52 protein-coding genes and 1 pseudogene (1 of these 53 cut by a window edge) are annotated in these 56,191 nt (G+C 70.8%); 32 read left to right on the top strand and 21 right to left on the bottom strand.

All coding sequences use genetic code 11. The annotated features are described in order from the left end of the window. Positions 1 to 91: 91 nt before the first annotated feature. Entirely contained in the window at positions 92 to 1,735 is a 1,644-nt protein-coding gene (locus ACWEK3_RS24660) for an N-acyl-D-amino-acid deacylase family protein (protein ID WP_453250607.1), read from the bottom strand. Between the two features lie 20 nt (positions 1,736 to 1,755). Continuing rightward, positions 1,756 to 3,021: an amino acid deaminase gene (locus ACWEK3_RS24665; protein WP_453250608.1), complete on the bottom strand. Its 1,266-nt coding sequence runs from the start codon at positions 3,019 to 3,021 to the stop codon at positions 1,756 to 1,758. 110 nt (positions 3,022 to 3,131) lie between these two features. Between ACWEK3_RS24665 and ACWEK3_RS24670 the strand changes: the two are divergent. From ACWEK3_RS24670 to ACWEK3_RS24685, 4 genes and pseudogenes are all read left to right on the top strand, one after another. After that, positions 3,132 to 3,347: pseudogene (locus ACWEK3_RS24670) on the top strand (sugar kinase); the annotation flags it as partial. Between the two features lie 170 nt (positions 3,348 to 3,517). Beyond that, complete coding sequence (locus tag ACWEK3_RS24675) at positions 3,518 to 4,279, top strand: IclR family transcriptional regulator (protein ID WP_453250609.1); 762 nt, start codon at positions 3,518 to 3,520, stop codon at positions 4,277 to 4,279. Continuing rightward, positions 4,276 to 4,695, top strand: coding sequence for a RidA family protein (locus tag ACWEK3_RS24680; protein WP_453250610.1), 420 nt, complete (start codon positions 4,276 to 4,278; stop codon positions 4,693 to 4,695). The genes ACWEK3_RS24675 and ACWEK3_RS24680 overlap by 4 nt, the downstream gene beginning before the upstream one ends. 77 nt (positions 4,696 to 4,772) lie before the next feature. Beyond that, the gene (locus ACWEK3_RS24685; protein ID WP_453250611.1) at positions 4,773 to 5,396 is read left to right on the top strand and encodes a hypothetical protein; all 624 of its coding nucleotides are present in this window, start codon (positions 4,773 to 4,775) and stop codon (positions 5,394 to 5,396) included. A gap of 83 nt (positions 5,397 to 5,479) precedes the next feature. On the opposite strand, the gene ACWEK3_RS24690 is transcribed toward ACWEK3_RS24685, so the two are convergent. The 4 genes from ACWEK3_RS24690 to ACWEK3_RS24705 form a co-directional block, all read right to left on the bottom strand. After that, complete coding sequence (locus tag ACWEK3_RS24690) at positions 5,480 to 7,177, bottom strand: chitinase (protein ID WP_453250612.1); 1,698 nt, start codon at positions 7,175 to 7,177, stop codon at positions 5,480 to 5,482. A gap of 168 nt (positions 7,178 to 7,345) precedes the next feature. Continuing rightward, positions 7,346 to 7,741 (bottom strand): hypothetical protein, encoded by a 396-nt coding sequence (locus ACWEK3_RS24695; RefSeq protein ID WP_453250613.1) that lies wholly within the window; start codon positions 7,739 to 7,741, stop codon positions 7,346 to 7,348. Positions 7,742 to 7,769: 28 nt separating this feature from the next. Continuing rightward, on the bottom strand, positions 7,770 to 8,333 hold the full coding sequence (locus ACWEK3_RS24700) for a hypothetical protein (RefSeq protein ID WP_450539319.1): 564 nt from the start codon (positions 8,331 to 8,333) through the stop codon (positions 7,770 to 7,772). Positions 8,334 to 8,649: 316 nt separating this feature from the next. Next, positions 8,650 to 10,212: a hypothetical protein gene (locus tag ACWEK3_RS24705; protein WP_453250614.1), complete on the bottom strand. Its 1,563-nt coding sequence runs from the start codon at positions 10,210 to 10,212 to the stop codon at positions 8,650 to 8,652. A gap of 359 nt (positions 10,213 to 10,571) precedes the next feature. Between ACWEK3_RS24705 and ACWEK3_RS24710 the strand changes: the two genes are divergently transcribed. From ACWEK3_RS24710 to ACWEK3_RS24785, 16 genes are all read left to right on the top strand, one after another. Beyond that, positions 10,572 to 11,381, top strand: a complete 810-nt coding sequence (locus tag ACWEK3_RS24710) for a hypothetical protein (RefSeq protein ID WP_450539412.1) — start codon at positions 10,572 to 10,574, stop codon at positions 11,379 to 11,381. A gap of 79 nt (positions 11,382 to 11,460) precedes the next feature. Further along, the gene (gene cpaB, locus ACWEK3_RS24715) at positions 11,461 to 12,168 is read left to right on the top strand and encodes a Flp pilus assembly protein CpaB (protein WP_376542694.1); all 708 of its coding nucleotides are present in this window, start codon (positions 11,461 to 11,463) and stop codon (positions 12,166 to 12,168) included. A gap of 13 nt (positions 12,169 to 12,181) precedes the next feature. Next, complete coding sequence (locus tag ACWEK3_RS24720) at positions 12,182 to 13,435, top strand: AAA family ATPase (protein ID WP_361413123.1); 1,254 nt, start codon at positions 12,182 to 12,184, stop codon at positions 13,433 to 13,435. Further along, entirely contained in the window at positions 13,432 to 13,848 is a 417-nt protein-coding gene (locus ACWEK3_RS24725; protein ID WP_453062237.1) for a pilus assembly protein, read from the top strand. Before ACWEK3_RS24720 ends, ACWEK3_RS24725 begins: the two co-directional genes overlap by 4 nt. 1 nt (position 13,849) lies before the next feature. Beyond that, positions 13,850 to 14,218, top strand: a complete 369-nt coding sequence (locus tag ACWEK3_RS24730) for a TadE/TadG family type IV pilus assembly protein (protein ID WP_450539324.1) — start codon at positions 13,850 to 13,852, stop codon at positions 14,216 to 14,218. A 176-nt stretch (positions 14,219 to 14,394) separates the two neighbouring features. Beyond that, entirely contained in the window at positions 14,395 to 15,732 is a 1,338-nt protein-coding gene (locus ACWEK3_RS24735) for a CpaF family protein (RefSeq protein WP_361413126.1), read from the top strand. A gap of 19 nt (positions 15,733 to 15,751) precedes the next feature. Next, complete coding sequence (locus tag ACWEK3_RS24740) at positions 15,752 to 16,693, top strand: type II secretion system F family protein (protein ID WP_450539326.1); 942 nt, start codon at positions 15,752 to 15,754, stop codon at positions 16,691 to 16,693. A gap of 27 nt (positions 16,694 to 16,720) precedes the next feature. Continuing rightward, positions 16,721 to 17,614 carry a DUF5936 domain-containing protein gene (locus tag ACWEK3_RS24745; protein WP_365418163.1) on the top strand — a complete coding sequence of 298 codons (894 nt, stop codon included), beginning with the start codon at positions 16,721 to 16,723 and terminating at the stop codon, positions 17,612 to 17,614. A gap of 16 nt (positions 17,615 to 17,630) precedes the next feature. Continuing rightward, positions 17,631 to 19,193 (top strand): histidine kinase, encoded by a 1,563-nt coding sequence (locus ACWEK3_RS24750; RefSeq protein ID WP_450539328.1) that lies wholly within the window; start codon positions 17,631 to 17,633, stop codon positions 19,191 to 19,193. Positions 19,194 to 19,243: 50 nt separating this feature from the next. Further along, entirely contained in the window at positions 19,244 to 20,083 is an 840-nt protein-coding gene (locus ACWEK3_RS24755; RefSeq protein ID WP_453250615.1) for a response regulator, read from the top strand. A 148-nt stretch (positions 20,084 to 20,231) separates the two neighbouring features. Further along, positions 20,232 to 20,450 (top strand): hypothetical protein, encoded by a 219-nt coding sequence (locus tag ACWEK3_RS24760; RefSeq protein ID WP_361413131.1) that lies wholly within the window; start codon positions 20,232 to 20,234, stop codon positions 20,448 to 20,450. After that, the gene (locus ACWEK3_RS24765; RefSeq protein WP_453250616.1) at positions 20,450 to 21,043 is read left to right on the top strand and encodes a pilus assembly protein TadG-related protein; all 594 of its coding nucleotides are present in this window, start codon (positions 20,450 to 20,452) and stop codon (positions 21,041 to 21,043) included. The genes ACWEK3_RS24760 and ACWEK3_RS24765 overlap by 1 nt, the downstream gene beginning before the upstream one ends. A 34-nt stretch (positions 21,044 to 21,077) precedes the next feature. Next, positions 21,078 to 21,659: a hypothetical protein gene (locus tag ACWEK3_RS24770; RefSeq protein ID WP_453250617.1), complete on the top strand. Its 582-nt coding sequence runs from the start codon at positions 21,078 to 21,080 to the stop codon at positions 21,657 to 21,659. Between the two features lie 11 nt (positions 21,660 to 21,670). After that, complete coding sequence (locus ACWEK3_RS24775) at positions 21,671 to 22,297, top strand: OmpA family protein (protein ID WP_453250618.1); 627 nt, start codon at positions 21,671 to 21,673, stop codon at positions 22,295 to 22,297. A gap of 131 nt (positions 22,298 to 22,428) precedes the next feature. Then, on the top strand, positions 22,429 to 24,579 hold the full coding sequence (locus ACWEK3_RS24780; RefSeq protein WP_453250619.1) for a hypothetical protein: 2,151 nt from the start codon (positions 22,429 to 22,431) through the stop codon (positions 24,577 to 24,579). After that, positions 24,576 to 25,442, top strand: coding sequence for a hypothetical protein (locus ACWEK3_RS24785; RefSeq protein ID WP_450539338.1), 867 nt, complete (start codon positions 24,576 to 24,578; stop codon positions 25,440 to 25,442). Before ACWEK3_RS24780 ends, ACWEK3_RS24785 begins: the two co-directional genes overlap by 4 nt. Positions 25,443 to 25,464: 22 nt before the next feature. On the opposite strand, the gene ACWEK3_RS24790 is transcribed toward ACWEK3_RS24785, so the two are convergent. Beyond that, complete coding sequence (locus ACWEK3_RS24790; RefSeq protein WP_450539340.1) at positions 25,465 to 25,830, bottom strand: DUF192 domain-containing protein; 366 nt, start codon at positions 25,828 to 25,830, stop codon at positions 25,465 to 25,467. Positions 25,831 to 25,914: 84 nt separating this feature from the next. On the opposite strand from ACWEK3_RS24790, the gene ACWEK3_RS24795 reads away from it, so the two are divergent. From ACWEK3_RS24795 to ACWEK3_RS24820, 6 genes are all read left to right on the top strand, one after another. Continuing rightward, positions 25,915 to 26,697 carry a prepilin peptidase gene (locus ACWEK3_RS24795; protein WP_450539341.1) on the top strand — a complete coding sequence of 261 codons (783 nt, stop codon included), beginning with the start codon at positions 25,915 to 25,917 and terminating at the stop codon, positions 26,695 to 26,697. Between the two features lie 89 nt (positions 26,698 to 26,786). Beyond that, the gene (locus ACWEK3_RS24800) at positions 26,787 to 27,581 is read left to right on the top strand and encodes a methyltransferase domain-containing protein (RefSeq protein ID WP_450539343.1); all 795 of its coding nucleotides are present in this window, start codon (positions 26,787 to 26,789) and stop codon (positions 27,579 to 27,581) included. Positions 27,582 to 28,289: 708 nt separating this feature from the next. Continuing rightward, positions 28,290 to 29,063 (top strand): isoprenyl transferase, encoded by a 774-nt coding sequence (locus tag ACWEK3_RS24805; protein WP_361413139.1) that lies wholly within the window; start codon positions 28,290 to 28,292, stop codon positions 29,061 to 29,063. 340 nt (positions 29,064 to 29,403) lie between these two features. Continuing rightward, the gene (locus ACWEK3_RS24810; RefSeq protein WP_376542661.1) at positions 29,404 to 30,729 is read left to right on the top strand and encodes a PhoH family protein; all 1,326 of its coding nucleotides are present in this window, start codon (positions 29,404 to 29,406) and stop codon (positions 30,727 to 30,729) included. Between the two features lie 434 nt (positions 30,730 to 31,163). Continuing rightward, on the top strand, positions 31,164 to 31,898 hold the full coding sequence (locus tag ACWEK3_RS24815; protein ID WP_453250620.1) for an aggregation-promoting factor C-terminal-like domain-containing protein: 735 nt from the start codon (positions 31,164 to 31,166) through the stop codon (positions 31,896 to 31,898). 132 nt (positions 31,899 to 32,030) lie between these two features. Beyond that, positions 32,031 to 33,341 carry an AI-2E family transporter gene (locus ACWEK3_RS24820; RefSeq protein ID WP_450539345.1) on the top strand — a complete coding sequence of 437 codons (1,311 nt, stop codon included), beginning with the start codon at positions 32,031 to 32,033 and terminating at the stop codon, positions 33,339 to 33,341. A gap of 62 nt (positions 33,342 to 33,403) precedes the next feature. Here the strand turns inward: ACWEK3_RS24820 and ACWEK3_RS24825 are convergent, their stop codons facing one another. Together ACWEK3_RS24825 and ACWEK3_RS24830 are read right to left on the bottom strand one after the other, a co-directional pair. After that, the gene (locus ACWEK3_RS24825; protein ID WP_361413143.1) at positions 33,404 to 33,937 is read right to left on the bottom strand and encodes an alkyl hydroperoxide reductase; all 534 of its coding nucleotides are present in this window, start codon (positions 33,935 to 33,937) and stop codon (positions 33,404 to 33,406) included. Positions 33,938 to 33,941: 4 nt separating this feature from the next. Beyond that, positions 33,942 to 34,496, bottom strand: coding sequence for a peroxiredoxin (locus ACWEK3_RS24830; RefSeq protein ID WP_141366301.1), 555 nt, complete (start codon positions 34,494 to 34,496; stop codon positions 33,942 to 33,944). A 133-nt stretch (positions 34,497 to 34,629) separates the two neighbouring features. Between ACWEK3_RS24830 and ACWEK3_RS24835 the strand changes: the two genes are divergently transcribed. Beyond that, on the top strand, positions 34,630 to 35,589 hold the full coding sequence (locus tag ACWEK3_RS24835; protein ID WP_453250621.1) for a LysR substrate-binding domain-containing protein: 960 nt from the start codon (positions 34,630 to 34,632) through the stop codon (positions 35,587 to 35,589). A 46-nt stretch (positions 35,590 to 35,635) separates the two neighbouring features. Here ACWEK3_RS24835 and ACWEK3_RS24840 read toward each other — a convergent pair whose 3' ends face one another. The 5 genes from ACWEK3_RS24840 to ACWEK3_RS24860 all read right to left on the bottom strand — a co-directional run bounded on the left by ACWEK3_RS24840 (position 35,636) and on the right by ACWEK3_RS24860 (position 40,522). Further along, entirely contained in the window at positions 35,636 to 37,972 is a 2,337-nt protein-coding gene (locus tag ACWEK3_RS24840; protein WP_453250622.1) for an FtsX-like permease family protein, read from the bottom strand. Further along, the gene (locus ACWEK3_RS24845; protein WP_450539351.1) at positions 37,969 to 38,658 is read right to left on the bottom strand and encodes an ABC transporter ATP-binding protein; all 690 of its coding nucleotides are present in this window, start codon (positions 38,656 to 38,658) and stop codon (positions 37,969 to 37,971) included. Before ACWEK3_RS24845 ends, ACWEK3_RS24840 begins: the two co-directional genes overlap by 4 nt. Continuing rightward, complete coding sequence (locus tag ACWEK3_RS24850; RefSeq protein WP_361413147.1) at positions 38,655 to 39,179, bottom strand: PadR family transcriptional regulator; 525 nt, start codon at positions 39,177 to 39,179, stop codon at positions 38,655 to 38,657. The genes ACWEK3_RS24845 and ACWEK3_RS24850 overlap by 4 nt, the downstream gene beginning before the upstream one ends. 105 nt (positions 39,180 to 39,284) lie before the next feature. Beyond that, the gene (locus ACWEK3_RS24855) at positions 39,285 to 39,548 is read right to left on the bottom strand and encodes a hypothetical protein (RefSeq protein WP_453250623.1); all 264 of its coding nucleotides are present in this window, start codon (positions 39,546 to 39,548) and stop codon (positions 39,285 to 39,287) included. Continuing rightward, a complete protein-coding gene (locus ACWEK3_RS24860; RefSeq protein ID WP_450539355.1) occupies positions 39,545 to 40,522 on the bottom strand; it encodes an SPFH domain-containing protein in 978 nt (325 codons plus the stop codon). The genes ACWEK3_RS24855 and ACWEK3_RS24860 overlap by 4 nt, the downstream gene beginning before the upstream one ends. A 258-nt stretch (positions 40,523 to 40,780) precedes the next feature. Here ACWEK3_RS24860 and ACWEK3_RS24865 point away from each other — a divergent pair, with 258 nt between their 5' ends. Further along, positions 40,781 to 43,123 carry a transglycosylase domain-containing protein gene (locus ACWEK3_RS24865; protein WP_453250624.1) on the top strand — a complete coding sequence of 781 codons (2,343 nt, stop codon included), beginning with the start codon at positions 40,781 to 40,783 and terminating at the stop codon, positions 43,121 to 43,123. A gap of 88 nt (positions 43,124 to 43,211) precedes the next feature. On the opposite strand, the gene ACWEK3_RS24870 is transcribed toward ACWEK3_RS24865, so the two are convergent. From ACWEK3_RS24870 to ACWEK3_RS24885, 4 genes are all read right to left on the bottom strand, one after another. Beyond that, positions 43,212 to 45,365 carry a SpoIIE family protein phosphatase gene (locus ACWEK3_RS24870; protein WP_450539359.1) on the bottom strand — a complete coding sequence of 718 codons (2,154 nt, stop codon included), beginning with the start codon at positions 45,363 to 45,365 and terminating at the stop codon, positions 43,212 to 43,214. A gap of 300 nt (positions 45,366 to 45,665) precedes the next feature. Then, positions 45,666 to 46,358, bottom strand: a complete 693-nt coding sequence (fomD, locus tag ACWEK3_RS24875; protein ID WP_450539360.1) for a cytidylyl-2-hydroxypropylphosphonate hydrolase — start codon at positions 46,356 to 46,358, stop codon at positions 45,666 to 45,668. A 72-nt stretch (positions 46,359 to 46,430) separates the two neighbouring features. After that, positions 46,431 to 47,816 (bottom strand): class II fumarate hydratase, encoded by a 1,386-nt coding sequence (locus tag ACWEK3_RS24880; protein WP_450539362.1) that lies wholly within the window; start codon positions 47,814 to 47,816, stop codon positions 46,431 to 46,433. Positions 47,817 to 47,920: 104 nt separating this feature from the next. Beyond that, entirely contained in the window at positions 47,921 to 49,600 is a 1,680-nt protein-coding gene (locus ACWEK3_RS24885) for a fumarate hydratase (RefSeq protein ID WP_361413152.1), read from the bottom strand. Positions 49,601 to 49,773: 173 nt separating this feature from the next. On the opposite strand from ACWEK3_RS24885, the gene ACWEK3_RS24890 reads away from it, so the two are divergent. After that, positions 49,774 to 50,469, top strand: a complete 696-nt coding sequence (locus ACWEK3_RS24890) for a DUF1707 SHOCT-like domain-containing protein (protein ID WP_384094414.1) — start codon at positions 49,774 to 49,776, stop codon at positions 50,467 to 50,469. Positions 50,470 to 50,610: 141 nt separating this feature from the next. Continuing rightward, positions 50,611 to 50,988 (top strand): WhiB family transcriptional regulator, encoded by a 378-nt coding sequence (locus ACWEK3_RS24895; RefSeq protein WP_384431758.1) that lies wholly within the window; start codon positions 50,611 to 50,613, stop codon positions 50,986 to 50,988. A 169-nt stretch (positions 50,989 to 51,157) separates the two neighbouring features. Here the strand turns inward: ACWEK3_RS24895 and glpX are convergent, their stop codons facing one another. After that, the gene (gene glpX / locus ACWEK3_RS24900) at positions 51,158 to 52,192 is read right to left on the bottom strand and encodes a class II fructose-bisphosphatase (RefSeq protein WP_326803908.1); all 1,035 of its coding nucleotides are present in this window, start codon (positions 52,190 to 52,192) and stop codon (positions 51,158 to 51,160) included. 127 nt (positions 52,193 to 52,319) lie between these two features. On the opposite strand from glpX, the gene ACWEK3_RS24905 reads away from it, so the two are divergent. After that, complete coding sequence (locus ACWEK3_RS24905) at positions 52,320 to 52,844, top strand: DUF4245 domain-containing protein (RefSeq protein ID WP_453250625.1); 525 nt, start codon at positions 52,320 to 52,322, stop codon at positions 52,842 to 52,844. A 770-nt stretch (positions 52,845 to 53,614) separates the two neighbouring features. Here the strand turns inward: ACWEK3_RS24905 and ACWEK3_RS24910 are convergent. Beyond that, positions 53,615 to 53,848, bottom strand: a complete 234-nt coding sequence (locus tag ACWEK3_RS24910; protein ID WP_361413156.1) for an exodeoxyribonuclease VII small subunit — start codon at positions 53,846 to 53,848, stop codon at positions 53,615 to 53,617. Between the two features lie 9 nt (positions 53,849 to 53,857). Continuing rightward, positions 53,858 to 55,066: an exodeoxyribonuclease VII large subunit gene (xseA, locus tag ACWEK3_RS24915; protein WP_450539367.1), complete on the bottom strand. Its 1,209-nt coding sequence runs from the start codon at positions 55,064 to 55,066 to the stop codon at positions 53,858 to 53,860. Positions 55,067 to 55,200: 134 nt separating this feature from the next. On the opposite strand from xseA, the gene ACWEK3_RS24920 reads away from it, so the two are divergent. After that, positions 55,201 to 56,191, top strand: the 5' portion of a protein-coding gene (locus tag ACWEK3_RS24920) for a 4-hydroxy-3-methylbut-2-enyl diphosphate reductase (protein ID WP_450539369.1). It continues 17 nt past the right edge of the window; the window shows 991 of its 1,008 coding nt (coding positions 1-991); its start codon is at positions 55,201 to 55,203; its stop codon lies off the right edge, out of view.

Below are 56,191 nucleotides of genomic sequence, written 5' to 3' on the forward strand. Positions count from 1 at the left end.
TGAGCAGGGCGTCCAGGTCATTCGTCACAGATCGATCTTGGACGCCCTGTCCGCGTTCCCAAACGCACCGTCAGCATTCGGAATGACTCGTCTAGGTCCGGCGGACCGCCCGCCCCGCCAGTACGTCGGTGCGCCGTCCGTCCTCGATCACGAACCGGCCGTCGATCAGGACGTACGGGATCCCCGTAGGCAGCGCGCGCGGCCGCTCGAAGGTCGAGCCCGGCGCGACCGTGGCCGGGTCGAACAGGACCAGGTCGGCCCGGTACCCCTCGCGGACCACACCCCGGTCCGGCAGCCGCAGCCGGGCTGCCGGGCGCCCGGTGAGGTGCGCGACGCACTCCTCCAGCGACAGCACGCCCAACTCCCGTACGTACCGGCCGAGGTACCGCGGGAAGGTGCCGTAGGCCCGCGGGTGCGGCTTGGTGCCCCGCAGGATGCCGTCGGAGCCGCCGGTGTGGGCGCGGTGGCGCATGATCGCCCGGACGTTCTCCTCGTGACCGACGTGCTGGAGGACCGTCGTGCCCAGCCGGTCCTCCACCAGCAGCCGCCGGGCGGTGGTCCAGGGCTCCTCGCCGCGCCGGGCCGCCGCCTCCCGGACCGTCAGGCCGACGTACTTCGCGAGCGCGGGGACGGTGACCCCGGAGATCTCGATCGTCTCCCACTCCACCGGGACCCCGTGGCAGCCGTCCGAGCCGGTCACCTCCAGGTGGTGGCGGATCCGCTCCGCGGTGACCTCGTCGGCCAGCCGCCCGAGGACCGCCTCCGGGCCGCCCTCGCCCGCCCAGCTCGGCAGCAGGGCCACCAGGGTGGTGCAGCCGGGGGTGTAGGGGTAGGTGTCCAGGGTGATGTCGGCGCCGGCGGCGAGTGCCTCGTCGAGGAGGGTCAGCAGTTCGCCGGCGCGGCTCTTGTTCGGGGCGAAGTTCATGGTGGCGTGCGCCAGATGCAGCGGGCAGCCCGCCTCGCGCGCGAGCCGCACCGTCTCCGCGTACGCCTCGAGCGCTCCGGCGCCGTAACTGCGGTGGTGCGGACAGTAGTAGCCGCCGTGCGCCGCCACCACCCGGCACAGCTCGGTCAGTTCGGCGTCCCCCGCGTACATCCCGGGGGTGTAGGTGAGTCCGGCGGACATGCCGACCGCGCCCTGCTCCATGCCCTCGGCGACCAGCCGCCGCATCCGGTCCAGCTCTTCGGGCGTGGCCGCGCGGTCCTCCCAGCCGACGGCGAGCGCGCGGACCGTGCCCTGCGGTACCAGGTAGGCGGCGTTGACGGCGATGCCCTCGCCGTCGAAGCCGTGGTCGAGACGGTCCAGGTACTCGCCCACCGAACGCCAGGTGAAGTCGATGTCGTCGCCGTCGCCGTTCCAGCCGCTGATCGCCCGGCGGACCTCGGCGAGGGTGCGGTCGTCGACCGGCGCGTACGACAGCCCGTCCTGCCCGACGACCTCCAGCGTGACGCCCTGCGCCGCCTTCGCGCTGTGGTCGGGGTCGCGCAGCAGGGCGAGGTCGCTGTGGGCGTGCATGTCGATGAAGCCCGGGGCCAGCACCAGGCCCTCCGCGTCCAGCTCCCGCCGTGCCCGCGGGCGCTGGCAGCCGGCCGCCGCGGCCTCCTTGACGACGGAGACGATCCTGCCGTCCTTGACGGCCACGTCGGCGCGGTAGGAGGAGGCGCCGGTGCCGTCGGCCACGTCCGCGTCCCGGATGACGAGATCGGCGTAGTCGGCGAGCTCCACGGGGTCCATGGCGGCGCCTCCCGAAGCCCCTAGAAGAACGTACGGACGTATGCGACGACGGTACCGTCCGCCTCGGCCACCGGGATGAGCGACCACTTGTCGAAGGACGTGCACGGGTGGGAGAGCCCCAGGCCGACCCAGTCGCCGACCTGCAGCTCCGCCCCGGAAGCGGTGCTCAGCCAGGCGTGCTGGTCGGACAGGCCGGTGACCTCGATCCCCGTCGCCGGGCGTTCGGCGCCGTCCCGGCGCACCACCTGGGCGAAGGGCAGATCGAGGTCGTAGGCCGCGTCCCGCTTGCCCGCGTTGGCGAAGGCCTGTTCGGGGCTGGGGCGTGAGACCACCTGCGCCCAGAGACGGAAGGCGGGCTCCAGGGCGCCCTCCTCGGGGACGCGGTTGAAGGGCGTGATCTTGCGGTAGTGCCCGTCGTCGTGCGAGACGTACGCGCCCGAGCGCAGCAACTTGAGTACTGGCAGGGAGAGTTCGGGGATGTCGGCGAACACCTCGGCCACCGTGTCGAACCAGGCGCTGCCGCCCGCGCTCACCACGATCTCCTCTGTGCGCGCGAACTTCCCGGCCTTGTCGAGGTCCACGGCCAGGGCGACGAGCCGGGTCAGCCACGCCCGCACCCGCTCGGGGTCGGCCTGCGGCACCTCGCCCTCGTAACCGGCGACCCCGACGAGACGCAGGGTGTCCGTGGCCGCCACCGCGTCGGCGACCTCCGCGCACTCGGCGTCCGTGCGCACACCGGTGCGCGCGCCCTCCCCGGCTCCCAGCTCGACGACCACGTCCACCGGGCGGGCGGCACCCTCCAGCGCCGCGTCCATCAGCTCCACCCCGCGCACGGAGTCGACGTAGCAGATGAAGCGGAAGGAGGGGTCGGCGGCCAGTTCCGCGGCGACCCAGCGCAGGGCCGCCGGGTCCACCAGCTCGTTGGCCAGGAAGACCCGGCTGATGCCGAACGCCCGGGCCACGCGCACCTGGTGCGGCACCGCGAGCGTGATGCCCCAGGCGCCGTGCTCCAGCTGGCGGTGGAAGAGCTGCGGGGCCATGGAGGTCTTGCCGTGCGGGGCGAAGGCGAGGCCGTGGCGGGCCGCGTAGGTCTCCATCAGCTTCAGGTTGTGCTCCAGGCGCTCGGCGGAGAGGGCGAGCACGGGCGTGGTGAAGCCGCCGGTGAAGAGGTTGCGGCGCTGGGCGGTCAGCTCGCCGACGGTCAGGCCGTCCGCGTCCGGCGGGAGGCCCTTGAAACGGTGGTCGACGCGTTCCTCGGCCAGCCGGGCGAGCGCTTCCGTGCTCATCGAGCCCCCTTCAGAATCGTTGCAATATGTGCAACGGTCATTGCGTACAGTGCTTATCGGTGTCTAGCATCTCGCCGAAGTCGGGTCAATGTCCGCGGCCCGCCGGGTCGATGCCGGCGCCCCGGAACCCGAAGGGAGTCACCATCGTCAACGCCGCCCACGGAACATCCGGCGCACCCGCCGTCGTGGACGCCGTCACGCTCGGCGAGTCGATGGTCACGTTCCCGCCCTCCCGTCCGGGCCGCCCGGCCGACATGCCCTCCTTCGAGCGGGCTGCCGGCGGCGCCGAGTCCGACGTCATCTGCGCCCTCGCCGGGGCCGGGCACCCCGACGCCGCGCTCACCGTCCCTTGCGATCTCGCCACGCCTCCTGCCCGGCGCCACGCCGACCGGCCGGTCGCCCTGGGTGAGGCGGCGTGGGGAAGACTGCGACTCGACCCCGGTCGGACGGGCACCGCGCAAGGGGTCGAGGAGGCCGAGCAGGAGGTACGTACTCCATGAGCCAGACCGTCGACCGGGCGCTGAGCATCCTGCCGCTGCTCGCCGAGGGCCCCGCCGATCTCGGGCGGGTCGCCGACCGCCTCGGCGTCCACAAGTCCACCGCGCTGCGGCTGCTGCGCACCCTCCACCAGCACGGGCTCGTCCACCGCCAGTCCGACCAGCGCTACCGGCTCGGCGCCCGGCTCTTCGCCCTCGCGCAGGAGGCGATGGAGAGCCTCGACGTGCGCGAGATCGCCCATCCCCACCTGCTGAGCCTCGGCGAGCAGTGCGGGCACACCGTGCACCTGGCCGTCCACGAGGACGACGAGGTGCTCTACATCGACAAGGTGGACAGCCGCTACCCGGTGCGCATGTACTCCCGGATCGGCAAGCCCGTCGCCATCACCGTCGCGGCCGTGGCCAAGCTGCTGCTCGCCGACCTGACCGAGGCCGAGCGGCGCGCGATCGCCCAGAGGCTCGACTACCCCATGTACACAGCCCGTTCGACACCGAACGCCGCCGCTTTCCTGAAGGAACTGGCGACGGTGCGCGATCAGGGCTGGGCCGCCGACCTCGGCGGCCACGAGGAGTCCATCAACTGCGTCGCCGCGCCCATCCGCGGCGCGGACGGCCGGGTGGTCGCCGCGATGTCGGTCTCCGCGCCGAACGTCGTCGTCACCGCCGACGAACTCCTCGCCCTGCTCCCGCTGGTGCGCCGTACCGCGGACGCCATCAGTGACGAGTTCTCCGGCAGAAACCCAGTGAAGGACCCCGTATGAGCGACACGACGGCCAAGATCGCCCTCATCCCCGCGACCCACACCACCCCGCCCGCGAAGTTCTCCCACGGGGTGCGGAAGGGCAACATCCTCCAGGTCGCCGGCCAGGTCGGCTTCCTGCCCGCCGAGGAGGGCGTGCCCCCCACCCCGGCCGGCCCGACCCTGCGCGAGCAGACCCTCCAGACCCTCGCCAACGTCAAGGCGATCCTGGAGGAGGGTGGCGCGACCTGGGACGACGTGATGATGATCCGCGTCTACCTCACGGACGTGGCCCACTTCGCTGAGATGAACGACCTCTACAACACGTACTTCGAGGAGCAGGGCCTCACCCAGCCGCCCGCCGCCCGCACCACCGTCTACGTGGGCCTGCCCGCGGGCCTGCTGATCGAGATCGACGCGCTCGCCGTGCTCGGCTGACGCGTCTTGGCCATCTTCGTATAACGAAGTCGGGGCTGGCTGTGTCCGGCACAGGTTCGTCGACCATACTGCCCGCTGTGGAGCAGCGCATAGGTTCGAGCAGCCAGCCCCTGAAGGCCGAGCCCGTGAAGGGTGCCGGGTTCGACCCGGCCCACATCCCCGGGCTCACCGCACCCGCGACGGCGGAACCGGAGGACGCCCGGCCGCGGCAGGCCGAGCAGCCGCCGGCATCCGAGCAGCCGTCGGCCGTGGAGGCGGTCGCGGACGACGCCGGATCCGCCGGGAAGGCGGAGCGGCAGGAGGAGGAGCGGCCGGAAGAACGACAGGAAGCGGCCGTCGACGGTCCCGTCTTCGAGGCCGCCGACCGCCGGGCCCGCATCGTCGCCGACCACAAGGGCGTACGCCTCTGCCTGGACGACCAGGAGTGCGAGTTCCGCTGGGACGAGATCGGCGCTGTCGAGACGGCGACCCCGCGTTTCGGCAAGCGGTTCACCATCACCGTCCACACCCCGGACCGGCGCTGGTACCCCATCGAGATCGAGGCCCCGGCCAGGGCACGCTTCGATGAATGGGAGACGCGACTGGACGCGGTCCTGGACGCGTACTTCGAGGACGGCGCGGCGGACGAGGACGGCACCAGCGACAAGGACGGCACCGACGACAAGCACGCGGTGGCCGAGCCGCCCACCGACGACGCCTGACCCCGGCGACTCCTGTCCGGACCGAGCGGCTGCCGCCGCGCCCACTGAGGGCGCCACGGCAGCCGCGAAGGGTTTCCGGGGCGTTACGGCAGCGCGTGCACGTGCGGGCCCACGGTGTTCGACCAGGCGTTGCCCGCCGTCGCGTCCCAGTTGGTGGACCAGGTCATGGCGCCGCGCAGGGCCGGGTAGGTCTTCGAGGGCTTGAAGGAACCGCAGTTGGTGCCCTTGGCCAGGCAGTCCAGGGCGTTGTTCACCACCGACGGCGAGACATAGCCGCTGCCGGCGCCCCTCGTGGAGGCGGGGACACCCAGGCCGACCTGGGACGGGGCGAGGCCGCTTTCCAGCTGGATGCAGGCGAGGGCGGTGAGGAAGTCCACCGAGCCCTGGCTGTAGACCTTGCCGTCGCAGCCCAGCATGGAACCGCTGTTGTAGTACTGGGTGTTGACGACCGTGAGGATGTCCTTGACGTTCAGCGCGGTCTGGAAGTAGCCGGCCGACGTGGACTGCATGTCGATGGTCTGTGGGGCCATCGTGAGGATCAGCGACGGGCCCGCCTTGCCGGACAGGGAGCGCAGGGCCTGGGTCATGTAGGTGGCGTTCAGACCGTTCTCCAGGTCGATGTCGACGCCGTCGAAGCCGTACGTCTGCATCAGCGAGTGGACGGAGTTGGCGAAGTTGGTCGCGGAGGCCGAATCGCTCACCGAGACGGTGCCCGTCTCACCGCCGACCGAGATGACGACCTTCTTGCCGGCGGCCTGCTTGGCCTTGATGTCCGCCTTGAACTGGTCGACCGTGTAGCCGTTCAGGCCGGCCGAGTCGAGGGTGAAGTTCACCGCGCCCCGGGTGGCCGTCGCGTCGGCGAAGGCGACGGCGATGATGTCGTACTGCGACGGCACGTCCGAGATCCTCTGGACCGTGGCGCCGTTGTTGAAGTTCTGCCAGTAGCCGGTCACCGCGTGCTTCGGGAGGCCGGTGCCGCCCCCGCCGCCGCCCGAGGACGCCGTCGTGCCCGTCACGGTCGCCGACCTCGCCGACTCGCCCGCCGCGTTCGTCGCCGTGACCTGGAAGGAGTACGAGGTGGCGGCCGCGAGGCCGCTCACCGTCGCCGACGTGCCGCTCACCGCCGTCACCTTCGAGCCGTCGCGGTAGACGTTGTAGCCGGTGGCGCCCGAGACCGTGTTCCAGGACAGCGACACCGACGAGGACGTCGTGCCCGTCACTCCCAGGCCGCCCGGCGCGGACGGCACCGTCGGGGCCGGGTCACCGCCGCCGCCCCCGTCGGGGCCGAAGACGGAGACGTCGTCGGCGTAGTACGCCGCCTGCCCGTACCAGCCGTGCAGGTACACGGTCACCGAGGTCGTCGAGGAGCCGGTGGTGAAGGTGGTCGAGAGCTGCTTCCAGCTCGCCGAGTCCGGCGTCCAGGTGGAGACGTCCGTGGTGCCCGTGCCGGTCGCGCCCAGGTAGGTGTACCCGCCCTGCACCCATGCGCTCAGCGTGTACGTCGAGTTGGGCTTGACCGCGACCGTCTGGGTGCACTGGGCGTTGTCCAGCCCGGCCGGTGTGGCCTTCAGCGCTGCGGAGCCGCCGTGCACGGGGGAGGAGACGGTCGTACCGCTGCCGGCCGAGCAGGACCAGTTGCTCAGGCCCGACTCGAAGCCGGCGTTCTTGGCGTTGTTGACGTCTGCCGCCGACGCCTGGCCGGCCCCGGCGAAGGAGAGGGCGAGGGCGGCGGTGACGGCTCCCGACCACAGGCGCAGCCGTCGTGCTCTGGGTCGGGGCATGCCTGGTACGCGGTCCACTGGGGCCTCCGGTGGGGGAGAGGGGGGAAGGGGAGGGCAGGACTAACGGTGGCCACCGCTTGGTCGTACAAGTTGGTCCAGACCATTTGGCTTGTCAAGAGGTCCAGACCAAAGTCGCCTCAGGTTCAACGTCCCTGTCCCGCACTCCCGTTACGGCCGTGCCTCCTCCTGCCAGCGCTCCAGCAGCAAGCCCAGCGCGCACCCCGCCAGCAGCACCCCGGTCGACATCCACATCGCCGGGGACGACAGTCCCGCACGCTCCCAGTACAGCGACACCGTCAGCAGTTGCGCCGCCGCCGGCACCGCGCACGCCGCCACCGCGTGCCGCGCTGGGATCTCCCGCCACGGCGCCGGATGCACCCGCGCCGCGGCCCAGGTCGCCAGCACGACGCACACCAGGTTCGGCAGGTGGACCAGTGCCAGCGCGGCGCCGAACGAGCCCACGCCCCGCGGGCCGACCAGATTCCCGTACAGCAGCGTCATCTGCGCGTACTCGGTGACGACGAGCACCACCACGCCCACCGCCCAGGCCCGGACCAGCGGCATCACCGGAGCGGTACCTCCGTCCCCACCACTAGTGCACCCGCACCGAGTCGACGATCCCGCGCAGGTCCGCGGAGGACAGCGCGCCCCGCGCCGCGTCGATCCGGACCGCGAAGGTCCGGTCGGTCGAGTCCAGGCCCGTCAGGATCACGCCCCGGATCGGCGTGCCCTTGGGCGGGTCGCCGTCCTCGCCGGTCGAGTCGAAGGTGAAGTCGATCCGCTTGGCCCGGTCCGTGCCGGCCAGCTTCACGTCCTTCTCGCCCTCCACCTTCGCTCCCATCCGGATCCCGGCCTCGGCGGCGATGGCGGCCTGCTCGGCGGAGCCGGCCCGGGTGAAGTCCAGTTGCACGGTGATGATCGAGACCGTCCGTCCGGACTCCTCGCGTACGGCCGCCGCCGCGTTGTACTTGCTGCGCTCGGCCGCGCTCTGCTCGACGTAGCCCCCGGGGCCCGCGGGATACGACACGGACACGCCCTTCGTGCTCAGCGTGCCCCAGCCGTCCGGCATGGAGGCGGAGCCCGCGTCGCCCTTGCCGCAGCCCGTGAGGGCGGCCGCGGCAGCGATCAGGCCCGCGATCAGCAGTCGTGTCCTCATCGGCGTACCAGCCCTCCTGTCGGCGAGATCACGGGAAACGTCCGAGGACGCCTTCGGCTTCAGCCGGGGGACGAATTGGACTCCTGCGGAGCGGGGCAGGGAACGGGGTTTCGTCCAAAAGGTGAAAGACCGCCCAGATAGTCGGGTAGGCTGAGCGCCGTGCGTTGCGGGAGCCAAGCACGCACAACTCCTTTGTCTTGAATGGGCAACCGGGCAGGTTCCGTCCCGGCTGGTGCTGAGAGCGTCAGACTCGTTCGCTCGCTGAGCGAATGAGCTGCTTGAGCCAGGAATCCCCCTGCTTCAGCTGGGGGAGGGTTCAATTGGCACAGTAGCTGTAGGGGACGTAGGACCGGCGGTCTCCGTTCGGAGCGCCGAGGAACCTGGCGTCCGTGAGGGTCTCCGCCTTCTGCTCGGTGCTGACCGACAGGCCGAGGCTGAGCCCGAGGTTCAGTTCGAAGCCGTACTCGGCGGCGTTCACCTGGCCCGTGTACGTCATCCTGCTGGACGTGCCCCTGTCGAAGACCAGTTGGCCGAAGGGGTCGTCGGCGCCCGGCCGCTTGGTCGGCGCGTGGTCGTCGAACATGTACTGGAAGGGCGTCACCAGCTGCTCGTTGGTGCTGCTCAGCCACTGCTCGGCGACGGCCCGGTCCCGGTCTCCGGCGGGACCGGGGTCGAAGCTCAGGGAGGTGGTGACGACCTCGATGCCGGTGGAGCTGTCGGTACCCTTCCCGCTCACCCCGCCGCTGCGCTCGTCCTTGCCCGACTTGCCGTTGCCCCCGCCGAGCCGGGCGCCGTCCTTCTGGCCGCCCTTCTCGACGGTGCGGGTCATGTTGACGCCGACCAGCTTGCCGGTGGACTTGTCGTACGTGACGGTGATGGTGCCGGTCTGGGTGGTGGAGGCCGAGGCGTCGCCCTTGATCGGGCCCGCCTCGTAACTCGCCTTGGTGCCGTACTCGATCGACGAGGAGTACGTGTACGACTTCGTGTCCTTGTAGGCGTTGTCGGTCCAGGTGATCTCGGGGGAGTACTTGAAGTTGCCGCCGAGCGCGGCGCTGAGCTTCTTGTCGTCGCCCGCCGAGATCTTCAGGCCGGCCGCCGCGGAGGCCTCCAGGCCCACCTTGCCGTAGGTGATCTTCCGGTTGTCGCCCAGCGCGTTCTTCACCCGGTTCTCCGTGTCCTCCTCGTCCTTGAGGGGACCGGTGCCGAAGAGGTAGAGGATGCTGTCGCCGACGCTCGCGTCCGCGCCGCCCGGCGACCGGCGTCGCATCTGGTACATCTGGAGTTTCTCGACGTCGTCGCGGAACCTGCGCGCCTCCTCGGGGCTCTCGAACACCCAGGTGTCGCCGTTGGTCACCTTGATCCCGGCGCCCAGCTCCACCTTGTCGGTCCCGACCTTCCCCATCTTCAGCCCGGGCTTGAAGTCCTTCTTGGCGCCCACGGAGGCCGCGTCCGTGAAGGTGAGGTAGACCAGCTCGTCCTGGTCGTCGACCTTTCCGTCGTGGTTGACGTCCGTGTGCGCCCTGACGTGCTGCTCCTGGAAGCCGTACTCCTTGCCGATCTCCCAGAACAGGATCTTCGCCTTGGAGCCCGCCTTGTCGCTGACCGTCGAGACCTGGCACAGCGCCGGCTCGAAGTCGGCGTCGGTCAGGGCCCGGTCGTCCCCCTGCGAGCTTCCGCCGCCGCAGTCCGAGCCGCCCGTGACCTTGCAGATCTTGGCGGCGATCCCGTCGTAGACGGCCTGGCCGATGCCGGTGGCGCCGATGCCGAGCACGACGGCGACGACGACCACGACCATGCCGAGGTACTCGGTGGCGGTCGCGCCCGAGTCGTCGTACCCGTACGTTCTCCGGCACGTCCGTCTGCCGCCCCCGCGAGCCATGCGGCACCCCTCCTCGACACTGGCAAGCGCCATTCCGGTCGGCGAGCGTAGGTGCGGGCGGCCCCGGACGGCGTGGGCCCGCGGGCCCAAACCCGGGCCCACAGTCAACGAGTTGCGTCCGGCCCATGCTTTTGGGCCGGGTCGGGATGCTCAGCCTGCCCCGGTTTGAAATGACTTGTTCGAGGAGAGTTGCCGGCCAGGTACAGAATCGCTGTTCTCCGGTCACAGAGGCGTGGATACAGTGCTGAGGTAGTCACGCAGTGAAGTCAACTCGGTGCGCCGGACGACCGCCGGCGGGCCGACAGGCGTCTAACGGGGAGCTGCGCGTGTCCACTGCCATTGCTGTGACGAGTGCCGACATGGCGCTGCCCGCGCAGGACGAACGGACCGTGCCCGCCGTCGTCCTGAAGGACCTGGACCGGCAGCCACTGGAGCAGACGCTCGACGCCGTGAGGGCCCTGATCGACCACCACGGGCACGTCGTCGTGGTGTGCTCGGACGCCGTCCCCAGCGGTGTGGAACGGCGGCTGCACACCGTCCGCTCGCTACTGGAGAGCGACCGCATCGCCCTGTTCCGGCCCGACCTGCCGCCGCTCGGACTCGCCGTCCTCGCCCGCCAGTTGCGCCAGCTCGCCTCCTGCGACCTCAGCCCCGGCGTGCTCGCCTCGGCCGGCCGGCTGCTCACCCACTACATCCACGCCGGCGCCGTCCTGGGCTCGGTCGCCCGCCTCGACCGCGTCCCCGTAGGTCTGAAGGCGCACGCCAAGTCCTGGGTTCCGGGCAGCCAGTTCGGCGTGATCGCCCACCCGGAACCGCAGCTCGTCCGGATCGGTCCCGAAGCGAGCCTGACCGGGCCGGACTTCGGCAGCTGGATGCTGCTCGCCAAGGGCCAGCTCCAGTCCGACTGGGTCGGCTCCACCCTCGCCCCCGCCTGGAACGCGCTGGGGCTGCGGGAGGCCGACCTGCCGGCCGAGTCCGCCACCTGGTGGGGTACCGGCAAGCTGATCGAGTTCTGCACCTACCTGCCCGAGCTCTCGGTGCTCTACCAACTGGTCACCTCGGTACGCCAGGGTGTGTGCCACTGGTGCGGCATCGACGTCATCGGAGACCGCTGCGTCTTCTGCTCGGCCACTCCACCCGTCCCCGAGAGCCGGACACCCACCGGATGAGTCCCTGAACCACCGGCACCACCGTCATTCGATTCCGCTCGACTTCGCCGACCGATATCCCAATGAGGTTGCACGGTTCATGAACTCCCGTCAGCGCCGCGGCGTGATACTCCTGATCCTGTCCGTCATCTGCGCCCTCGCGGCGTTCGCGGGCGTGCTCTCCGTCATCAGCGACGTCAAGTCCAAGGTCGGCCCAGAGGTCGCCGCCTACCAGCTGCGCACCGACGTGGCGCCGTACACGACGCTGAGCACAGGCCAGTTCGAGAAGGTCAAGATGCCCAAGCGGTGGCTGTCGCCGAACGCCGTCACCGACCTCGGGCAGATCCAGGGCAAGATCGCGGTCACCACACTGCGCAAGGGTTCCCTGCTCCAGAGCGACATGATCGTGAACCAGCCCGCCCTGCAACCCGGGCAGCAGGAGGTCGCCATCATGATCGACGCGGCGACCGGCGTGGCCGGCAAGATCACACCGGGCTCCACGGTCAACGTCTACGCCACCTTCGGCGGACAGCGCCAGGGCGACCCCGCCCAGTCCAAGATCATCGTGACCAACGCCAAGGTCCTCGACGTCGGCAGGATCACCGCGCTCCAGCCGAACGCCGACAACCGGGCCCAGCAGCCCACCGACGCCGTCCCCATCACCTTCGCGCTGTCCACCATCGACGCCCAGCGCATCACCTACGCCGAGTCGTTCGCCCAGCGGGTCCGGCTCGCGCTGGTCGCTCCCGGCAGCGACACCAGCGTCCCGGCCAAGGACCGGACCTACGAACTCGCGAACGACAAGTGAGAGGCCGGCAGGCATGACCACCAGGATCCTCCCGGCCGTCGGCGACGCCGACGCGGCCCGGTCCATCACCACCCTGCTCAGCCAGCTCCCCGACGCCGAGCCGGTGGCCCCGGTCGCCGACTCCACCCAGCTCATCGACACCCTGGCGCGCCTGGCCGCCGAGTCCATCGACGAGCTGCCCGAGATCGTGGTGGTGCACGAGCGGATCGGCCCGGTCCCGGCCCTGGAACTGATCCGCGAAGTGGCCCTGCGCTTCCCGGCGGTCGGCGTCATCCTCATCACCTCCGACGCCGGCCCCGGCCTGTTCTCGGCCGCGATGGACTCGGGCGCCCGGGGACTGGTGGCCCTTCCGCTGAGCTACGAGGAACTGGTCAGCCGCGTACAGGCGGTGGCCCAGTGGTCGGTGGGCGTACGGCGCCACCTGGGTCACGGCGGCGACGTGTTCACCGGGGCCGGCGGCCGGGTGGTGACGGTGAGCGGGGCCAAGGGCGGGGTGGGCGCCACCCTCACGGCGATACAACTCGCCCTCGCCGCACAGGCCTCCGGTCGCGGCACGGCCCTGGTCGACATGGACCTCCAGTCCGGTGACGTCGCCTCCTTCCTGGACGTCCAGTTCCGCCGCTCGGTCGTCGACCTCGCCTCCATCACCGACATCTCCCCGCGCGTCCTGGCCGACGCCGTCTTCCGCCACGACAGCGGCCTTGCGCTGCTGCTCGCGCCCGGCGAGGGCGAGCGCGGCGAGGAGGTCACCGACCGGGCCGCCCGCCAGATCGTCAGCGCACTGCGCTCCCGCTACGAGATCGTCGTCCTGGACTGCGGCGCCCAGATGAGCGGGGCGAGCGCGGCGGCCGTCGAGATGGCCGACACCGCGCTGCTCCTGACCACTCCGGACGTGGTCGCGGTGCGCGCGGCCAAGCGGACCGTACGGATGTGGGACCGGTTGCAGATCCGCAAGGCCGAGGAGACGACCGTCGTCGTCAACCGCCACACCCGGGGGACCGAGATCCAGCCGCCGCTCATCCAGAAGATCACCGGCACACCCGTGGCGGGCACGGCGATCCCCGCGGGCTTCAAGGAACTCCAGGGCGCGGTGGATGCCGGCCGCATCCACGAACTGGAGAGCAAGAGCACGGTCAAACAGGCGCTGTGGGGGCTCGCCGGCGAACTGGGCATCGTCAAGGCGCCCGAGGGCGACCGCAAGGGCGGGCGGCTGCGGGGCGACCGGGGGTCGGTGAGTTTCCGGCGCCGCAGGGAGGCAGGGGGATGAACGTGCGGGCAGGCACAGGGAAGAGGCCGTCGGCCGGGCGGCTGCGCTCGGACAGCGGGCAGGTCGCCGTCGAGCTGCTCGGCATGACGCCCACGATCCTCATCACGCTGGTGCTGCTGTGGCAGTGTGTGCTGCTGGGGTACACGTACACGCTTGCGGGGAATGCTGCGGACGAGGCGGTACGGGCGGGGACGGCGGCCGATCGCGGCGCCAGGGACGCCGCCTGCCAACAGGCCGGGCTCGACAAGCTGTCGGCCGCGTGGCGAAGGGGGGCTGAGGTGGGCTGTGAGACGAGCAACGGCTACGTACGGGCGCACGTCGGCCTCAAGGTGCCCGTGCTCTTCCCCGGCACGATCGACTTCCCGATCACGGTCACGGGTCACGCCGGCGCCGTCGAGGAGGCGACGAACTGACATGCCGTACGAGGGCGTACGTCGCGACGGCCGCCACGACCGGGGCCAAGTCGCCATCGAATACCTGGGGTTCATCCCGATCCTGATGCTGCTCGCCATGGCCGTCATCCAGATCGGACTGATCGCCTACACGGCCCAGCAGGCCGGCACGGCCGCCCGCGCGGGGGCGCGCGCGGCCTCGCTCCGGCAGGGAGCCGAGCAGGCCTGTGCGAACGCGGTCAGCGGCTGGCTGGCGGACGGCACCAGCTGCCCGGCCTCGTACGGCGGCAAGGAGGTCACCGTCACCGCGGGCGTCGACATCCCCTCGATCGTCCCCGGCTGGAACTTCGGCCGGGCCCACAAGACCGCCACCATGCCGCTCGACCACTGAGACCAAATGGACCACTAGACCGCTGGACGACTGGGACCGCTCGACCGCTGAGACCGCTGGACCACTGACCAGGACCGGCTCGCACCGACCAGAACCGACTCGACAGCACCGACTCGACAGCACCGACTCGACAGCACCGACTCGACCACCGACCAGGAGCGAGGAGCACCGGACCCATGAGCCTCCGCGCACGCATCAACTCCCCGGAGGAGAAAGGCACCCGGGGCGAGGACGGCCACCTCGTCGCCTCCTACCGGGCCAAGCTCCTGGAGGAGATCGACCTCGCGGAGATGAGCTCGCTGGCCGCCGCCGAGCGCCGGGCGCGGCTGGAGCGGGTGCTCGGGCACATCATCAGCCGGGAGGGCCCGGTCCTGTCGACCGTGGAGCGCTCGCAGCTGATCCGCCGGGTCGTCGACGAGGCCCTCGGCCTGGGCATCCTCGAACCCCTCCTCGAGGACGCCTCCATCACCGAGATCATGGTGAACGGACCCGACGCGATCTTCGTCGAGCGCGGCGGGCGGGTCGAGCAACTGCCCATCCGCTTCGCCTCCGACGACCAGCTGATGCAGACCATCGAGCGGATCGTCTCCACGGTCAACCGCCGCGTGGACGAGTCGAACCCGATGGTCGACGCCCGCCTGCCCTCCGGCGAGCGTGTCAACGTCATCATCCCGCCGCTCTCGCTCACCGGCCCCACGCTCACCATCCGCCGCTTCCCGCGCTCCTTCACCCTCCAGGAGCTGATCGGCTTCGGCTCGCTCGACGAGCACATGCTGTACCTGCTGGCCGGCCTGGTGCAGGCGAAGTTCAACGTCATCGTCTCCGGAGCCACCGGCACCGGGAAGACGACCCTCCTCAACGCCCTGTCCGGGCTGATCCCCGACGGCGAGCGCATCATCACCATCGAGGACTCCGCCGAACTCCAGCTCCAGCAGACGCACGTGATCCGGCTGGAGTCCCGGCCGCCGAACGTGGAGGGCCGCGGCCAGGTCACCATTCGCGACCTGGTGCGCAACTCGCTGCGCATGCGCCCCGACCGCATCGTCGTCGGTGAGGTCCGCGGCGGCGAGTCGCTCGACATGCTCCAGGCGATGTCGACAGGCCACGACGGCTCGCTCGCCACCGTGCACGCCAACAGCGCCGAGGACGCGCTGATGCGCCTGCAGACCCTCGCCTCCATGTCCGACGTGGAGATCCCCTTCGTCGCCCTGCACGACCAGATCAACAGCGCCGTCGACGTGATCGTCCAGCTCACCCGCTTCGCCGACGGCGCACGCCGCGTCACCGAGATCGCCCTGCTCGACAGCCACGGCAGCGAGCCGTACCGGCTGGCCACCGTGGCCCGCTTCGCCGCGCAGCCGATGGCGGCCGACGGCCGGATCTACGGCGCCTTCGAGTACCACCCGCTGCCACGCCGCACCGCCGACCGCCTCTACATGGCGAGCCAGCCCATCCCCCAGGCCTTCGGCGTCGCCCAGTCCGCAGACCAGCTGGCCACCCGAGAAGCCAGGTAGGCAGGTAGGAACCGTCCCCATGGATCTGAGCACCCTCGTCACCCTCACCACCGGCGTCACCCTGCTGACCTGCGTCCTGGCCGTCGCCGGCCTGCACGCCTACACCTCCGGCAAGGCCCAGCGGGCGGCCCTCGTCGACCGGCTCTCCCAGACCGGTCAGATCCCGGTCGGCCGCCGGCGCCGCTTCCCCAACCTCGACCGCCGACTGCGCCGTACGACACTCGGCCGCAGGCTGGAGCTGAGGCTCGCCGCGACCGGCCTGGACGTCACCCCGGGCGAGTTCTTCGTCTACATGCTCGCCACCGTGGCCGCCCTCTGGCTGATCGGCCAGGCCTCCCTGGCCCCCTTCTTCGGCCCGCTGGCCGGCCTGCTCGGCATCGGTGCGGCGGTGCAGTTCCTCAACTGGCAGCGGCAGAAACGCATCGAGAAGTTCATCAACCAACTCCCCGAACTGGCCCGCATCCTGGCCAACGCCACCCAGGCGGGCCTGGCCCTGCGCACCGCGATCGGCATGGCGGCGGAGGAGCTGGAGGCTCCGGCCGGCGAGGAACTGGCCAAGGTGGCCCATCAGTTGGCCCTCGGCGCGTCCATGGACGACGCACTGGCGGAGCTCACGGACCGCCTGCCCTCGCGGGAGCTGGTCGTTCTCGTCACCACCCTGGTCCTGTCCAACCGGGCCGGCGGCCAGGTGGTGAGCGCCCTGCGCAACCTCACCGAGACCCTGGAGGAACGCAAGGAGACCCGCCGCGAGGTCCGCACCCAGCTCTCCCAGGTCAACATGACCTCCTACGCGGTCCCGGTGCTGGGCGTCGGCGCGCTGTTCCTCATGAACGGCGTCAAGGCCGGAGCCCTGGACCGCATGACCGCCTCCCCGATCGGCCAGGGCGCGGTGATCATCGCCTTCGCGCTCTACGCCGTCGGCTTCATCCTCATCCGCCGCATGTCCCGCATCGACGTCTAGCCGGGTTCCCGGAAGGAGGGAAGAGGGATGGCACTGCTGCTCGCACTCGTGATGGGCCTCGGCGTCTGGGGCGTCTTCGCCGGCATCCGCATGTACCGCGCCGACGCCCGGTTGCCCGACGACCTGGCGCTGGCCCTGGAGGTGGGCTCCACCCGCACCGGCGCGGTGGACTCCCTCGTCGACCGCCTCGGCATGCGCTACGCCCCCGCCGTACTGCGCCTGATGGGTCCCAAGAGGGTGGCCAGGTACCGTCGAAAGATCGACCTGGCGGGCAACCCCGGCGGCCTCACGATCGACCGCTACGCGGCCCGGCGCGCGGTCTACGGCTTCCTGGGGGGCCTCGGCGGACTGGTGTTCCTCATGCGCGGCCAGCTCTTCATGGCCCTGCTCCTGCTCGCCTTCGGCGCCTTCTGGACCGAGGTCGGCATCTGGTCGGCCATCCGCATCCGCAAGGACGTGATCGAGCGGACGCTGCCGGACTTCCTCGACGTGCTCGCGGTCGTGGTGAGCGCGGGCCTCGGCTTCCGCCAGGCCCTGGACCGGGTCGCCGACAAGTACGAGGGCCCCTGGGCGGACGAACTGCGCATCACCCTGCGCCAGATGGACCTCGGCATGAGCCGTCGCCAGGCCTTCGCGGAGCTGCGGCGCAGGAACGACTCCGAGCAGGTCGCCATGTTCGTGACGGCGTTGCAGCAGGGCGAGGAACTGGGCGCCCCGATCGTCGACACCCTCGTCTCCCTGGCCAAGGACATGCGCCGCACCGACGCGCAGAACGCCCGCCGCAAGGCCGCCCGCGCGGTCCCCAAGGCCACCATGATGATCACCACGTTCATGGTCCCGGCCACGATGATCCTCCTCGGCGCGGGCCTGATCCTCGGCTCAGGCGTGGACTTCGGCTCCCTCACGGGTACGGGCGAGTAGGGGGGGCGACGAGGACATGGCGACGACGGAGGAACGCACCGGGCTGCTGCGCCGCCGCCCGAGGATCCCCGAGATCACCACCCCTCCGGCAGGCACGGTCCTCCCGGCCCACGTCCGCACGGGCGCGCCGGACATCCCGGTGACGTCGGTGACGCCGGCGTTGCCGCCGGGGTGGGAGCCGGCGGAGCCGTCGGGTGGACGGATCGCCGCTGACGGTGCAGGCCGTCCACCGGGGCCGCCTGCAGCCGGCGGTGATGCCCGCACGAGTGGTGCAGGGGGGAACCACATACCGGTCGAGGGCGAAGCCGAGGCCGAAGGCTCCGCCCAGCTCCCGCAGGGACCTGCCCCGGAGCCGGAAAGACTGCAGATCAGTGCGCTGCAGGCGATGTGCCGCTACGTCTTCGCCTTCCGCCTCGCGATGATCGCCCTCTCCGCCCCCGTCGCCCTTCTCAACGCCGCCCCCGGCCTGGCCACCCGCCTGGTCAGCGCCGCGGTCGTCGTCACCTTCATGGGCTCGTACGTCCTGTTCCGGGACTGGGAACGCTTCGGTCCCCTGCTCCTGCGGCACCCCACTCTCCTCGCCCTGGACACCCTCTTCGGCGCCCTCCTCCTGATCGCGGCGGGCCCTGACAGCACGCTGGCCTACGTCAGCGTCTGCACCCCCCTGCTCGCCGGTCTCGTCTACGGCTGGCGGGGCGCGGGCCTGTTCGCCTCGCTCCAGTCGCTGATCCTGCTCGTCGTCTCCACCAGCTCCAAGGAACTGTCCCCGGACCTGGCCCAGGCCGCCCTCCTCCCCGGCCTGTGCGTCATCGCGGGGGCCGCCGGAGTCACCCTGCGCAACCTGCTCCTCCGCTTCGGCGAGGCCACCCAGGCCCTGACCACGGTCCAGGCCCGCCTCGCGGTCACGGAGGCGGTCGGTGCCGAACGGGCCCGCCTGGCCCGTGAGATGCACGACTCGGTGGCGAAGACCCTGCACGGTGTGGCCATGGCCGCCGACGGCCTGGCGGGCTCGACGGGCGCCGACCGCATGGACCCGGCTCTGGTGAAGCAGCAGGCGGAACTGGTGGCCCGCTCGGCCCGCCGGGCGGCCGCCGAGGCCCGCGAACTGCTGACCGACCTGCGCCGCGAGAACGACCCGGACCACGGCACCGACGTCCTCGTAGAACTCGCCGCCCGCACCCGGGACTTCGCGTCCCGTACCGGACTGTCCGCCGCCTACCGCCCGATCGGCGAGCCCGGCGTGCCGCCGGTGCCTCCGGCCGTGGCCCGCCAGCTCCTGACCATCGCCTCGGAGGCGATGGAGAACGCCCACCGCCACGCGGAGCCCACCCACGTCGAGGTGCGCGCGGGCGTCCACGGCGATCTGCTGCGCATCAGCGTGTACGACGACGGCCGCGGCCTGCCGCCTGGCACCAGCCTCGAACAACTGCGCCGCGCCGGACACTTCGGCCTGGTCGGGATGGTCGAGCGGGCGGCCTCGGTCGGCGCCCGCATCCGTATCGGCCGCGGCGCCCACCCCAAGGGAACGGAGGTCCGCCTCGAACTGCCCTTGGGAGCCCTGACGACACCGACCGTATGACCGTCCGACCATCCATCCCTGCTTCACGACCCAGAGAGGAGGCCGCCGCCGTGCCGGACCAGACGACTCCCAACCCCTTCGAGGGTTTCCCACCGCCCGCACCTGCCGTGCCCCTGCGCGTCGTCGTGGCCGACGACAACCCCGTGGTCCGCGCCGGCCTGACGGCCCTGCTCTCCGGCCGCGCGGACATCACGGTGGTGGCCGAGGCCGCCGACGGCCGCGCCGCCTGGGAGGCCGCCCAGCAGCACCGTCCCGACGTCGTCCTGCTCGACGTCCGCATGCCCGGCGTGGACGGCCTCTCCGCGCTGCCGTACCTGGTCCGGATCGCGCCGGTCATGATGCTGACCTACAGCAGCGAGTCGGAGATCGTCCAGGAGGCCCTGCGCCGGGGTGCGGGCGGCTACCTGGTCCACGGCGAGTTCACGGCCGGCCAACTCGTCACCGCCGTACGTGACATCAAGGAGGGCAGGCCCCACTTCACTCCTACGGCGGCGGGCGCCCTGGTGGCCCGACTGCGCCGGGACCAGCCGATGGAGGGTGCGATTGCACACGATCACACCTTCCCAACGTCCCATGAACCAGCCACTTCTGCCCAGCATCTTTCGCAGTTGCAACCGGATGTGGGACAGTCTTCGTCTGGATGGACAGGTAGCCGTCCGGCCGCCGTCGACAGGTCGAGGTTCCAACTCAGCGCGAGGGAGGCGGAGATCATGGACCTCATCGCGTCCGGCATGACCAACCAGCAGATCGCCGCCTCCTGCTTCATCAGCGAGAAGACCGTCAAGAACCACATCAACCGCATCTTCGCCAAGCTGCACAGCACCAGCCGTTCCGAGGCCGCCGCCAAGTGGCTGGGCACGGCCCCGGGTTCGTCGCGAGGGCTGGGGTGAAGCGTGATGCCGACGGTACGGGGGAAGCGGGGCCGGGTCTCTCTTTGGGCCCGCGATTGGGTCCGGAGACCCTCTGGCGGACGGGGTGTTCCGGCATACGTTTCCGGTGTCGCAAGCGGCACCGAGACCGAACCCGGAGGGGAACACCATGAGCGACCTGATGCTGAAGACCGCGGTCCGCGTGAACGGCTGGAAGAACACCACGGTCGAGGCGATGCAGCGCCGCGCCGGCGACAGGGGGCAGACCGCGGTCGAGTACCTGGGCATCATCGCGGTGGTGGTGGCGATCGTGCTGGCGATCACGGGTACGAACGTCGGGCAGACGATCCTGCAGAAGATTCAGCAGAAGATCAACGAAATCACTTGATGCGCCTCCGGAACGGCGACGCAGGGCAGGCCTTCCCCATCTACATCACGGTGGTGGCAGGCCTGCTCTTTCTCGCGTTCGCTTACCTTGCGGTCGGCCAGGCGGCGGCCAGTCGGAACGGCGCGCAGACGGCTGCAGACGCGGCGGCACTGGCGGTGGCGCAGGACACTCGCGACCAACTTGCGAGCCAATGGGCGAAGGATGTACTCGACCCCACTAGGTGGCAGAACGTCTTCGACGGCATCGGTCAGGGGCTCGAGCCCTCATGCTGGCGGGCGTATCAACTCGCCCAGCAGAACGACGCACATGTGCTCGGTTGTGGGGCGAGCGGTCTGCTGGCCTACACGGTCAGCGTCGAGACCAACAAGCCTATAGGGAAATCGGTCGTCCCTATCACTGCGAGTAAACACTCGACGGCACGTGCCAGGGCTGTGATCGAGCCGCTCTGTACCTTCAAACCCTTGGCGGCAGACGCCGGGACCGATGTGTTGCCACGCCTCACCTGCAAGGACAGGTACTGGGATCTGGACCCGAAACACCTCATCGATCTCCCGGAGCCCCAAGACCTCTTCGATGTCCATCTGGCTGACTGACAAGCGAATGACGAGAGAAGAAGGAAGCAGAGCGATGAGCATTCGGTTCACTGCGAAGGCCCGCAGGGGGATGGTCGCATTGACCGTCGTGGCCGGTTTGGCACTTGGCGTGGCTGGCTGTGGTGGCGGTGACGACGAGGACAAGAAGCCGGATACCTCTGCGTCCGCCTCAAAGCGCGGTGGATCCCGGCCGACTGCTCAGGAGGGACAGTCCCAGACACCTATGGCCGAACTCAAGGGGCAGGACGGACTGCTCTTGCAGATCACCTCCGCTGCACGTGACACGGGGGGATTCGTCACCATCAACGGAAATCTGAAAAACGACGGGGCCAAGTCCGTTGTCGTTCCGCCTCAGATGACTGGCGATGAGACGGAGATCGTCAAGCATGGGCCCTCGCTCGGTGGCGCCACCCTCGTGGATTCCAAGGGAAAAAAGCGGTACTACGTGCTGCGTGACACGGAAGGGCGGCCACTCACGACGACCTCGCTGGGCACCCTTCAGGCGGGCCAAAGCCTCCCCATCTTCATGCAGTTCCCGTCCCCACCAACAGATACCTCCGAAGTCACGCTGCAACTGCCCACCTTCTCCAGCGGCACTATCGAGATCTCTGGCTGAGGCGGCCCGACATGACCCACACCCGTCTCACCGTGGCCCTCACCGCCGCCGGCGTCATGGTCGCCGCGAATCTCTACGGTGCCGTGGCGGCCCGTGCGGACAGCGGCCCCAGTGTGCCCCCGGGCACCGAGCCCTCCGCCTCCGCCCCCGTGAAGGTCGACCCGAGCGACCCCGACCTCAAACTGCCCGAGGGGGCCACCCTCGCCGCAGCCAAGGTGCTGGACATCAAATCCGTTGTCGAGGAGCAGGGCGGTGAGGAGCGCCGTGAGGACACCAACACGGACGTGACGTTCGCCCTCCAGGCCGAGGTGCTCTTCGCCAAGGACAGCGCGAAGCTGAGCGACCGGGCGAAGGCCCGGATCGACACGATCGCGCAGGAGACCAAGAAGCAGAAGGCGAGCCAGGTCCGTGTCTTCGGCTTCACGGACAACCTCGGCACCCACGCGCACGGCGTGGTCCTGTCCAAGCAGCGCGCCAACGCCGTCCAGGACGTCCTCTCCCAGGAGCTGAACGACCCGAACATCACTTTCGACGTGCGCGGTTACGCCGAGCAGTACCCCATCGCGGACAACTCCACGGAGGACGGCCGCAAGAAGAACCGCCGAGTGGAGGTCACGTTCCCCCGCAACCAGAACTGACGGCGTGCGCCGCCAGTCGGAGCGGGCCGCGATGAACAAGCGCTGATTGGGTTGGGTCTCCGGGCCCATGCTGGGCAGGCGGTCGTTCCCTAACCTCGGGCGGAGTTGTGCGCCAACCGGGGGGAGGGCACATGCCACGGTCGCTGTCGGCGGCGTTGGTGCTCGTGCACGCACTGTTCGTCGCCACCGTGCTCGGCGGGATCGGTCTGCTGCTGGCGGCCGGGTCGTACGGCGCCCTCGACGGCGGTGTCATCGCGCTCGTCGCGTACGCCGCCGCGCCCGGGGTGCTCGGCTGGTGGCTCGCCCGGCGGAGCTGGGAGGGCGGGGGCCGGATCCGGTGGGCGCTGATCGGCGTGCAGGTGTGGCTGATCCTCGGGGGGCTCGCCAACCTCACCGGAGGTTCGGCCCGAGGCGGCATCCAGCTCTTCCTGCCCATCCTCATCCTCTACTTCCTGCTTCAGCCCGAGACCCGGCAGTGGTACGCACTCCCGTTGCCCGCGCGGGCCGAGCGCCGTCCCGTCTCGTTCGCCCGGATGATCCGGTGGCGGCACGGGGACGAAGGGCAGACCGCGGTCGAGTACGTGGGCCTGGTCGCGATCGTGGCCGCCATCGTGCTGGCGCTGGTGTTCAGCGGTCTCGGCACGCAGATATTCGTGAGCATCGAGGCCCAGGTCTGCAAGGTCGTCGGGACGGGCTGCGCGGCCCCGGCGGGCAACGGCACCGACACCCACGCCTCCGGCGACACCAGCGGCAGCACGACCGGTGGCGTTGCCGGCACCGGTGGCGACACCAGCGGCGGCAATACGACCGGCGGCGGTACCGCGACCAGCGGCAGCACGACCGGTGGCGGCGCCAGCACCGACGACGGCGACCAGACCACCGGCGGCGACCAGACCACCGGCGGCGACCAGACCACCGAAGACACCCCGCCCACCGAAGACACCCGCACCACCGAATCCGACAAGACCGACAACACCGGCAGTCCCGACGAGAAGAAGGACGACGGCTGTTTCTCCGGTTTCGGTGCCTTCTTCGGGTGTGCCGGGGATCAGCTCAAGCAGGTCGGTGAGGGGATCTTCGTCGACGGTGTCTGGGGGGACGTCACCGGGATCTGGGACATGGTCACGAACCCGGGGGACACCCTCAGCGGGATCGCCGACTACGGCAAGCAGCTCGGGCAGGACTGGCTGGAGGACTCCAAGGACGCCGGGAAGAAGTGGTCGGACGGCGACTACTTCGGAGCCATCTGGGACTGGGGCGGGGCCTCGCTGAACACCGGCGGGACGGTCCTGTGGGACATGTTCATCGGCGACGACGTGGCCGAGGACTGGAACAACGGCGAGAAGACCCGCGCCGTCTCCCACGTCGCCTGGAACATCGGCTCCCTCTTCATCCCCGGCTACGACGTCGGCAAGGTCGCCGAGAAGGTGGGCGACCTCGGCAAACTCGGGAAGCTCGGCAAGCTGGGCAAGTTCGCGGAGCAGGCCGGCGAAGCGGCGGAGGACGCCAAGAAGGCGGCCAAGGCGGGTGACGTCGAGGGCGCCGAGCGGGCCGCGAAGAAGGCGGACGAGGTGGCCGACGAGGCCGAGCGGAAGGCACGCGAGTCCGGCTGCACGATCGCCGCGCCCGACCGCCGGATCCTCTACGAGGGCGGCGGCGGCCTCGGAGGAGGCGCCGGCACCGGAACCACCGTCCTCGCCGCGGGCGGTTCCCGTTACGTGATCCTCGCCGAGGGCCACTGCGACGAGGAGGCGAAGAAGGAGGCCGCCGAGGCCCGCAAGCAGGCGGACGAGGCGGACGAGGCCGCCGAGGACGCGCGGCGCGAGAGCGGCAGGCCGGCCAACGAGTGGCAGGCGGGGGACGACGTACCCGGCCCGGCGCGCGGGAAGACGCTCAAGTTCCCCAACAAGCGCCACACGATCAGCGGAGTGTCGGGCGGTCAGGTCAAGGAGCGCAACACGGTGATCCTCAGGGGCAACGAGGACCTCGTACGCTCGGACATCGAGGGCATCGCCAAGGGCCGGGCGAACCTGTCGCCGGACGGGAACACCTACGAGATCAACGGCCGCAGGTACGAGGTGGAGGCCAACGGGACGGTCTTCCCCAAGTCCGGTCCGGGACTGGTCGAGCTGGATCGCATCGAGTACGCCGCGCTGAAGGAGATCGCGCGGAACAAGGGCGACCTGAGCAAATCGCAGCAATTGCAGCGCGACCCCAAGTTCGTCAACAATCCCGCGAAGGTGCAGAAGGCCAAGGAGATCTACGACGGGACGTACAAGTGATCGCGAACCTCTTCACCGTCGCGGCGCCGGCGCCGGCCCGTCTTCGAGGGGCCCTGGCCGACCTGCTGGCGGTCCCGGAGGACGCGGTGGACGTGGCCGACGCGGACGGCGACCAGGAAGGGCGGCACTGGGAGGCTCCCGTGCTGTGCACCTACCGCCGGCTGCCGCCGGGTGACCTCGCCCTCGAACTGGACCTCACGGTGGAGGACGGCACCGCCGGACGCCTCACGGAGGGAGGGCTCGCGCAGGGCCTCGCGGCGGGGGCGGGCACTTCCGTGCTCCACCCTGCGGAGGTCGAACTGCCGAGTGCCTACTGGGTGGCGACGCCTGACGGTCGATCGGTCAGATGCCGCCTGGAGGCGCTGGACGCCGAGGACGACACGGCGTACCGCGTCGAGGCGGTGGAGGAGCCGGTGGCGGATCTGCCGGACGCGGCGGTGGAGACGCTCCCGGAGATCCTGGACCGGGAGCCCGTCGACACGCCCCTGTCCGACGCCGTCCTCGCCGGGCGGCCCACGGGCCCGGTGGCGAGCGTCGAGGGACACCTGCACTACGGCCTGCGGGTGTGGGAGAGGCTGTGCCGCAGACTGGAATCCGGCTGGCGGCCTTCGGGCCGCTACCGGGAGGACCTGTTCCGGCGTGACCTGGAGGCCCGGGACGACCTCGCGGACGTCGTCGGACAGGTCGACGAGCCCGGCGCCGACGCACTGCGCTCCGCCGTGGCCAGACTCGACCTGATCTTCCGTGAGCACACCGAGGAAACACAGGGAACACAGGTCGCTCACCGCGCGGCGGACGAGACGGCGGACGGGAAGGCGGACCGCTGGTGGTGGCGCCGCCGTCCCCGGAACGTTCCGTGGTGACGCCGCCGCCGGGCCTCGGCCCCTACTCGGTCTCCTCCACCGTCACCAGCACCCCCGCCCGCAGCCCCCACCCCGCCATCGCCCCGGCCTCCGCCTCCAGTACGTGGCGGGAGCGCGGACGGGGCAGGCCCAGGCGGTTCGGCCTCATGGTGACGACGGTGAGGACGCGCAGGTCGCGGTCGAGGTAGGCGACGTCGATCGGGATGCGCATGCGGAAGGTGTGCACGCTGTTGGCGGGGGAGAGCAGGATCGCGCCGTCGACCGCGTCACGGCCCAGTAGGCCCTTGGTGCGGGCCCGGTAGGAGGTCGCCAGCTCCAGCGGGACCGTCACCGGTGCCGAACCGTGCACGATCAGCCTGCCCCGCCCGTCACGCCGGCGTCGTCCCATGCCGAGCCGCCCTCCCACCGAATCGTGTGCCCTGCCGACCGACCGTATCGGCGGACGGTGGGCCCCGCATGGGTCCACGGGCCCATGCCCCGCGCGCACGCCGCGGCTAGGGTCCCCGGCGTGCGCGTACTTGTGACCGTCCTGGCCGCGCTGTGGGGTGCGGGGGCCGGGCTGCTGCTGCCCCGGGCCGCCCACCGGTTCTCGGTCGGCGCCGGGGAGGCGTGGAGCGCCCGGTGCCCGGGCGGGCATCCGATCACCGGCGCGTTCGGGGGCTGGGTGGGCCGGGCCCGCTGCACGGGCGCGGTGGCCGGATGCGGACCGTACGGGCCGCGTGCCCGGGCCGTGGCCGTCGTGACCGCGCTCGTCTGCGCCGCGCTCGCCGCCGCCACCGGGCCCCGCCCCGAGCTGGCCGTCTGGCTGCTCGCCGCGCCGGTCGGCGTGCTGCTGGCGCTCGTCGACCACCGCGTGCACCGGCTCCCGGACGTGCTGACGCTGCCGCTGGCCGCCGCGACCGTCGCCCTGCTCGGTGCCGCCGCCGCGCTGCCCGGCGCCGCGGGCTCCTGGCCCACCGCCCTGCTCGGCGGACTCGCCCTCGGCGCCGCGTACTTCATGCTGTTCCTCGTCAACCCGGCCGGTATGGGCTTCGGTGACGTCAAACTCGCCCTGGCGCTCGGCGCGGCCCTCGGCTGGTACGGCTGGCCGGTTCTCGTCGTCGGCGCCTTCGCCGGACTGCTCTACGGCGCCGGCTACGGACTGGGTCTGGTGGTGCTGCGCCGGGCGGGCCGCAAGTCGGCCATCGCACTGGGGCCGTTCATGCTCGGCGGGGCCCTGACCGGGCTGCTGCTGGGGGCGTTCGCGGTGGCGTGAGGGGCGGGGCGGGCGGAGGGGACGTCCGAGGAGGCGCGCGCCCGTATATAGGAGGCGGCGGGGGACCGGTTCCAGGGACGATCACCTGTATGGCAGACCGTCAGCACCGCCCCGCCCGCCCTTTCGAGGACCTCGTCGCCGAGGGGGCCGCCGTTCCCACCGAGGGCTGGGACTTCTCGTGGTTCGCGGGCCGGGCCACGGAAGAGCGGCCCTCCTGGGGGTACGCCGTCTCGATGGCCGCCCGGCTGGCCGGGGCCCACGCCGTGCTCGACGTGCAGACCGGCGGCGGGGAGGTCCTCGACTTCGCGCTCGGCCGGGCCGGGGCCGCGCCCGCGCTGCTCGCCGCCACCGAGGGCTGGCCGCCGAACGTGGCCGGGGCCACCGCACTGCTCCGCCCGCGTGGCGTCGTGGTCGTCGACTCCCCGGAGGACGCGCCGCTGCCGTTCGCCGACGGCGCCTTCGACCTCGTCGTCAGCCGGCACCCCGTACGCCCGCACTGGGCGGAGATCGCCCGCGTCCTGGAACCCGGCGGGACGTACTTCGCACAGCACGTCGGTCCCGGCAGCGTCTTCGAACTCGTCGAGTACTTCCTCGGGCCCCAGCCGGAGGAGTCGCGCGCCGCCCGCCACCCCGACCGCGAGAGCGCGGACGCGCGGGCGGCCGGTCTGGAGGTCGTCGACCTGCGCGCGGAACGCCTGCGCATGGAGTTCCACGACATCGCCGCCGTCGTGCACTTCCTGCGCAAGGTGATCTGGATGGTCCCCGGGTTCACCGTCGAGGCGTACGAGCCCCGGCTGCGGGCGCTGCACGAACGGATCGAGGCGCGGGGCCCGTTCGTGGCGTACAGCACCCGCCACCTCTTCGAGGCCCGCAGACCGAGGTGAAACACCCGCAATGGGGCGCCTGTTCCCACATCGTTACCGCCCGCCCCTCGCGTCACCCATTTCGCCGAACGTAAAGTTCAGACCAAGGGAATTCGCGTGAGCAAAGCCACGCGGTCGGCACCGCGTGGTGGAGGGGGCTGCGCGGTGCCACAGCCCCTGATGACGGTATCCGCCCGGCCCGGAGCCGGAGCCGGTGCGGGGCGGGTGCCGTCGGCGTCAAGCGGGCGTTCGCGGCCGGGTCGCCCAGGGGAGGGATCCGGGGGCAACACGCCGTGCGCCCTCAAAGGGCCGAGCCTCTTCGCTTCTCGTCGGATCCCGTCCGTTTCGCCGCTGATTCCGTCGTGATTCGGCCATGATCAAGCGCAGATTGATGGATTCCGGCGCTTCGGTGCGATCTCCATGCGTCGTCGCACGACTTCGGAGAGTAATTTTGTCGCGTCTGGGCACACACCAGCCCTTACGAAGGGTTATGGTGGAAACCCCCCCTCGGGCCGGTCCGTCTCCCCCCACGGACCGGCCCGTTTTCTTTGGGAGTCGCGAGGCCCGCGTCTGATACACCAGGGCGCGCGCAGTGCCCTGTTGAGGGACGCTGGAAATGCCGGGGGTAGGCTTCGCCCCCGGGGACCGCCATACGGACCAGGCCGCCGCACGGACAGGGAACGCCCCCGGCCGCGCCTGTCCGATCCATACGGAGGGGCTGACGAACACGTGAACCTGCGCGACAAGCTGCGCGGCCTGCTGGTCAGGCTGTACGCACGCCGGGTGGAGGGCCACCTGGACCCCGCTCAGGTGCCCAAGCACATCGGCGTCATCATGGACGGCAACCGGCGCTGGGCGAAGGCCGCCGGTTCCACCACCGCCCAGGGCCACCGGGCCGGCGCGGACAAGATCGAGGAGTTCCTCGGCTGGTGCACCGAGGCGGACGTCGAGGTCGTCACGCTCTGGCTGCTCTCCACGGACAACTTCGACCGGCCCCAGGAAGAGCTCGTCCCGCTCCTCGGCATCATCGAGGACGTCGTACGCACCCTGGCCGCCGACGGCCGTTGGCGCGTCCACCACGTCGGCACCATGGACCTGCTGCCGCCGGTCATGCAGGCCACCCTCAAGGAGGCCGAGGAGGCCACCGCCCACGTCGACGGAATAGTCGTCAACGTCGCCATCGGCTACGGCGGCCGGCAGGAGATCGCCGACGCCGTGCGCTCCATGCTCCTCGACGCCCACGACCGGGGCACCTCCATGGAGGACCTCGCCGAGTCCGTCGACGTCGAGATGATCGGCCGCCACCTGTACACCAAGGCCCAGCCCGACCCGGACCTGGTCATCCGTACCAGCGGGGAGCAGCGGCTGTCCGGATTCATGCTCTGGCAGACGGCGCACTCCGAGTACTACTTCTGCGAGGTCTTCTGGCCGGCCTTCCGCAAGGTCGACTTCCTGCGCGCGCTGCGCGACTACGCGGCCCGCCACCGCCGCTACGGCGGCTGAGCACATACCCCTTCCGCCACCCGGGTGCCACCTCTTCACGAGGAGTTCATTCGTGCGTCGTTCTACGTATTTGCATGGCGGCGCATCTTCGAGGGCATAAGGCAAACAGGTCGACACCCGAACCACGGGCGTCGGATCTCAGCGGACGGCTCGGGGCCGTCCGCCCGGGAGGCCCTTTGTACGAGCCCGACCGTGCGGTCACGGCACGGACGAAGACGTGGAGAGCCGGTTTTCGGCCCGCCGTGTGCGGGGGCCGTCGACCGGTCGGCTTGCTCCCGCCCGCCCAGCCCGGCCTCCATCTCGTCGCTCCCCGACCTCATCCGAGGGGGTACGTCCTTCCGTGGTGACCAGCACAAAGCGCCACAAGCCAGACCGGCGCACCTACGTTCTCGACACCAGCGTCCTGCTGGCGGACCCGAACGCCCTGACCCGCTTCGACGAGCACGAGGTCGTGCTCCCGATCGTCGTGGTCACGGAACTGGAGGCCAAGCGGCACCATCCCGAACTCGGCTACTTCGCCCGGCAGGCCCTGCGCCTGCTGGACGACTACCGGGTCCGGCACGGCCGCCTCGACGCCCCCATCCCGATCGGGGACCTCGGCGGAACGGTCCGGGTCGAGCTCAACCACTCGGACCCCAGCGTGCTGCCCACCGGCTACCGCCTGGGGGACAACGACTCCCGCATCCTCGCGGTCGCCCGCAACCTGCAGGCGGAAGGGTACGACGTCACCGTCGTCTCGAAGGACCTGCCGCTGCGCATCAAGGCGTCCTCCGTCGGCCTGCTGGCCGAGGAGTACCGCGCGGAACTCGCCATCACCGACTCCTCCGGCTGGACCGGGATGTCCGAACTCACCCTGCCGGGTGAACAGGTGGACATCCTCTTCGAGGAGGGGCACCTCCACGTCCCGGAGGCGGCCGACCTGCCCGTGCACACCGGTCTGACGATCCAGTCCGAGCGGGGCAAGGCACTGGGCCGCGTCACACCCGAGGGCGGCGTCCGCCTGGTGCGCGGCGACCGGGAGGCGTTCGGCATCAAGGGGCGCAGCGCGGAACAGCGGATCGCGCTGGACCTGCTGCTCGATCCGGACGTCGGGATCGTGTCGATGGGCGGCCGGGCCGGCACCGGCAAGTCGGCGCTGGCCCTGTGTGCGGGTCTGGAGGCGGTCCTGGAGCGCCGTCAGCACCAGAAGGTGATGGTCTTCCGTCCGCTGTACGCCGTCGGCGGCCAGGAACTCGGCTATCTGCCGGGCACCGAGGCGGAGAAGATGAACCCGTGGGCGCAGGCGGTCTTCGACACGCTGTCGGCGGTCACGTCCCGGGAGGTCATCGAGGAGGTCACCGCGCGAGGGATGCTGGAGGTCCTGCCGCTCACCCACATCCGCGGCCGGTCGCTGCACGACGCGTTCGTGATCGTGGACGAGGCCCAGTCGCTGGAGCGGAACGTCCTGCTGACCGTTCTGTCCCGGATCGGGGCTAATTCGCGGGTGGTTCTGACCCATGACGTGGCGCAGCGGGACAATCTGCGGGTCGGTCGCTACGACGGTGTCGTCGCCGTCGTGGAGAAGCTGAAGGGTCACCCGCTCTTCGCGCACGTGACACTGACCCGGTCCGAGAGGTCCCAGATCGCGGCCCTTGTGACCGAAATGCTGGAGGACGGGCACATCTGATCGAATTTCGCACACCTGGATGCGGTGATGCGGGAGTTGGCGCCGTCCGGCAAAGGCCTGAGCCTAGCCGGGCGGCGTCCGCGTGTGCGGGCATTTGGGTATTTCCCTTGGGCCGAATGGGGTGTGAGCTTTCACACGCAACTCGGAATTGCCTTGCGGCGTTGGATTACGGCAGAGTCTCACTCCTGTCAGGCCCCGCATACGACACAGCTGTACCCCCTGGGGGGCACCTCCCAGGCGTTAAGCCCTGGGGCAGGTACAGCAACACCTGAGCAGCACGCTTCAACTCCATAGCGTTGTCGTATGCCGCCCGAGCACCACGCGGCGCTCCCCTCGGGGGAGTTGCCCACCGGGCCCGCGCCTCCCGTGACCCCGCAGTTGGGAGGCCAGTGCCAGGGGCACGATTGCGTCCGCCAGGGTCACCGAAGCGGGCGATGCTGGAAGGAAACCGTGTGAGCCGGATCTCGGTCCGGGGATTCGCAGTGGCCTCCGCCACCGCGGTCACCGCTGTCGGAAGCGTCGTCGGCGTTGCCTCGGGCAGCACCGCGCAGAACAACGACGCCGAGGCGATGGCAGCCGACGCGACGCTTCTCGCAGACATCCCCATGGGTCAGCAGGCCCAGGTGCAGACCGCCTCCCTGGCACAGCAGGCCGACGCACAGGCCATCGCCGCGGACGCGAGCGCCAAGAAGGAGGCCGAGCAGGCCGCCCGCAAGGCCGCCGCCCAGACGGCGATCGCCAAGAAGGCGGAGGCCGAGACCAAGAAGGCGGAGGCCGAGAAGGCCGCCAAGGAAGCCAAGGAGCGTGCCGCGCTCCAGGCGGCGGTCAGCCGTTCCGCGAGCCGCGACGCCTCCAGCTTCCCGGTGCAGAGCTCGTACAGCATCTCGCAGATCCAGGCGATGGCGCGCTCGATGGTGCCCGCGGGCCAGTTCCAGTGCTTCAGCAACATCGTGGACCACGAGTCCAGCTGGAACTACCGGGCGGTCAACCCCTCCTCCGGCGCGTACGGCCTGTTCCAGGCGCTGCCCGGCTCCAAGATGTCCTCCGTGGGCGCCGACTGGCAGACCAACCCGGCCACCCAGATCAAGTGGGGCCTGAACTACATGGACAGCCGCTACGGCAGCCCCTGCGACGCGTGGAACTTCTGGCAGGCCAACCACTGGTACTGAGCCGGATCACCGCCGAACTCAACCTCCGCACAGCCCCTCCCCGTCTTAGGGGGAGGGGCTGTTGCCCTGTACGGTCGGACCGGACGACTCCAGGGGGGAGTGGTGGGGAGAGACGGGGGAAGAGGACGGATCATGTCGCGAGTGCCAGGGTGGCTCGGCCGGCTCGGCGCCGGACTCACCGAAATGGGTGAGCGGTTGGACGAGCGCCGCGCCGAAGTGGAGAAGGACCACACCGACCCCACCGGGCCGGAGCCGGACGTGGATCCCGAGCCCCTGCCGGACCCGATCGCCAACCACGCCCGGCCCGATCCCGCCCAGGCCGTGCCGTGGGGCGTACGGGTGGCGGCGGAGGCAGGCTGGCGAGTGCTGGTGCTCGCGGGCACCGTGTGGGTGCTGATGCGCGCCATCAGCGCCATCCAGCTGGTGGTGCTCGCGTTCGTCGCCGCGCTGCTCATCACGGCGCTGCTCCAGCCGACGGTCGCGTGGCTGAGGCGGTACGGGCTGCCGCGCGGGCCGGCCACCGCGCTCACCGCGATCCTCGGCTTCGTCATCATGGGGCTGATCGGGTGGTTCGTGACCTGGCAGGTCATGGAGAACATCGACACGCTCTCCACCCAGATCCAGGACGGCATCGACCAGCTGCGCAAGTGGCTGCTGAACAGCCCCTTCCATGTGACCGACAAACAGATCAACCAGATAGCGAAGAACCTGCGGGACGCGGTCGGCGCCAACACCGACCAGATCACCTCGGCCGGCCTTCAGGGCGTGACGGTGATCGTGGAGGCGCTGACCGGGATTCTGCTGACGGTCTTCTCCACGCTGTTCCTGCTCTACGACGGCCGGCGCATCTGGGAGTGGACGCTGAAGCTGGTGCCGGCGGCGGCGCGTCCGGGCGTGGCCGGTGCCGGTCCGCGGGCCTGGCGCACGCTGACCGCGTACGTGCGCGGCACGGTGATCGTGGCGCTGATCGACGCGATCTTCATCGGGCTGGGGATCTACTTCCTCAATGTGCCGATGGCGGTGCCGCTGGCCGTGTTCATCTTCCTGTTCGCCTTCATCCCGCTGGTGGGCGCGGTGGTGTCGGGCGCGCTGGCGGTGGTCGTGGCGCTGGTCACCCAGGGAGTCTTCACCGCGGTGATGGTGCTGGTGGTGGTGCTGGCGGTGCAGCAGCTCGAGGGGCACGTGCTGCAACCGTTCATCCTCGGCCGGGCGGTGCGGGTGCACCCGCTGGCGGTGGTCCTGTCGGTCGCCGCGGGCGGGCTGATCGCGGGGATCGGCGGCGCGGTGGTGGCGGTGCCGCTGGTGGCGGTGACGAACTCGGCGGTGGGATATCTGCGGGCCTATGCGCGCGAGCAGGAGCGGCGTCAGGCACGGATGTCCGAGCCGGCTCCGGCGGAGCCGGCCACCGTGCCGTCCGGCTCGGGGAGTTCCGAACCGAGCTGAGACCAAACCGCCGAACCCCGTCCACCCTCGAGGGTGGACGGGGTTCGGTCATGCGGTGCGCGTTACTCCGCGAGGGCCGCTTCCGCGTCGAGGGTCGTCGCGACGGCCTGGACCACCGCGGCGATCTTGAAGGCCTCCTGGACCACCTCGCGCTCCACGCCGGCCTTGCGCAGGACCTGCTCGTGGGAGTCGAGGCACATGCCGCAGCCGTTGATGGCGGAGACGGCGAAGGACCACAGCTCGAAGTCGACCTTGTCGACACCGGGGTTGCCGATGACGTTCATCCGCAGGCCGGCCCGCAGGGTGCCGTACTCCTGGTCGGACAGGAGGTGGCGGGTGCGGTAGAAGACGTTGTTCATCGCCATGACGGCCGCCGCGGCCTTCGCCGCGGTGTACGCCTCCGGCGACAGGTTCGCCTTCGCCTCCGGCTCCAGCTCACGCAGGACGATCGGCGAGCGCGAGGCGATCGCCGTGGCCAGCACCGTGCCCCACAGCTGCTGCGCGGGCAGGTCGCTGTTGCCGATGACCGAGCCCAGGTTGAGCTTCAGGTCCTTGGCGTAGTCCGGGACGGCGGACTTCAGGGAGTCCAGGGACATGGGGTCACTCACCCGCCAGCAGGGCGACCGGGTCGAGGGTCTCGTCGCCCTTGGTCCAGTTGCAGGGGCACAGCTCGTCCGTCTGGAGGGCGTCCAGAACCCGCAGGACCTCCTTGGGGTTACGGCCGACCGAGCCCGCCGTCACCATGGAGAACTGGATCTCGTTGTTCTGGTCCACGATGAAGACCGCGCGCTTGGCGAAGCCGTCCTCGCCCTCGATGCCGAGGTCGCGCATCAGCTCGTGCTTGGAGTCCGCCATCATCGGGAAGGGCAGGTCACGCAGGTCGTCGTGGTCCTTGCGCCAGGCGTGGTGGACGAACTCCGAGTCGCCGGAGAAGCCGAGGACCTGGGCGTCGCGGTCGGCGAACTCGTCGTTCAGCTTGCCGAAGGCGGCGATCTCGGTCGGGCACACGAAGGTGAAGTCCTTGGGCCAGGCGAAGACGACCTTCCACTTGCCCTCGTAGGTCTTGTGGTCGATCGTCTCGAACTCCTTGCCCTTCTCCAGCGAGACGCAGGCGGTCAGTTCGAACGCGGGGAACTTGTCACCGACAGTGAGCACGTGCTCTCCTTGCAGCGAGGAAACACCGGTCGTACTGGTGATTCCCATGGGTTGGACGATGCTGATGGTGGCACACGGTGCATTGATTACAGAAATAGCTACACTCGGTCGGGTTGATCGGAGGTAGTTATCAGTGACCGTCGGTAATACCGGAAAGCGCAGGCAGCCTAGCCTGTCCCAGTTGCGCGCCTTCGCCGCCGTCGCGGAGCACCTGCACTTCCGGGACGCCGCCGCGGCGATCGGCGTGAGCCAGCCGGCCCTCTCCGGAGCCGTCTCCTCGCTGGAGGAGGCACTCGGTGTCACGTTGCTGGAGCGTACGACGCGCAAGGTGCTGCTCTCGCCCGCCGGTGAGCGGCTCGCCGTCCGGGCCAGGGCCGTGCTCGGGGAGGTCGGTGCCCTGCTGGAGGAGGCCGAGGCCGTCCGGGCGCCCTTCACCGGCGTACTGCGGCTCGGCGTCATCCCCACCGTCGCGCCCTATCTGCTGCCCACCGTGCTGCGGCTCGTCCACGACCGCTACCCCGACCTCGACCTCCAGGTCCACGAGGAACAGACCGCCAACCTGCTGGACGGGCTGGCCGGCGGGCGGCTCGACCTGCTGCTCCTCGCCGTCCCCCTCGGCGTGCCCGGCGTCGTCGAACTCCCCTTGTTCGACGAGGACTTCGTCCTGGTGACCCCGCTCGACCACCGGCTCGGCGGCCGGGAGGGCATCCCGCGCGAGGCCCTGAAGGAGCTCAATCTGCTGCTGCTCGACGAGGGGCACTGCCTGCGCGACCAGGCGCTCGACATCTGCCGCGAGGCCGGGCGCGAGAACGCTCCGGTGACGACGACCGCCGCGGGGCTGTCCACCCTCGTCCAGCTCGTCGCCGGCGGTCTCGGCTGCACCCTGCTGCCCCGCACCGCCCTCAGGGTCGAGACCTCCCGCAACAACCAGCTCCTCACCGGCTACTTCGCCGACCCCGCCCCCTCACGCCGTATCGCCCTGGCCATGCGCACCGGCGCGGCCCGCGCCGCCGAGTACCGGGAACTTGCCGCCGCCCTGCACGCGGACCTGCGGCCCCTGCCGGTGCGGGTGCTGGACGGCGGCCGGGACTGAGCCCCCGGGTGCGGGGCCCCAGTCCCGGGTGATCAGTCCCGGATGATCACTCCGTGCGCAGGCCTTCGGGGCGCATCAGGCGCAGCAGCGGCGGAAGGCTGAGCAGGGTGACCGCGAGGACGACTCCCGCGCCCATGCCGGTCATCGCCAGCACGCTCGGCCAGTGCACGGCCACCGTCGTGTTCGTCATCTTCAGCAGCACCGCTCCCAGCGTCACTCCCACCGCCGCGGCCAGCAGCAGGCCGAGCATGATCGGGATCGCCGTCTGCCACAGCACCGACAGGCTCAGCGTGCGCCGCCGGGTGCCGAAGGCGACCAGCGCCGACAGCAGCTTCTTCCGCTCGCGCAACTGCTCCAGCTGCGATACCAGCAGGCTCGCCCCGATCAGCAGCAGCACACAGGTCGCGCCGACGAACAGGCCGGTGCGGATGGAGGCGAACTTCTTCGACTCCTCGGTGGCGACCCACACGTGCGCGCCCGTCATCGGGTCGATCGCCGCCGCCGTGTTGCGTACGTACTCGTGCACGTCCGGCACCGACTGGTCGACCGAGATGTAGACCGATCCCCCGATCGCCGTGGACGCCCGCGCGGGCACCGCGGCCGGCGTCATCAGCAGGCCGCTGCGCCTGTCCCCCCTCGGGTCCTCGACCGAGCGGGCGGACTTCAGGGTGCCCGGGACGGTCCACGGGACCTCCGCGGTCTCCACCGAACCCGTGTCGATCTGGAGGTACAACTCGTGGCCTGGCCTGGCGAGTTTGAGAGTGTCGGCGTCGAACTTACCGCCGTTGAGGGCGAAGACGTCCCCGTCTCGGCAGGAGGACATGCGCGCCACCTCGCGCAGTGAGGCGCAGTCGCCGATCGTCACCCCGGCCGAGACCCGTTCCTCCTCGCGCTTCCAGGACACGTCACTGACCTCCGTCCCGGACAGCACGGTGGCCTTGCGTACGCCCTTCGTCGCCGAGAACCTGTCCACGGCCCCGGTGAGTGTGGAGCCCCGCGGCGCCATGACCTCCATCTGGGCCCGGAAGACGTTCTTCCCGGAGTTCTTGATGTAGTCGCTCTGCACCCCGGCGAAGAGCATCTGGAGCGCGATCGCCCCGGCCACCGCGACCGCGATGCCGCTGACCAGGCGTGCCGCCGTGCCGCTGCTCAACTGGAGCCGCCGTACCGCGAGCTGCCAGGCCACCCCGCCCCCGCCGAGCCGGCCGACGACCGTCTCCACGGTCCACGGCAGTAGCGCGGTCACGCCGATCAGCAGCAGTGTCACGCCGCCGATCACCAGATACCGGTTGAAGTCCCCGTTGGCGCGGCCCTGACCGAACATCGGGTAGAGCATCGCCAGTCCGGCCACGGGGATCAGCAGGCGCCACCACAGCCGGCGCCGGGCGGGCTTCGCCGTGCGCACCACGCCCAGCGGCTCGATGACCACTCCGCGCAGCGCCAGCAGGGTGACCAGCACCGCCGCGGCCGGTACCGCGACTGCGACCAGCGCGGCCAGCCAGGGGGAGGGGTTGAGGTAGCTGGGGAAGACGCTGATGCCGACGACCTCGACGGACCCGGCGGCCTGACGGCCAATCAGGAAGAAGACCGTGCCGAAGACCAGCCCGAGCAACGCGCCCGCCATCGCCTCGCCGGCCGCGATGCGACGGGTCATTCGGCCGTCGGAGCCGACCAGCCGGAGCGCTGCGAGCCTGCGGTCGCGCTGCTCGCCGCCGAACCGCACCGCCGCGGCGATGAACACGGCCACCGGCATCAGCAGCGCCACGAAGACGACCATCACGAGCAGCAGCAGCACCGGGTCCGAGCGCTCCGTCCGCTGCGGACTGCCGTACTCGGTGATCCGGGCCACCTGCCAGCCGTTGATGCGCGGCGCCAGGTTCTCCACGCCCGCGTAGTAGGCCATTTCGCGGGAACCGATGAGTCCGCTCTCGGCGATCGTGCCCGCCACGCGGTACGGCAGCCGCTCCCGCAGCAGCCTTCCGGAGCCGGAGTCGAGCAGTTCCCCGAGCGCGGGCGAGACCACCATCTCGCCCGGCTTCGGGTACGCGGCCACCCCAGGGGGAAGCGGCGCCCGCGGCCCCTCGGGCTCCACCAGCCGTCCGCGTACCTCCTTGTCGTGGTACGTCGTGTCGATGTCCGCGATCACCAGGGTGTCGTCGGCCTTCGGCGGGGGGTTCTGGATGTAGGTGTAGTCCTCGCGGGCCTCGTTCCGCTGGTGCCGTACCGACAGCGCGCTCGGTATCGCGGTCGTGAGCAGCAGCAGCGCCACGCCGAGCCCGACGCCGACCGCCGTGAGCACGACCCGGAGCCATCCCTCGCGGCCCCCAGTGAACGCGAACCTGGCCCCCATGCTCAGGTCGCGGGCCCACTGACGCGCACTCATACGATCCGCTCCATGTCCCGGGACTTGCCGTCCCGTACGACGATCTCGCGGTCGGAGTACGCGGCGACCCGCGCCTCGTGGGTGACGAGGACGACCGCCGCGTTGGACGACCGGGCGGCCTCCGTGAGCAGTTCCATCACCCGCTCGCCGTTGAGCGAGTCCAGGGCGCCGGTCGGTTCGTCGGCGAACAGCACACGCGGGTCGGTGACCAGCGCCCGGGCGACCGCGACGCGCTGCCCCTGACCGCCGGAGACCTCGCCGGGGCGCTTCTTGCGCAGGTCGTCGACCTCCAGCCGGCGCATCCACTCCAGCGCCGCCCGCTCGGCCTCCTTGCGGGAGGTGCCGTTCAGCCGGAGCGGCAGGGCGACGTTCTCCACGCAGGTCAGCTCGGGCACCAGCTGGCCGAACTGGAAGACGAAGCCGAACTCCGAGCGCCTGAGCGCACTGCGCTGGGCGTCAGTCATGGTCGACAGCTCACGGCCGTCGTAGGTGATCGAACCCGAGTCGGGGGTGACGATCCCGGCGAGGCAGTGCAGCAAGGTGGACTTGCCGGACCCGGAGGGGCCCATCACGGCGACGACCTCGCCGGCGTGGATGGAGAATCCGGCGCCGTCCAGGGCGGTGGTCGGGCCGTAGGCCTTGTGCAGGTTCTCGGCGGCCAGCAGGGAGCCGGGGGGAGGGGTCACCGGGCCACCGCCTCACGGAGCTTGTCGAGGCGGGCCGCGGTCAGCTCCAGCCAGCGCAGATCGGCCTCGAGGTGGAACAGGGCGTGGTCGCAGATGAGCTGGTCGGCGAGATCCCCCTTGCGCTTGCGTTCGGTCAGGATCCGCATGCTGCGCAGGTGCTCGGCGCGCTGGGTGTCGAGGACGTCGGCGGCATCGCGATGGGTGAGCAGCGCCAGGACGACCTTGGTGTAGAGCGTCGACTGAAGGTACAGTTCCGGCTTCTCCGGCGTGGCGAGCCACCGCTCCACGTCGGTGACGCCGGCCTCGGTGATCGCGTACCGCTTGCGCTCGGGGCCGTCACCCGCCTCGATTCCGTCGACCTCGACGAGCCCGTTCTTCAGCAGTCGGGACATCGTCGAGTAGACCTGGCCGTAGTGCAGCGGCCGGTCGTGACCGAACTTCTCGTCGAAGGCACGCTTCAGGTCGTAACCGTGGCGCGGGCCGGACTCAAGGAGCCCCAGGAGGGTGTGACCGATGGACATGCCGACGACTCTACACAGTGTGTATACGCGGCATGTATACACCGAGTGTCCATGCGGTGGCGGAAGGGGTGACCGCGCAGGTGGAGGGCGATTGTCACGGTTCTGCTACGGGGTCTGGGGCCCCTCGGGCGGTCGCGGGGTGCGTGGGGGGCGGCCCCGGCGCGGGAGGGGGCCGGCCTCGCCCGGCAGGCGGCCCGTCTCCGCGAGGGCGCGGCGCAGGACGAACTCGATCTGCGCGTTGGCCGAGCGGAGCTCGTCCGAGGCCCAGCGGGCGAGCGCGTCGTACACCGACGGGTCCAGCCGCAGCAGCACCTGCTTGCGCTGCCGCGGCCGGCGACCGGGCGAGGACCCTTCCTCGGTGGCGGTCACTGGTAGAGCGTCCCGGTGTTCAGTACGGGCTGCGGTGCCCGGTCCCCGCACAGCACCACCATCAGGTTCGACACCATCGCCGCCTTCCGTTCCTCGTCCAGTTCCACGATCCCCTGCTCGGAGATCCGCGCGAGCGCCGCCTCGACCATGCCGACCGCGCCGTCCACGATCTCCCGGCGGGCCGCGACGACCGCGCCGGCCTGCTGCCGCTGGAGCATCGCCGAGGCGATCTCGGGGGCGTAGGCCAGATGCGTGAAGCGGGACTCGACGATCTGCACTCCGGCCGCCTCCACGCGCGCGTGCAGTTCGGCGGCGAGCTTCTCGGTGATCTCCTCGGCGTTGCCGCGCAGGGACAGCCCGTCCTCGTCGTGTGCGTCGTAGGGGTACTCGATGGCGATGTGCCGTACGGCCGCCTCGGTCTGGGTGGAGACGAACTCCAGGAAGTCGTCCACCTCGAAGGTGGCCTGCGCGGTGTCCCGCACCTTCCACACCACGACCGCGGCGAGTTCGATGGGGTTGCCGTAGGCGTCGTTGACCTTGAGCACGGCGGTCTCGTGGTTGCGGACGCGGGTGGAGATCTTCGTCCGGGAGGTGAAGGGGTTCACCCAGCGCAGCCCGTCCTCGCGGATCGTGCCCCGGTAGCGGCCGAAGAGCTGGACGACCCGGGCTTCGCCGGGCGCGACCGTGTTCAGCCCGCACATCCCGAGCAGCGCGCCGATGCCGACCAGGAGGGCGACGACGATCAGCGCGGCCTTGGCGCCGGTGGTCGAGGCGTTCACCCCGCCCGCGAACAGGGCCGCCGCGACCAGCAGTCCGAGGAGGCCGAGGAGCAGGGCGAGCCCGCCCCCGATGCTGTGCGCCGGGAACTCTCGCACGCGCGGCTCGGGCATTGCGGGCAGCTCGGCCGGGTCGGTGGCGGGTGCGGAGTCCTGTGTGAGGTCGCGCGTGGCGTCGCGCGGTGGCTGTGCGGGCATGGCGGGTCCCCCTGGTCGTCGTAGGCCCGCGGCGTCGCGGGCCATGGTTTCTATCTATCTAAGTGATATCACTTTATCGCCTCACGGCAACCCTTGCTGCCCCTGGAACGTCGGTTCCACTGGGACAGGTGCTGATTGTCACGTCCGTAATGGGGCGGATCAGTGGGCCTTTGTCATAGACGGCGGTGTTAGCTTTCTGAGCTGACCCGGACCACGCACCTGAGTGACAGCCGAGACGGAAGCGGAGCGTACGGACCCATGGGACGAGCGGAAGATAGACGAGCGCGGCAGCGCGGTGGCCGCCGCGCGGCGCCCCAGGGGTCGTCCGCGATGCCGGCGGCCGGCATAGGACCCGCGGGCGGCGGCAGGGCCGCGGCCCGCCGGGCGGCGAAGCCGACGGGGAAGAGCGGCATAGGCCGCCTGTTCACCTGGAAGAAGATCCTCGGCACCTTCTTCGGCCTCTGCCTGCTGGGCATGGGCGCCTTCATCGTGCTGTACATGGTCGTGGACATACCCGAGGGCAACGCCGACGCGCAGCTCCAGAGCAACGTCTACAAGTACAGCGACGGCTCGATCCTCGCCCGTACCGGCGAGATCAACCGCGAGATGGTGGATCTGTCCAAGGTGCCCAAGGACGTCCAGCACGACTTCGTCGCCGCCGAGAACAAGACCTTCTACACCGACTCCGGCGTCGACCTGAAGGGCACCGCCCGCGGTCTGCTCAACACGCTGTCCGGCAAGGGCGCGCAGGGCGGTTCGACGATCACCCAGCAGTACGTCAAGAACTTCTACCTCAACCAGGACCAGACCATCACGCGCAAGCTGAAGGAGCTGGTCATCTCGCTGAAGGTGGACCAGCGGATGTCGAAGGACGACATCCTCGCCGGGTACATCAACACCAGCTACTACGGCCGGGGCGCCTACGGCATCCAGGCCGCCGCGCAGGCCTACTACCGCGTCGACGCCAAGGATCTCTCCGTCCAGCAGGGCGCGTACCTGGCCGCCCTGATGCAGGCCCCGAGCCAGTACGACTGGGCCGTCGCGAGCGACACCGGCAAGCGGCTCGCGCAGCAGCGCTGGAACTACGTGCTGGACAACATGGTCAAGCAGGGCTGGCTGGACGCCGGCAAGCGACAGACCATGAAGTTCCCCGTCCCCAAGGAGCCCCGGCCCGCTCCCGGGCGGGAGGGCCAGAAGGGCTACCTGATCGCGCTCGCCAACCAGCAGCTCGAACAGCAGCTGATGAAGGACCAGGGCCTGACCCAGGGCCAGGCGGAGCAGGCGGTCGAAGGCCAGGGCTGGAACATCACCCTGAACATCGACAAGAAGAAGCAGTCCGCGCTGGAGGAGGCGGTCAAGGCCCAGCTCACCAGCAAGCTGGACGCGAAGAAGCGGACGGTGGACGGACACGTCCAGGCCGGTGCCGTCTCCGTCGACCCGAAATCCGGGCACGTCGTCGCCCTGTACGGTGGCCAGGACTACCTGAAGCACTACCTCAACAACGCGACCCGGCGGGACTTCCAGCCGGCCTCCACCTTCAAGCCGGTGATCCTGGCCGCGGCGCTGGAGGGGGACTCCAGGACCCAGGACGGCCGGCCGATCGCGGCGAACACCGTCTACGACGGCACCAGCGGCCGTCAGGTCGTCGACCACGGCACCAAGGTCGGCTTCGGGCCGCCCAACGAGGACGACCAGAACTACGGCGACATCACCGTCCAGACGGCCATGAACAAGTCCGTCAACTCCGTCTTCGCGCAGATGGGCGTCGACGTGGGCATGGACAGGGTGATGGAGGTCGCCGGCAAGCTCGGCATGAACACCAAGGGCATGCAGGCGGTACCGGCCCAGACGCTGGGCTCCATGGGCGCCAGCCCGCTGGAGATGGCCGGGATGTACGCCACCCTCGACAACCACGGCAAGAAGGTCACCCCGACCATCGTGAAGTCGGCCGAGCAGAAGAGCCGTTCGGTCAAGATGGCCGACCCGATCGGCGAGCAGGTCATCAGCCGCGAGGCCGCCGACACGGTGACCTCCGTGCTGACCGGCGTGGTCGACGACGGTACGGCCCAGGGGTCCGTGCGGAACAATCCCCTGCGCAACGGCCAGCAGGTGGCGGGCAAGACGGGTACGTCCGACGAGAACAAGTCCGCCTGGTTCACCGGCTACACGCCGGGCCTGGTCACCTCCGTCGGCCTGTTCGGCGAGAACCCAAAGACCCACGCGCACACCACGCTGAGCGGTGCCACCGGACTCATCCCGGGCAGCGGCCGTATCAACGGCGGTGGCTACCCCGCGCAGATCTGGGCCGACTACACCTTCAACGCGATGGGCGCGGTCAGCAAGTTCGACCTGGAAGCCAAGCAGGGTGCCGCCGTGGAGCCGTCCACGTCCCCGACGGTCACCGAGTCGCCGAGCGAGACTCCGTCCGAGACACCCACCACCACCGCGCCGTCGGTGTCCGAGTCGCCCAGGGACACGCCGAGCCAGACGCCGTCGCAGACGCCGAGCCAGACACCGTCGCAGTCGCCGAGCGACACGCTGCCGAGCAGAGAGCCGACGGACGGTCTCAGCGAGACCCCGCTCCTCCCCAACGAGCAGTGAGCGACGCGCGGTGAATCACGCGCGGTGAGCAGCGCGAAGGGGCGCCCGGTCAGGCCGGGCGCCCCTTCGCGTGTCCGTGGGTCTCGGCTCAGCCCTGGTTCAGCTCGAACCAGACCACCTTGCCAGTGCTCAGCCGGGTCGCGCCCCAGCGTCTGGCCAGCCGGTTGACCAGGTACAGCCCGCGTCCGCCCTCGTCCGTGGCGCGGGCCTGCCGCAGACGCGGCAACTGCGGGACGTCGTCGCCGACCTCGCAGCGCAGCACATCCGTGCGCAGCAGGCGCAGGGTGACCGGGCGGGAGGCATAGCGCACGGCGTTGGTAACGACCTCGCTGATCAGCAGCTCCACGGAGTCGGTGAGTTCCTCCAGGCCCCAGCGGGCCAGCGCCTGGCGGGCCAGGCGGCGGGCCTGTCCGGGGGCGGCGTTCTCCGGGTCCAGGGTCCAGTACGCCACGTCGCTCGGCGCGATGCCGTCGAAACGGGCGGCGAGGAGCGCGATGTCGTCGTCCCGGTCGCCCGGGCCGAGCATGTCGAGCACCTCGTCGCACAGCGCTTCCAGCGGTGGCGGATGGTCGGGGCCGGTGAGCTGCGCGGTCGCCGAGAGCTTCTCGCGCAGCTGCTCTATGCCCGTCCACACGTCCCGCAGCCGCGACTCGACCAGACCGTCGGTGTACAGCAGCAGGGTCGCGCCCGCCGGGGCTTCCAGCTCGACCGCCTCGAAGTCGACGCCGCCGACGCCGATCGGCGCGCCCGGCGGCACCCGCAGCACCTCCGAGCGGCCGCCCAGGTGCAGCAGGACCGGCGGCGGGTGCCCGGCGTTGGCGATGGTGATGCGGTGCGCGACCGGGTCGTAGACCGCGTACAGGCAGGTCGCCATGCGGTCGGAGCCCAGGCGCTGCGCCTGCTCGTCGAGGTGGTGCAGCACCTCCTGCGGCGGCAGGTCGAGCCCGGCCAGGGTCTGCGCGGTGGTGCGCAGCTGGCCCATGATCGCGGCCGAGGTCATGGAGTGGCCCATGACGTCGCCGACGACGAGGGCGACCCGGCTGCCGGGCAGCGGAATCGCGTCGTACCAGTCCCCGCCGACCCGCGCGGTCTCCGCGGCGGGCAGATAGCGGGAGGCCAGCCGTACGCCGGTGGGGCGGGGCAGTGTCTCCGGCAGCATGGTGCGCTGCAACTCGTCGGCGATGTACGCCTCACGGCCGTACAGCACCGCTTTGTCGATGCCGAGTGCGCTGTGCGTGGCGAGCTGCGCGGCGACGAGCAGGTCGTCGGGCTGGAACGCGTGGCGCTCCGGGCGGCGCAGGAACAGCGCGGCACCGATGACCCGCCGCCGGCCGCGCAGCGGGGCGAGAATGGTGCGCTGCCCGTCGGGCACGACCAACTCGGAGTCCTCGCCGAGGAGTTCCGTCAGGGCGGCGTGGGCGGACGCGGTGTCCGTGAACACCGGACGTACGCCGCGCAGCACCTCGCCCAGCGCGGAGCCGGGCCGTACCTCGCACAGCTCGTTGGTCACCGCCGACAGCTCGGCCGGCTGCTCCGGCACCGGCGCCGGCATGAACCCCAGCTCGGTGTCGCGCTCCGCCGGTATCCGGTCGGTGCGCCGCAGCCGCAGGACGAGCGGGCCGGCGGGCCGTTCGTCGCCCACCGGCAGCGGCTCGCGCAGATACACGAGGATGGCGTCGGAGAAGGTCGGCACGGTGGCCCGGCACAGCCCCAGGACGATCTCGTCGAGGTCCATGCCGCGGGCGATGCGCCGGGTGGCCGCCCCCACGAACCGCAGCCGGTCCCCGTCCCGGCGCATCGGCAGCGTCCGCCCGGGCGGCAGCCCCTGTCCGGTACGGCGCTCCTGGCCGTCGGGAAGCGCACCGCGCCCGGCCCGCCGCTCCTGGCCACCGGGCCCGCCCGCCGCGCGGGGCGCCTCGGGGTTCGCCGGCCCGGAGTCGGTGCCCTCGAGGGTCCCGTCCTCGCCGGTCCTGCCCCCGGGGACCCTGGCCGCCGCGTCCGGCTGGGCGGGGATGCCCTCCGGCGCGGGGCGCGGACGGTGTGCGTCGGGCTCGGCGGACGCCGGCTGGGAGTGCTCGGATCCGGCCGCGCCGACCGGACGCGGCGCGTCGTCGGCCGGGCCGGACTGAAGCGGTAACGCCGCGGCCCCCGGGGCGGTGGGGGTACGCAGAAGCGCCCCACGGGCGTCCGCGGGGTCGGCGCCCGGCTGGGGGCGTTCGAAGGAGGTCGGCTGCTCCGTCACGCGTGTCGAATCCATCCGTCCGGGGCTGCGCGCCGGGCGCGCAGTTCGTCCCGCCGAAGACCCGATACCCGGAATACATGCCCCAGGAACGGATTTCCGGCGTGGTCAGAGGCTGTTGCTGTGCCGCCGGCGAACCGACCGCGGTCCGCACGGGTGTTGCCCTCGTACCCCTCGCTCACGTCCTGCCGCCCCTCGGTGACGTTCGATCAGGCCCGGTTCGCACTCCGGGAGTTGGTACCGGCCCTTCGCCTGTTGCGGAGGACGATCCTACGTTTCCCGCCCGGGGGCGCATCAAGGGTCTCATGAGGCCACGCGTGTGGGGGAGCGGTCCCAGTCGTCCGGCAGTGACGGTACCTCCCAGGCCGGGTCCGGGCGCCACTGCTGCCATGACTGGCAGAACGGCGGCCGCCAGGCGCGGATCGTCTCCACCGCATCCCGGCCCGCGGCCCGGACCCGCTCGGCGAGTTCGGCGTCCACCAGTCCGTCCCGCTGTGCCTGCGCGAACTCGTCCTCGTCCCGCCAGTGCCAACTGCGGTCCGGGTGAACGGAGATGTCCAGAAAGTGATCCTCGGAGTCCACCCCGTCCGCCCAGCGGGCCAGTGGTTCCTCCAGGTTGACGTACCAGTTCTTGAACCGCCAGCCGGGCTCCCAGAACAGCCACACCGACCAGGGCTCGCCGGGCCGGGCCAGTTTCAGCACGCCCGTGCCGAACCAGCGGTCGCGCTGCACGGTGCGCGGCTTGGTGTAACGCGACGTGAGCGGTTCCAGGTGCACGGGTGTGCCGTCGGCGAGCACGGGTCTGACGCACTCGGTACCGGGCGCCATCCACACGGCGAGCAGCCCCGGGTCGTCCTGTACAACGGTCACGGGCCGCACGATGTGGAAGCGCGCGCCGCCGTTCTCCCGGTACCGCCACAGGATCCGGCTGCCGGGGGTCCAGGGCGCCGCCGCACCGCCCGTCGTCGCGCGTGCGGTCGCTCCGTCGTGTGCCATGGGCAAATATTAGGTGCCCGGGGCATCCGCCGCCGTGCGGGACGTCAGGGTTCACGCCCCGGCAGCACCAGGTTACGGACGTGTCATCCGCAGGACGTCCAGCGCCCGGTCTAGTTGCTCCGTCGTGAGCAGACCGCGCTCGACGTAGCCGCCTTCCACGACGACCTGACGGATCGTCTTCTGCTCGGCCAGCGCCCTCTTGGCGACCTTCGCCGCCTCCTCGTACCCCAGGTACTTGTTGAGCGGGGTGACCACGGACGGCGAGGACTCGGCGTACTCACGGGCGCGTTCGCGGTGGGCGACGATCCCGTCCACGGTCCTGTCGGCGAGCAGCCGGGACACGTTGGCCAGCAGCCGGACCGACTCCAGCACGTTCTTGGCGATGACCGGGAGCATGACGTTGAGCTCGAAGTTGCCGGCGGCGCCGGCGGTGGCGACGGTGGCGTCGTTGCCGACGACCTGGGCGCAGACCATGAGCACGGCCTCGGGGATGACCGGGTTGACCTTGCCGGGCATGATCGAGGAACCGGGCTGGAGGTCGGGCAGGGAGATCTCGGCGAGCCCGGTCCTGGGCCCGGAGGCCATCCACCGCAGATCGTTGGCGATCTTCGTCAGCCCGACGGCGATCGTCCGCAGCTGGCCGCTGGTCTCGACGATGCCGTCCCTGGCCCCCTGCGCCTCGAAGTGGTCGCGGGCCTCGGTGAGCGGCAGCCCGGTGGCGCGGGCGACCTCCTCGATCACGGCGGCGGAGAAGCCGGGCGGGGTGTTGATGCCGGTGCCGACGGCGGTCCCGCCGAGGGGCAGCTCGGCCAGCCGGGGCAGGGAGGCGTTCAGGCGCTCGATGCCGTACCGCACCTGGGCGGCGTATCCGGCGAACTCCTGGCCGAGGGTCACGGGCGTGGCGTCCATCAGATGCGTCCGCCCGGACTTCACCACGTCGGCGAACTCCTCGGCCTTGCGGGTGAGCGCGCTCGCGAGGTGGTCCAGGGCGGGCACCAGATCGCGGGTGACGGCGGCGGTGGCGGCGATGTGGATCGACGACGGGAAGACGTCGTTGGAGGACTGCGAGGCGTTGACGTGGTCGTTGGGGTGCACGTCCCGGCCCAGCCGTTCACCGGCGAGGGTGGCGATGACCTCGTTGGTGTTCATGTTGGACGAGGTTCCGGACCCGGTCTGGAACACGTCGACGGGGAAGTGCTCGTCCCATTTGCCCTCGGCTACCTCGGCCGCCGCGTCCTGGATCGCCCCGGCGACGTCCTCGTCCAGCACCCCCAGCCGTGCGTTCACCTCGGCCGCGGCGCCCTTGATCCGCGCCAGCGCCTCGATGTGCGCGCGCTCGAGCCGCTGCCCGGAGACGGGGAAGTTCTCCACCGCCCGCTGCGTCTGGGCACGCCACTTGGCGTGCACGGGGACCTGGACCTCGCCCATGGAGTCGTGCTCGATGCGGTATTCGCTCATACCGCGTACAGCGCGGGCGGCGGTGCGGATGTTCCGGCTGTGGCCCGGACGGGGCGGAGCCCCCGGCGGCTGCCGAGGGCTCCGGGAGGATGGTGGGGACCGACTCAGGCGAGACCGGGGCCCCGGACCGGGATCGACGTGAAGGTCGGCTGGGGGGCCGGGTCCTGGAAGAAGTCGTTGCCCTTGTCGTCGACGACGATGAACGCCGGGAAGTCCTCGACCTCGATCTTCCAGACGGCCTCCATGCCGAGTTCCTCGTACTCCACGACCTCGACCTTCTTGATGCAGTCCTGGGCCAGGCGGGCCGCCGGACCGCCGATCGAGCCGAGGTAGAAGCCGCCGTGGGTGCCGCACGCGTCCGTGACCTGCTTGCTGCGGTTGCCCTTGGCCAGCATCACCTTGGAGCCGCCCGCCGCCTGGAACTGCTCGACGTAGGAGTCCATGCGGCCGGCCGTGGTCGGACCGAAGGAACCGGACGCGTAGCCCTCGGGGGTCTTGGCCGGGCCCGCGTAGTACACCGGGTGGTCCTTGAGGTACTGCGGCATCTCCTCGCCCGCGTCGAGCCGCTCCTTGATCTTGGCGTGCGCGATGTCGCGGGCCACCACCAGCGGACCGGTCAGCGACAGCCGGGTCTTGACCGGGTACTTGGTCAGCTCGGCCAGGATCGACTCCATCGGCTGGTTGAGGTCGATGCGGACCACGTCCGACGACTCGTCCAGGTGCTCGTCCGTGGTCTCCGGCAGGAACCGCGCCGGGTCCTTCTCCAGCTGCTCCAGGAAGACGCCCTCGGGGGTGATCTTCGCGAGCGCCTGGCGGTCGGCCGAGCAGGAGACGGCGATGGCCACCGGGCAGGACGCGCCGTGCCGCGGCAGCCGGACCACGCGCACGTCGTGGCAGAAGTACTTGCCGCCGAACTGCGCGCCGATCCCGATCTTCTGCGTCAGCTCGAAGACCTTCTCCTCCAGCTCCTCGTCCCGGAAGCCGTGCCCGAGCGGCGAGCCCTCGGTGGGCACGTTGTCCAGGTAGTGCGCGGAGGCGTACTTCGCCGTCTTCAGGGCGTACTCGGCGCTCGTGCCGCCGACCACGATCGCCAGGTGGTACGGCGGGCACGCGGCCGTGCCCAGCGAACGGATCTTCTCCTCCAGGAACTTCATCATGGAGGCCTCGTTCAGGACGGCCTTCGTCTCCTGGTACAGGAAGGACTTGTTGGCCGAGCCGCCGCCCTTCGCCATGAACAGGAACTTGTACGCGCCGCCGTCCGTCGCGTACAGCTCGATCTGCGCGGGCAGGTTGGAGCCGGTGTTCTTCTCCTCCCACATGGTGAGCGGAGCCATCTGCGAGTAGCGCAGGTTCAGCTTGGTGTAGGCGTCGTAGATGCCCCGGGAGAGGGCCTTCTCGTCCTCGCCCGCCGTCAGCACGTTCTGGCCGCGCTTGCCCATGACGATCGCCGTGCCCGTGTCCTGGCACATGGGCAGCACGCCGGCCGCGGCGATGTTCGCGTTCTTGAGCAGGTCCAGGGCGACGAACTTGTCGTTCGCCGAGGCCTCCGGGTCGTCGATGATCCGGCGCAGCTGCGCGAGGTGGTCCGGGCGCAGGTAGTGCTGGATGTCGTGGACGGCCTCTTCGGCCAGCTTGCGCAGCGCCTCCGGCTCGACCTTGAGGAACGTACGCCCGTCGGGCCCCTCGACGGTGGAGACGCCCTCGGACGTCACCAGTCGGTACGGGGTGGTGTCCTCACCCTGGGGGAGCAGATCGGTGTACGCGAACTCAGGCATCTGGCCCATTCCTCACTCGGCAGACGGCTGCCCGCCGACACCGGCGGGCGACCACCAGCGTAGAACCTGGCCCCGACAGTGAACCTGTGAGGTCCCGCTCAGTCCCGGTGGGGCGCGGTGCGCGACGCGCCCGTCGTCCACACCCCTAGTCGCGATCTATCGCGTTTCGGTACGCTGCTGCCGTGGACCTTCAGAAGCAGACCGAACCGCGTACGGCCGCCGCCCCTGTCGCCGAACTGCGCGCCTCGGACGCCGACCGTGACCGTATCGCCGACATCCTGCGCGAGGCCCTCGCCGAGGGCCGTCTGAACGCCGACGAGCACGCCGAGCGCGTCGAGGGGGTGCTGAACGCCAAGACGGTCGGCGAGCTGGAGGTCTTCATCCAGGACCTGCCCGCCGCCCACCAGCGCCGCGCGGCCGCCGCGTACACCCCCGCGCCGAACCGGCCGGCGGCCGGCGAGATACCCTCCGTCGCCGACGAGAACGTGGTGGCGGTGTTCAGCCAGGCCACCCGCCGCGGCCGCTGGCGCCCCGGACGCCGGGTGCACGCGTACGCGATCTTCGGCAGCGTGGAGATCGACCTCAGCGAGGCGGTCTTCGAGTACCAGCAGGTCGTCATCAAGGCCGTCTCGGTCTTCGGCGACGTGCAGGTCCGCGTCCCGGAGAACGTGTCGCTGCGCGGCACCGGCGGCGGCGTCCTCGGCAACTTCGAGGTGGTCACGCTGGATTCGCCCGAGTCCGAGGCACCCGTCGTCTACGTCGACGGCTGGGCCGTGCTGGGCAACGTCGAGGCGCGGCCGAAGCGGGGCAAGCTCGTCGCGGACATTCTCGACCGCGTCCAGAGCAAGGTGGACAAGCATCTGCGCAAGCACATGTGACAACGGCGGTCGTCCTCGGACGACGGCGGTCACCGACCGGGCGGTTGGGAACTCAGTGCATAGGCACGCGCACAGCGGGTAGGCCTTGCTGCATCGTCTCTCGGACCCTCCAGCTCGCGAAGCCGTCGTCAGGAGAAGACCGTGCTGCAACCGCCGCATTCGTCGCTGCAGGTAGCTGCCGTTCCGGCCCGGCGGGCGCCGGCGCGCGACCGGGATCAGGACGCGCCCTGGCACACCGAGGCGGTGTGCCGGCGTGACGAGGCGGGCCTGTTCTTCGCGCCCTCCAAGGAGCCCACCGCCGCACGGCTGTCCCGCGAGGAGGCGGCCAAGCGGGTCTGCGCGCGCTGCCCGGTCATGGTCGAGTGCCGCGAGCACGCGCTGCTGCAACCCGAGCCGTACGGTGTCTGGGGCGGCCTCACCGCCGCCGAGCGCCGCGTCGTCCTGGCCCGGCGCCGCCGCCGCGACCTGGAGCTGAAGAAGGCGGCCCGCACCACGGGACGCATAGCGGCGGCGGGGTAGGGCCCGCCCGGAAGCGGCGGGGTGAGGCCAGCCCACCGGACCGGCTCCGCCCCGCCCCGGCCACCCTTTCGGACCGGGCAACCGGCCGCCGGACCGAACGCACGTACGCGTATGGGGCGCTCCCTCCGCACCGGGAGCGCCCCATCGCCGTAACGGGTCCGCGGACCGGCTACTTCGCGCGGTCGAAGTCGATCGCGCTGTACGCCCGCAGCTTGCTCAGCCGGTGCTCGGAGTCGATCCGGCGGACCGTGCCGGACTTGGACCGCATCACGATCGAGTCGGTCGTCGCCGTCTCGGCGCGGTAGCGCACGCCGCGCATCAGCTCGCCGTCGGTGATGCCGGTGGCGACGAAGAAGACGTTCTCGCCGGAGACCAGGTCGTCCGTGGTCAGCACGCGGTCCAGGTCGTGCCCGGCGTCGAGCGCCCGCTGCCGCTCCTCGTCGTCCTTCGGCCACAGCTTGCCCTGGATCGTGCCGCCCAGGCACTTCACGGCGCAGGCCGAGATGATGCCCTCGGGCGTGCCGCCGATGCCGAGCAGCAGGTCGATGCCGGTGCCGTCGCGCAGCGCCAGGATCGAGCCGGCCACGTCGCCGTCGGAGATCAGCTTGATGCGGGCGCCCGTCTCCCGGATCTCCCTGATCATGCTCTCGTGCCGCGGCCGGTCCAGGATGACGACCGTGACGTCCTCCGGCGTGGACCGCTTGGCCTTGGCCACGCGCTTGATGTTCACGGACACCGGAGCGTTGATGTCGACGAAGTCGGCCGCCTCCGGCCCGGTGACCAGCTTGTCCATGTAGAACACGGCGGACGGGTCGAACATCGCGCCGCGCTCGGCGGCGGCGAGGACCGCGATCGCGTTCGGCATGCCCTTGGCGGTCAGGGTGGTGCCGTCGATCGGGTCGACGGCGATGTCGACCTCCGGCCCGGTGCCATCGCCGACGTGCTCGCCGTTGAAGAGCATCGGGGCCTCGTCCTTTTCCCCCTCGCCGATGACGACGACGCCGTTCATCGACACGGTGGAGACGAGGGAGCGCATGGCGCGCACGGCGGCGCCGTCGGCGCCGTTCTTGTCACCGCGCCCGACCCAGCGGCCCGCGGCCATGGCCGCTGCCTCGGTCACCCGGACGAGTTCCAGGGCGATGTTGCGGTCGGGCGCCTCGGAGGGCACCTCGAGCTCGGAGGGAAGATGATGATGCTCGGTCATCGGAGCGCACCTTTCTGATACGACGACGGCCGGATGAGGGTGTTGGCCCCGACTCTATCTCCGGACGGGCAGAATGAGCAGGGGACCCCACGGATGAGCGGGCCGGGCACCTGCGACGATAGGGGGCGTGGCAGGTTCGAACGGCAAGCAGAAGACGGTCCGGGACATGATTCTCTCCCTGGGCCTGATCGGGATCGCGGCGGCGGTCATCTATCTCTTCGTCCCGCACGACACCAAGGCGCCCGACATCCAGCGGGTCGACTACAGCATCGAGTTGACCACCGCACGCCGGGCGGCGTCGTACCTGGTGGCCGCGCCCGAGGGCCTGCCCGACACCTGGAAGGCCACCTCGGTCCGCTTCCGGGCCCACGAGAAGGACCACTGGCACCTGGGTTTCCAGGATCCCGACGGCCAGTACGTGGCGGTCGAGCAGTCCGCGGAGAAGCGCAAGGACTTCATCGACGCGGCCAGCCTGGGCGGGCGGGCCACGAAGGTCACCGAGGAGATCGACGGCCGCACGTGGACGCGCTACACCGGCGGCCGCTACGACGCGCTCGTGCTGGAGGACACCAAGGGATCCACGACGGTGGTGGCGGGCACGGCGTCCTTCGACCGGCTGACGACGATGGCACGAGCGCTGAAGACGCCCTGAAAGCCGGCCCACGCGCCGACAGCGACCCCGCCTTGACCGGCGGGTCCCCTGCCCCTGACCGTCGGCCCCGGCCGTGACGGCGGGCCTCGGCCTTGGCCGTCGGGGCTGCCCCCGACCGCAGGCCCCCGGCCTTCAGCGCGAGCCTTGGCCCTGACCGGCCGGGTCTCCGTCCTGATCCGCAGGCCCTGGCCCTGACCGGCGGGCTCCTTGGGCCCGACTGCGGCGGGCCTTGGCCCTGACTGTGGGCCCGGCTCCGATTGGGTCCTGGTCCTGACCGGGGGCCCGGCTTCAACCACGGTCCCGGCCCTGACTGCGGGCTCCGGCCCCGGCTGCGGGCCTTGGCCCTGGCCGAGGCGCTCGCCGGTCCCGACTGCGGGCGTTGGTCCCGACCGCGGGCCCGGTCCCGATTGCGGGCCTTGGATCCGACCGCGGGGCCTGGCTGCGGCTGTGGGCCTCGTCCCGACTACGGGGCTTGGTTCCGACCGCGGGTCCTGGTTCCCACTGCGGGCCCTTGGTGCCGAACCGGCGGATCCCCTGGTCCCGACCGTGGGCCTTGGTTCTGACCGCGGGTTCTGGCTCCGATTGCGGGCCTCGGTCCCGACTACGGGCCTCGGCTCCGACTGGCGGATCCCCCGGCCCCGGCCGTCGGACCCGGGCTCCGGCCGTCGGACCCCGGCTCCGACCACCGGACCCCGGCCCTGACCGCGGGTCGGCCCCGGACTGTGGCCGGCCCTGAACACCGGGTCCTGCACCGACCGTGGGCCCCCGCTCTACTCCGAGCCCTCCGACCCCTCGCGTTCCGCTTCCTCCGCGAGGGTCGCGTCCAGGCGGGCGCGGGCGCCCTCCAGCCAGCGGCGGCACACCTTGGCCAGTTCCTCGCCGCGTTCCCACAGCGCGAGGGACTCCTCCAGGCTCGTACCGCCCGCCTCCAGGCGCCGGACGACCTCGATCAGCTCGTCCCGTGCCTGCTCGTAGCCGAGTGCCTCATCCGCCTTGCTTGTCATCCGCCCACCCTATGTGTCGACACGAACCGTGAACTCGCCCTCGGCGACCCGGGCCCGCAGGGCCTCGTCCGCCGTCACCTCTCCCGGGTCGCGGACCACATGCCCGTCGGCCTTCTGGAGCACGGCGTACCCGCGCCGGAGGGTCGCGGCGGGGGAGAGGGCCACCACACGCGCGTGCGTGTGCGTCAGCTCGGAGTCCGCGCGGTCCAGCAGGTGCCGCAGGGTGCGCCGGCTACGGTCGAGGACCGACGCGATGTGGTCCTCGCGCTCCTCGATCATGCGGTGCGGGTCCTCCATGCACGGCCGGGCGAGCGCGTGGGCGAGCCCCCGCTCCTCCCGCTCGACGAGCGTCCGCACGCACCTGCGGGCCCGGTCCCGCAGCTGCCGTACCCGCTCGTACTCCTCGCCGACGTCCGGTACGACCCTCTTCGCGGCGTCGGTCGGGGTGGAGGCGCGCAGGTCGGCGACGTAGTCGAGCAGCGGGGTGTCCGGCTCGTGCCCGATCGCGGACACCACGGGTGTACGGCATGAGGCGACCGCGCGCACCAGCTGCTCGTCGGAGAAGGGCAGCAGGTCCTCCACGCTGCCGCCGCCGCGCGCCACGATGATCACGTCCACGTCGTCGGTCGCGTCCAGCTCCTTCACGGCCTGCACGACCTGCGGGACGGCGTGCACGCCCTGCACGGCGACGTTGCGCACCTCGAAGCGGACCGCGGGCCAGCGGTGCCGGGCGTTCTCCAGCACGTCCCGCTCGGCGGCGGACGCCCGGCCGCAGACCAGCCCGACGAGCTGGGGCAGGAAGGGCAGGGGCTTCTTCCGCTCGGCCGCGAACAGTCCCTCCGCCGCGAAGGTCTTCTTCAGCTGCTCCAGCCGGGCCAGCAGCTCACCGACGCCCACTGGCCTTATCTCGACGGCCCGCAGCGACAACTGCCCGCGCGGCGCGTACCACTCCGGTTTGGCGTGCACCACGACCCGCGCGCCCTCGCCGACCACGTCGGCGATCGCGTCGAACACCTGGCGGTAGCAGGTCACGCTGACGGAGATGTCGTACGACGGATCGCGCAGCGTCAGGAACACCACGCCCGCACCCGGGCGCCGCGACAACTGCGTGATCTGCCCCTCGACCCACACCGCGCCGAGCCGCTCGATCCACCCCCCGATCAGCCGCGACACCTCGCCGACGGGCAGGGGAGCTTCGGGAGACGTGGAGACAGCCATGCCCGCGAGAGTAGCCGCCCCCACCGACAACCCCCACCCCCTCGCCCACCGGCCCGGGCCGCGCGTCCGCGGGGCGATCGCGGGACGATCGTGGGGCGATCTTCGGGCTCCGGTGGCGGCCTTACGATGGGGGCATGACTGCTTCGTCTGGCCGCCGTGTCCTGCTCGCCGCCCCCCGGGGCTACTGCGCGGGTGTGGACCGCGCCGTGATCGCCGTCGAGAAAGCCCTGGAGCAGTACGGGGCTCCGATCTATGTCCGGCACGAGATCGTCCACAACAAGTACGTCGTGCAGACCCTGGAGAAGAAGGGCGCCGTGTTCGTCGAGCGCACGGAGGAGGTGCCGCCGGGGAACATCGTGATGTTCTCGGCGCACGGCGTGGCCCCCACCGTCCACGAGGAGGCGGAGCGGGGCAACCTGGCCACCATCGACGCCACCTGCCCCCTGGTGACCAAGGTCCACAAGGAGGCCGTCCGGTTCGCCAGCGAGGACTACGACATCCTCCTGATCGGGCACGAGGGCCACGAGGAGGTCATCGGCACCACCGGCGAGGCCCCCGACCACATCCAGCTCGTCGACGGCCCCGAGGACGTCGCGAACGTCGAGGTCCGCGACCCCTCCCGGGTCGTGTGGCTGTCGCAGACCACGCTGTCGGTCGACGAGACCATGGAGACGGTCGACGCGCTCAAGGACAAGTTCCCGCAGCTGCTCTCCCCGCCCAGCGACGACATCTGCTACGCCACGCAGAACCGCCAGCTCGCCGTGAAGCAGATGGGCGCCGAAGCCGACCTGGTGATCGTCGTCGGCTCCCGCAACTCCTCCAACTCCAAGCGGCTGGTGGAGGTCGCCAAGCTCGCGGGCGCGGACCAGGCCTACCTCGTGGACTTCGCCGACGAGGTCGACGAGAGCTGGCTGGAGGGCGTCACCACGGTCGGCGTGACCTCGGGCGCCTCCGTGCCGGAGGTCCTGGTCGAGCAGGTGCTCGAGTGGCTGTCGCAGCGCGGCTTCGAGGACGTGGAGATCGTCAAGGCGGCCGAGGAGTCCATCACCTTCTCCCTGCCCAAGGAGCTCCGCCGGGACCTGCGCGAGGAGGCGGCCGCGCTGGTCGCCGAGCGCGGAGGGTCCG

The sequence above is a fragment of the Streptomyces sp. NPDC004721 genome (assembly GCF_053601495.1).

What these genes read in the sequence shown, in the direction of transcription:
- ACWEK3_RS24750 (WP_450539328.1), top strand. Translation starts at nt 17,631, where the DNA reads ATGGCGACGACGGAGGAACGCACCGGGCTGCTGCGCCGCCGCCCGAGG.
- ACWEK3_RS24700 (WP_450539319.1), bottom strand. Translation starts at nt 8,333, where the DNA reads ATGAGGACACGACTGCTGATCGCGGGCCTGATCGCTGCCGCGGCCGCC.
- ACWEK3_RS24885 (WP_361413152.1), bottom strand. Translation starts at nt 49,600, where the DNA reads ATGGGCCAGATGCCTGAGTTCGCGTACACCGATCTGCTCCCCCAGGGT.
- ACWEK3_RS24880 (WP_450539362.1), bottom strand. Translation starts at nt 47,816, where the DNA reads ATGAGCGAATACCGCATCGAGCACGACTCCATGGGCGAGGTCCAGGTC.
- cpaB (WP_376542694.1), top strand. Translation starts at nt 11,461, where the DNA reads ATGAACTCCCGTCAGCGCCGCGGCGTGATACTCCTGATCCTGTCCGTC.
- fomD (WP_450539360.1), bottom strand. Translation starts at nt 46,358, where the DNA reads ATGGCACACGACGGAGCGACCGCACGCGCGACGACGGGCGGTGCGGCG.
- ACWEK3_RS24820 (WP_450539345.1), top strand. Translation starts at nt 32,031, where the DNA reads ATGTCGCGAGTGCCAGGGTGGCTCGGCCGGCTCGGCGCCGGACTCACC.
- ACWEK3_RS24695 (WP_453250613.1), bottom strand. Translation starts at nt 7,741, where the DNA reads ATGCCGCTGGTCCGGGCCTGGGCGGTGGGCGTGGTGGTGCTCGTCGTC.
- ACWEK3_RS24740 (WP_450539326.1), top strand. Translation starts at nt 15,752, where the DNA reads ATGGATCTGAGCACCCTCGTCACCCTCACCACCGGCGTCACCCTGCTG.
- ACWEK3_RS24840 (WP_453250622.1), bottom strand. Translation starts at nt 37,972, where the DNA reads ATGAGTGCGCGTCAGTGGGCCCGCGACCTGAGCATGGGGGCCAGGTTC.
- ACWEK3_RS24665 (WP_453250608.1), bottom strand. Translation starts at nt 3,021, where the DNA reads ATGAGCACGGAAGCGCTCGCCCGGCTGGCCGAGGAACGCGTCGACCAC.
- ACWEK3_RS24690 (WP_453250612.1), bottom strand. Translation starts at nt 7,177, where the DNA reads ATGCCCCGACCCAGAGCACGACGGCTGCGCCTGTGGTCGGGAGCCGTC.
- ACWEK3_RS24730 (WP_450539324.1), top strand. Translation starts at nt 13,850, where the DNA reads ATGCCGTACGAGGGCGTACGTCGCGACGGCCGCCACGACCGGGGCCAA.
- ACWEK3_RS24765 (WP_453250616.1), top strand. Translation starts at nt 20,450, where the DNA reads ATGCGCCTCCGGAACGGCGACGCAGGGCAGGCCTTCCCCATCTACATC.
- ACWEK3_RS24725 (WP_453062237.1), top strand. Translation starts at nt 13,432, where the DNA reads ATGAACGTGCGGGCAGGCACAGGGAAGAGGCCGTCGGCCGGGCGGCTG.
- ACWEK3_RS24910 (WP_361413156.1), bottom strand. Translation starts at nt 53,848, where the DNA reads ATGACAAGCAAGGCGGATGAGGCACTCGGCTACGAGCAGGCACGGGAC.
- ACWEK3_RS24735 (WP_361413126.1), top strand. Translation starts at nt 14,395, where the DNA reads ATGAGCCTCCGCGCACGCATCAACTCCCCGGAGGAGAAAGGCACCCGG.
- ACWEK3_RS24815 (WP_453250620.1), top strand. Translation starts at nt 31,164, where the DNA reads ATGCTGGAAGGAAACCGTGTGAGCCGGATCTCGGTCCGGGGATTCGCA.
- ACWEK3_RS24800 (WP_450539343.1), top strand. Translation starts at nt 26,787, where the DNA reads ATGGCAGACCGTCAGCACCGCCCCGCCCGCCCTTTCGAGGACCTCGTC.
- glpX (WP_326803908.1), bottom strand. Translation starts at nt 52,192, where the DNA reads ATGACCGAGCATCATCATCTTCCCTCCGAGCTCGAGGTGCCCTCCGAG.
- ACWEK3_RS24660 (WP_453250607.1), bottom strand. Translation starts at nt 1,735, where the DNA reads ATGGACCCCGTGGAGCTCGCCGACTACGCCGATCTCGTCATCCGGGAC.
- ACWEK3_RS24850 (WP_361413147.1), bottom strand. Translation starts at nt 39,179, where the DNA reads ATGTCCATCGGTCACACCCTCCTGGGGCTCCTTGAGTCCGGCCCGCGC.
- ACWEK3_RS24770 (WP_453250617.1), top strand. Translation starts at nt 21,078, where the DNA reads ATGAGCATTCGGTTCACTGCGAAGGCCCGCAGGGGGATGGTCGCATTG.
- ACWEK3_RS24780 (WP_453250619.1), top strand. Translation starts at nt 22,429, where the DNA reads ATGCCACGGTCGCTGTCGGCGGCGTTGGTGCTCGTGCACGCACTGTTC.
- ACWEK3_RS24860 (WP_450539355.1), bottom strand. Translation starts at nt 40,522, where the DNA reads ATGCCCGCACAGCCACCGCGCGACGCCACGCGCGACCTCACACAGGAC.
- ACWEK3_RS24720 (WP_361413123.1), top strand. Translation starts at nt 12,182, where the DNA reads ATGACCACCAGGATCCTCCCGGCCGTCGGCGACGCCGACGCGGCCCGG.
- ACWEK3_RS24675 (WP_453250609.1), top strand. Translation starts at nt 3,518, where the DNA reads ATGAGCCAGACCGTCGACCGGGCGCTGAGCATCCTGCCGCTGCTCGCC.
- ACWEK3_RS24790 (WP_450539340.1), bottom strand. Translation starts at nt 25,830, where the DNA reads ATGGGACGACGCCGGCGTGACGGGCGGGGCAGGCTGATCGTGCACGGT.
- ACWEK3_RS24680 (WP_453250610.1), top strand. Translation starts at nt 4,276, where the DNA reads ATGAGCGACACGACGGCCAAGATCGCCCTCATCCCCGCGACCCACACC.
- ACWEK3_RS24865 (WP_453250624.1), top strand. Translation starts at nt 40,781, where the DNA reads ATGGGACGAGCGGAAGATAGACGAGCGCGGCAGCGCGGTGGCCGCCGC.
- ACWEK3_RS24775 (WP_453250618.1), top strand. Translation starts at nt 21,671, where the DNA reads ATGACCCACACCCGTCTCACCGTGGCCCTCACCGCCGCCGGCGTCATG.
- ACWEK3_RS24825 (WP_361413143.1), bottom strand. Translation starts at nt 33,937, where the DNA reads ATGTCCCTGGACTCCCTGAAGTCCGCCGTCCCGGACTACGCCAAGGAC.
- ACWEK3_RS24760 (WP_361413131.1), top strand. Translation starts at nt 20,232, where the DNA reads ATGAGCGACCTGATGCTGAAGACCGCGGTCCGCGTGAACGGCTGGAAG.
- ACWEK3_RS24745 (WP_365418163.1), top strand. Translation starts at nt 16,721, where the DNA reads ATGGCACTGCTGCTCGCACTCGTGATGGGCCTCGGCGTCTGGGGCGTC.
- ACWEK3_RS24795 (WP_450539341.1), top strand. Translation starts at nt 25,915, where the DNA reads ATGCCCCGCGCGCACGCCGCGGCTAGGGTCCCCGGCGTGCGCGTACTT.
- ACWEK3_RS24710 (WP_450539412.1), top strand. Translation starts at nt 10,572, where the DNA reads ATGGCGCTGCCCGCGCAGGACGAACGGACCGTGCCCGCCGTCGTCCTG.
- xseA (WP_450539367.1), bottom strand. Translation starts at nt 55,066, where the DNA reads ATGGCTGTCTCCACGTCTCCCGAAGCTCCCCTGCCCGTCGGCGAGGTG.
- ACWEK3_RS24705 (WP_453250614.1), bottom strand. Translation starts at nt 10,212, where the DNA reads ATGGCTCGCGGGGGCGGCAGACGGACGTGCCGGAGAACGTACGGGTAC.